At 71.2% G+C, this 57,517-nt stretch carries 48 protein-coding genes, 2 tRNA genes and 1 riboswitch; of the genes, 23 read left to right on the plus strand and 27 right to left on the minus strand.

Going from position 1 to position 57,517, the window contains the following annotated elements; all coding sequences use genetic code 11:
- Window positions 1-350: 350 nt before the first annotated feature.
- From ACFYSC_RS24530 to ACFYSC_RS24555, 6 genes are all read right to left on the minus strand, one after another.
- Entirely contained in the window at window positions 351-2,921 is a 2,571-nt protein-coding gene (locus ACFYSC_RS24530; protein ID WP_389966497.1) for a valine--tRNA ligase, read from the minus strand.
- A 174-nt stretch (window positions 2,922-3,095) separates the two neighbouring features.
- Window positions 3,096-4,376 carry an ATP-dependent Clp protease ATP-binding subunit ClpX gene (gene clpX / locus ACFYSC_RS24535; protein WP_362946730.1) on the minus strand — a complete coding sequence of 427 codons (1,281 nt, stop codon included), beginning with the start codon at window positions 4,374-4,376 and terminating at the stop codon, window positions 3,096-3,098.
- Between the two features lie 193 nt (window positions 4,377-4,569).
- Entirely contained in the window at window positions 4,570-5,214 is a 645-nt protein-coding gene (locus ACFYSC_RS24540) for an ATP-dependent Clp protease proteolytic subunit (protein WP_389965920.1), read from the minus strand.
- A gap of 11 nt (window positions 5,215-5,225) precedes the next feature.
- Window positions 5,226-5,870 (minus strand): ClpP family protease, encoded by a 645-nt coding sequence (locus ACFYSC_RS24545; RefSeq protein ID WP_389965923.1) that lies wholly within the window; start codon window positions 5,868-5,870, stop codon window positions 5,226-5,228.
- A gap of 231 nt (window positions 5,871-6,101) precedes the next feature.
- A complete protein-coding gene (gene tig / locus ACFYSC_RS24550) occupies window positions 6,102-7,499 on the minus strand; it encodes a trigger factor (protein WP_389965926.1) in 1,398 nt (465 codons plus the stop codon).
- Window positions 7,500-7,709: 210 nt separating this feature from the next.
- Window positions 7,710-8,576 carry a helix-turn-helix domain-containing protein gene (locus ACFYSC_RS24555; protein WP_389965929.1) on the minus strand — a complete coding sequence of 289 codons (867 nt, stop codon included), beginning with the start codon at window positions 8,574-8,576 and terminating at the stop codon, window positions 7,710-7,712.
- Between the two features lie 276 nt (window positions 8,577-8,852).
- Here ACFYSC_RS24555 and ACFYSC_RS24560 point away from each other — a divergent pair, with 276 nt between their 5' ends.
- Window positions 8,853-9,347: an ATP-binding protein gene (locus ACFYSC_RS24560; protein ID WP_389965931.1), complete on the plus strand. Its 495-nt coding sequence runs from the start codon at window positions 8,853-8,855 to the stop codon at window positions 9,345-9,347.
- 143 nt (window positions 9,348-9,490) lie between these two features.
- On the opposite strand, the gene ACFYSC_RS24565 is transcribed toward ACFYSC_RS24560, so the two are convergent.
- Window positions 9,491-9,567, minus strand: a tRNA-Pro gene (locus ACFYSC_RS24565).
- A gap of 89 nt (window positions 9,568-9,656) precedes the next feature.
- Here ACFYSC_RS24565 and ACFYSC_RS24570 point away from each other — a divergent pair.
- The 6 genes from ACFYSC_RS24570 (at window position 9,657) to ACFYSC_RS24595 (ending at window position 15,924) form a co-directional block, all read left to right on the plus strand.
- Window positions 9,657-9,727 (plus strand) — tRNA-Gly (locus ACFYSC_RS24570).
- Between the two features lie 558 nt (window positions 9,728-10,285).
- Window positions 10,286-12,007: a SpoIIE family protein phosphatase gene (locus ACFYSC_RS24575; RefSeq protein ID WP_389965934.1), complete on the plus strand. Its 1,722-nt coding sequence runs from the start codon at window positions 10,286-10,288 to the stop codon at window positions 12,005-12,007.
- 107 nt (window positions 12,008-12,114) lie between these two features.
- A complete protein-coding gene (locus ACFYSC_RS24580) occupies window positions 12,115-12,705 on the plus strand; it encodes a TIGR03086 family metal-binding protein (protein ID WP_389965937.1) in 591 nt (196 codons plus the stop codon).
- A gap of 148 nt (window positions 12,706-12,853) precedes the next feature.
- The gene (locus tag ACFYSC_RS24585; RefSeq protein WP_389965940.1) at window positions 12,854-13,654 is read left to right on the plus strand and encodes a DeoR/GlpR family DNA-binding transcription regulator; all 801 of its coding nucleotides are present in this window, start codon (window positions 12,854-12,856) and stop codon (window positions 13,652-13,654) included.
- A complete protein-coding gene (gene galT, locus ACFYSC_RS24590; protein ID WP_362946710.1) occupies window positions 13,651-14,730 on the plus strand; it encodes a galactose-1-phosphate uridylyltransferase in 1,080 nt (359 codons plus the stop codon). The genes ACFYSC_RS24585 and galT overlap by 4 nt, the downstream gene beginning before the upstream one ends.
- A gap of 71 nt (window positions 14,731-14,801) precedes the next feature.
- Window positions 14,802-14,938, plus strand: a riboswitch (cyclic di-AMP (ydaO/yuaA leader).
- A 41-nt stretch (window positions 14,939-14,979) separates the two neighbouring features.
- Window positions 14,980-15,924, plus strand: a complete 945-nt coding sequence (locus ACFYSC_RS24595) for a hypothetical protein (protein WP_389965943.1) — start codon at window positions 14,980-14,982, stop codon at window positions 15,922-15,924.
- Between the two features lie 55 nt (window positions 15,925-15,979).
- On the opposite strand, the gene ACFYSC_RS24600 is transcribed toward ACFYSC_RS24595, so the two are convergent.
- Both ACFYSC_RS24600 and ACFYSC_RS24605 read right to left on the minus strand, forming a co-directional pair.
- On the minus strand, window positions 15,980-16,510 hold the full coding sequence (locus ACFYSC_RS24600; protein WP_389965946.1) for a MarR family winged helix-turn-helix transcriptional regulator: 531 nt from the start codon (window positions 16,508-16,510) through the stop codon (window positions 15,980-15,982).
- A 66-nt stretch (window positions 16,511-16,576) separates the two neighbouring features.
- Window positions 16,577-17,884 carry a site-2 protease family protein gene (locus ACFYSC_RS24605; protein ID WP_362946702.1) on the minus strand — a complete coding sequence of 436 codons (1,308 nt, stop codon included), beginning with the start codon at window positions 17,882-17,884 and terminating at the stop codon, window positions 16,577-16,579.
- A 191-nt stretch (window positions 17,885-18,075) separates the two neighbouring features.
- On the opposite strand from ACFYSC_RS24605, the gene ACFYSC_RS24610 reads away from it, so the two are divergent.
- Window positions 18,076-18,681 carry a LuxR C-terminal-related transcriptional regulator gene (locus ACFYSC_RS24610; RefSeq protein WP_389965950.1) on the plus strand — a complete coding sequence of 202 codons (606 nt, stop codon included), beginning with the start codon at window positions 18,076-18,078 and terminating at the stop codon, window positions 18,679-18,681.
- 771 nt (window positions 18,682-19,452) lie between these two features.
- Here ACFYSC_RS24610 and ACFYSC_RS24615 read toward each other — a convergent pair.
- A complete protein-coding gene (locus tag ACFYSC_RS24615) occupies window positions 19,453-20,568 on the minus strand; it encodes a PP2C family protein-serine/threonine phosphatase (RefSeq protein WP_389965953.1) in 1,116 nt (371 codons plus the stop codon).
- Window positions 20,569-20,686: 118 nt separating this feature from the next.
- Here ACFYSC_RS24615 and ACFYSC_RS24620 point away from each other — a divergent pair, with 118 nt between their 5' ends.
- The gene (locus tag ACFYSC_RS24620) at window positions 20,687-21,916 is read left to right on the plus strand and encodes a GNAT family N-acetyltransferase (RefSeq protein ID WP_389965957.1); all 1,230 of its coding nucleotides are present in this window, start codon (window positions 20,687-20,689) and stop codon (window positions 21,914-21,916) included.
- A 41-nt stretch (window positions 21,917-21,957) separates the two neighbouring features.
- The gene (locus ACFYSC_RS24625; protein ID WP_362946655.1) at window positions 21,958-22,146 is read left to right on the plus strand and encodes a hypothetical protein; all 189 of its coding nucleotides are present in this window, start codon (window positions 21,958-21,960) and stop codon (window positions 22,144-22,146) included.
- A gap of 54 nt (window positions 22,147-22,200) precedes the next feature.
- On the opposite strand, the gene ACFYSC_RS24630 is transcribed toward ACFYSC_RS24625, so the two are convergent.
- Window positions 22,201-22,668, minus strand: a complete 468-nt coding sequence (locus tag ACFYSC_RS24630; RefSeq protein WP_389965960.1) for a ribose-5-phosphate isomerase — start codon at window positions 22,666-22,668, stop codon at window positions 22,201-22,203.
- Window positions 22,669-22,775: 107 nt separating this feature from the next.
- On the opposite strand from ACFYSC_RS24630, the gene def reads away from it, so the two are divergent.
- Window positions 22,776-23,264: a peptide deformylase gene (gene def / locus ACFYSC_RS24635; protein WP_362946661.1), complete on the plus strand. Its 489-nt coding sequence runs from the start codon at window positions 22,776-22,778 to the stop codon at window positions 23,262-23,264.
- Window positions 23,265-23,280: 16 nt separating this feature from the next.
- Here the strand turns inward: def and ACFYSC_RS24640 are convergent, their stop codons facing one another.
- From ACFYSC_RS24640 to ACFYSC_RS24650, 3 genes are all read right to left on the minus strand, one after another.
- Window positions 23,281-23,820 carry a hypothetical protein gene (locus ACFYSC_RS24640; RefSeq protein WP_389965964.1) on the minus strand — a complete coding sequence of 180 codons (540 nt, stop codon included), beginning with the start codon at window positions 23,818-23,820 and terminating at the stop codon, window positions 23,281-23,283.
- Window positions 23,821-23,949: 129 nt separating this feature from the next.
- Window positions 23,950-25,359, minus strand: a complete 1,410-nt coding sequence (locus ACFYSC_RS24645) for an aldehyde dehydrogenase family protein (RefSeq protein ID WP_389965967.1) — start codon at window positions 25,357-25,359, stop codon at window positions 23,950-23,952.
- Between the two features lie 299 nt (window positions 25,360-25,658).
- On the minus strand, window positions 25,659-26,279 hold the full coding sequence (locus tag ACFYSC_RS24650) for a disulfide bond formation protein DsbA (RefSeq protein ID WP_362946668.1): 621 nt from the start codon (window positions 26,277-26,279) through the stop codon (window positions 25,659-25,661).
- Window positions 26,280-26,499: 220 nt separating this feature from the next.
- On the opposite strand from ACFYSC_RS24650, the gene pepN reads away from it, so the two are divergent.
- Together pepN and ACFYSC_RS24660 are read left to right on the plus strand one after the other, a co-directional pair.
- Window positions 26,500-29,070, plus strand: a complete 2,571-nt coding sequence (pepN, locus tag ACFYSC_RS24655) for an aminopeptidase N (protein WP_389965971.1) — start codon at window positions 26,500-26,502, stop codon at window positions 29,068-29,070.
- 94 nt (window positions 29,071-29,164) lie between these two features.
- Complete coding sequence (locus ACFYSC_RS24660) at window positions 29,165-30,127, plus strand: hypothetical protein (protein WP_389965974.1); 963 nt, start codon at window positions 29,165-29,167, stop codon at window positions 30,125-30,127.
- A gap of 85 nt (window positions 30,128-30,212) precedes the next feature.
- On the opposite strand, the gene ACFYSC_RS24665 is transcribed toward ACFYSC_RS24660, so the two are convergent.
- Entirely contained in the window at window positions 30,213-30,998 is a 786-nt protein-coding gene (locus ACFYSC_RS24665; protein WP_389965978.1) for a hypothetical protein, read from the minus strand.
- Window positions 30,999-31,718: 720 nt separating this feature from the next.
- Between ACFYSC_RS24665 and ACFYSC_RS24670 the strand changes: the two genes are divergently transcribed.
- The 3 genes from ACFYSC_RS24670 (at window position 31,719) to ACFYSC_RS24680 (ending at window position 35,109) form a co-directional block, all read left to right on the plus strand.
- Window positions 31,719-32,429, plus strand: a complete 711-nt coding sequence (locus tag ACFYSC_RS24670; RefSeq protein ID WP_389965981.1) for a nuclease-related domain-containing protein — start codon at window positions 31,719-31,721, stop codon at window positions 32,427-32,429.
- A 217-nt stretch (window positions 32,430-32,646) separates the two neighbouring features.
- Window positions 32,647-34,485 (plus strand): dihydroxy-acid dehydratase, encoded by a 1,839-nt coding sequence (gene ilvD, locus ACFYSC_RS24675; RefSeq protein WP_389965984.1) that lies wholly within the window; start codon window positions 32,647-32,649, stop codon window positions 34,483-34,485.
- Between the two features lie 138 nt (window positions 34,486-34,623).
- Entirely contained in the window at window positions 34,624-35,109 is a 486-nt protein-coding gene (locus tag ACFYSC_RS24680) for a WYL domain-containing protein (RefSeq protein ID WP_362946682.1), read from the plus strand.
- 107 nt (window positions 35,110-35,216) lie between these two features.
- Here the strand turns inward: ACFYSC_RS24680 and ACFYSC_RS24685 are convergent, their stop codons facing one another.
- The 3 genes from ACFYSC_RS24685 to ACFYSC_RS24695 are packed head-to-tail and all read right to left on the minus strand — an operon-like array spanning window position 35,217 to window position 36,809.
- Window positions 35,217-35,432 carry a zinc ribbon domain-containing protein gene (locus tag ACFYSC_RS24685; protein ID WP_389965988.1) on the minus strand — a complete coding sequence of 72 codons (216 nt, stop codon included), beginning with the start codon at window positions 35,430-35,432 and terminating at the stop codon, window positions 35,217-35,219.
- 15 nt (window positions 35,433-35,447) lie between these two features.
- Window positions 35,448-36,269 carry a GNAT family N-acetyltransferase gene (locus ACFYSC_RS24690; protein ID WP_389965992.1) on the minus strand — a complete coding sequence of 274 codons (822 nt, stop codon included), beginning with the start codon at window positions 36,267-36,269 and terminating at the stop codon, window positions 35,448-35,450.
- Window positions 36,270-36,299: 30 nt separating this feature from the next.
- Complete coding sequence (locus ACFYSC_RS24695; protein ID WP_362946693.1) at window positions 36,300-36,809, minus strand: HNH endonuclease; 510 nt, start codon at window positions 36,807-36,809, stop codon at window positions 36,300-36,302.
- 336 nt (window positions 36,810-37,145) lie between these two features.
- On the opposite strand from ACFYSC_RS24695, the gene ACFYSC_RS24700 reads away from it, so the two are divergent.
- From ACFYSC_RS24700 to ACFYSC_RS24710, 3 genes are all read left to right on the plus strand, one after another.
- Window positions 37,146-39,218, plus strand: a complete 2,073-nt coding sequence (locus tag ACFYSC_RS24700) for a prolyl oligopeptidase family protein (protein ID WP_389965996.1) — start codon at window positions 37,146-37,148, stop codon at window positions 39,216-39,218.
- Between the two features lie 80 nt (window positions 39,219-39,298).
- Window positions 39,299-40,234, plus strand: coding sequence for a helix-turn-helix domain-containing protein (locus ACFYSC_RS24705; protein ID WP_389965999.1), 936 nt, complete (start codon window positions 39,299-39,301; stop codon window positions 40,232-40,234).
- Window positions 40,200-40,547: a VOC family protein gene (locus tag ACFYSC_RS24710; protein ID WP_389966002.1), complete on the plus strand. Its 348-nt coding sequence runs from the start codon at window positions 40,200-40,202 to the stop codon at window positions 40,545-40,547. Before ACFYSC_RS24705 ends, ACFYSC_RS24710 begins: the two co-directional genes overlap by 35 nt.
- Window positions 40,548-40,574: 27 nt before the next feature.
- Here ACFYSC_RS24710 and purU read toward each other — a convergent pair whose 3' ends face one another.
- The 3 genes from purU to ACFYSC_RS24725 all read right to left on the minus strand — a co-directional run bounded on the left by purU (window position 40,575) and on the right by ACFYSC_RS24725 (window position 43,867).
- Complete coding sequence (purU, locus tag ACFYSC_RS24715) at window positions 40,575-41,429, minus strand: formyltetrahydrofolate deformylase (RefSeq protein ID WP_362930316.1); 855 nt, start codon at window positions 41,427-41,429, stop codon at window positions 40,575-40,577.
- A 384-nt stretch (window positions 41,430-41,813) separates the two neighbouring features.
- Window positions 41,814-42,308, minus strand: coding sequence for a GNAT family N-acetyltransferase (locus tag ACFYSC_RS24720; RefSeq protein WP_362930314.1), 495 nt, complete (start codon window positions 42,306-42,308; stop codon window positions 41,814-41,816).
- Window positions 42,305-43,867 (minus strand): XRE family transcriptional regulator, encoded by a 1,563-nt coding sequence (locus ACFYSC_RS24725; RefSeq protein WP_389966007.1) that lies wholly within the window; start codon window positions 43,865-43,867, stop codon window positions 42,305-42,307. The genes ACFYSC_RS24720 and ACFYSC_RS24725 overlap by 4 nt, the downstream gene beginning before the upstream one ends.
- Window positions 43,868-44,310: 443 nt before the next feature.
- On the opposite strand from ACFYSC_RS24725, the gene ACFYSC_RS24730 reads away from it, so the two are divergent.
- The 4 genes from ACFYSC_RS24730 to ACFYSC_RS24745 all read left to right on the plus strand — a co-directional run bounded on the left by ACFYSC_RS24730 (window position 44,311) and on the right by ACFYSC_RS24745 (window position 47,979).
- Window positions 44,311-44,493, plus strand: a complete 183-nt coding sequence (locus tag ACFYSC_RS24730) for a hypothetical protein (RefSeq protein ID WP_362930310.1) — start codon at window positions 44,311-44,313, stop codon at window positions 44,491-44,493.
- Window positions 44,494-45,072: 579 nt separating this feature from the next.
- Window positions 45,073-45,948, plus strand: a complete 876-nt coding sequence (locus tag ACFYSC_RS24735) for a mechanosensitive ion channel family protein (protein WP_389966010.1) — start codon at window positions 45,073-45,075, stop codon at window positions 45,946-45,948.
- Window positions 45,949-45,984: 36 nt separating this feature from the next.
- Window positions 45,985-46,383: a globin gene (locus tag ACFYSC_RS24740; RefSeq protein WP_362930306.1), complete on the plus strand. Its 399-nt coding sequence runs from the start codon at window positions 45,985-45,987 to the stop codon at window positions 46,381-46,383.
- A gap of 66 nt (window positions 46,384-46,449) precedes the next feature.
- The gene (locus tag ACFYSC_RS24745) at window positions 46,450-47,979 is read left to right on the plus strand and encodes an alpha-amylase family glycosyl hydrolase (RefSeq protein WP_389966014.1); all 1,530 of its coding nucleotides are present in this window, start codon (window positions 46,450-46,452) and stop codon (window positions 47,977-47,979) included.
- A gap of 190 nt (window positions 47,980-48,169) precedes the next feature.
- On the opposite strand, the gene ettA is transcribed toward ACFYSC_RS24745, so the two are convergent.
- The 6 genes from ettA to ACFYSC_RS24775 form a co-directional block, all read right to left on the minus strand.
- Window positions 48,170-49,834 carry an energy-dependent translational throttle protein EttA gene (gene ettA / locus ACFYSC_RS24750; RefSeq protein WP_389966017.1) on the minus strand — a complete coding sequence of 555 codons (1,665 nt, stop codon included), beginning with the start codon at window positions 49,832-49,834 and terminating at the stop codon, window positions 48,170-48,172.
- Window positions 49,835-49,844: 10 nt separating this feature from the next.
- Window positions 49,845-51,107, minus strand: coding sequence for a GGDEF domain-containing protein (locus ACFYSC_RS24755; protein WP_389966020.1), 1,263 nt, complete (start codon window positions 51,105-51,107; stop codon window positions 49,845-49,847).
- Window positions 51,108-51,601: 494 nt separating this feature from the next.
- Window positions 51,602-52,294 carry a hypothetical protein gene (locus ACFYSC_RS24760; RefSeq protein ID WP_389966023.1) on the minus strand — a complete coding sequence of 231 codons (693 nt, stop codon included), beginning with the start codon at window positions 52,292-52,294 and terminating at the stop codon, window positions 51,602-51,604.
- Window positions 52,295-52,576: 282 nt separating this feature from the next.
- A complete protein-coding gene (locus ACFYSC_RS24765; protein ID WP_389966026.1) occupies window positions 52,577-53,476 on the minus strand; it encodes a single-stranded DNA-binding protein in 900 nt (299 codons plus the stop codon).
- 157 nt (window positions 53,477-53,633) lie between these two features.
- Entirely contained in the window at window positions 53,634-55,277 is a 1,644-nt protein-coding gene (locus ACFYSC_RS24770) for a YfjP family GTPase (RefSeq protein ID WP_389966029.1), read from the minus strand.
- 7 nt (window positions 55,278-55,284) lie between these two features.
- Window positions 55,285-57,015, minus strand: a complete 1,731-nt coding sequence (locus ACFYSC_RS24775; RefSeq protein WP_389966031.1) for a dynamin family protein — start codon at window positions 57,013-57,015, stop codon at window positions 55,285-55,287.
- Window positions 57,016-57,517 lie beyond the last annotated feature (502 nt).

The raw sequence follows: 57,517 nt of genomic DNA on the forward strand, positions 1-57,517 counted from the left end.
TCTCAATCTTAGCAGTTCCGCCTGGTTTGTGTCAAACTGTCGCTTTCGCTTCAGCCGACCCGCACCCGCCGGATCCACCCGGATCTCGACCACCCCGTCTCCAGGGCAACCCCTCTAACTTACTCCAACATCCCGTCGTTGTCCAACCGGATGCCGTCGGGACGTGAACGTCCCAGCGAAGCTAGTTCGGAGGGGGTCGCGGAGACGTGCCCCGCGGGAAGAAACTCTAGCAGCCCCTCCGGGCTCTCATGACCAACTTCGTGGAACAGTCGGGTATTCCCTCCGCCACGGCCCCTAAACCCTGTGGGCCCGGAGTCCGATCGGACTCCGGGCCCACAGGGTGTGCGGGCTCAGCCGGCAGGAAGAGCGGCCAGCTGCGCGGTGAGCCGGTCGATGTCCTGGTCCGCCTGCGCCGCGCGGGCGCGGACCTTGGCGACCACCTCGTCAGGGGCCTTGGACATGAACTGCTCGTTGCCCAGCTTGGCGGCCACCTGCGCGGCCTCCTTCCGGGCGGCCGCGAGGTCCTTCTCCAGCCGCTTGCGCTCGGCGACCACGTCGATCGTCCCCGCGGTGTCGATCTCCACCACGATGCCGTTCACATCGAGACGAGCGGTGGCCGCGAACGACTCCGACGGTTCGTCGAGCCGGAGGAGCGCGCGGATGGCCCTCTCATGCGGGGCGAGAGCCGTACCGGTGAGCGACAGGCGCGCGGCGACGCGCTGACCGGGCTTGAGCCCCTGGTCGGAACGGAACCTGCGGACCTCGGTCACCAGGCCCTGAACGGCGAGGATCTCCTCCTCGGCGGAGGCGTCGCGAAGCGACTCCTGGACGGCCGGCCACGGCGCGACCACGATGGAGTCTTTTCCGGTGAGGGCCCGCCACAGTTCCTCGGTGACGAACGGCACCAGCGGGTGCAGCAGCCGGAGCAGCGCGTCGAAGACGTGGCCGAGCACCAGCCGGGTGTGCTCCTGCCCGGCGGCGAGCTGGATCTTGGCCAGCTCGACGTACCAGTCGCAGACCTCGTCCCACGCGAAGTGGTAGAGGATGTCGGAGATCTTGGCGAACTCGAAGTCCTCGAAGGCGGCGTCGACCTCCGCCACGACCTTCTGGAGCCGCGAGAGGATCCACCGGTCGGCGGCCGTCAGCTCGTCGACTGGAAGCTCGCCGACCGCGGCGCCGTTCATCAGGGCGAAACGGGTGGCGTTCCAGATCTTGTTGCAGAAGTTGCGGGAGCCGCCGGCCCACTCCTCGCTGATAGCCACGTCGGAGCCGGGGTTGGCGCCGCGCAGCAACGTGAAACGGGTGGCGTCGGCGCCGAAGCGCTCGACCCAGTCGAGCGGGTCGACCACGTTGCCGAACGACTTGGACATCTTCTTGCCGTACTGGTCCCGGACCATGCCGTGCAGGGCCACCGTGTGGAACGGCGGGCGGCCGTCCATCGCGTAGAGGCCGAACATCATCATCCGGGCCACCCAGAAGAACAGGATGTCGTAGCCGGTGACCAGGACGGAGGTCGGGTAGAACTTCTCCAGTTCGGGCGTGCGGTCCGGCCAGCCCAGGGTCGAGAACGGCCACAGGCCCGAGGAGAACCAGGTGTCGAGGACGTCGGGGTCCTGGACGTATCCGGCGGGCGGTTCCTCGTCGGGTCCGACGCAGACGACCTCGCCGGCCGGGCCGTACCAGACAGGGATCCGATGGCCCCACCAGAGCTGGCGCGAGATGCACCAGTCGTGCATGTCGTCGACCCAGTCGAAGTAGCGCTTGGCCAGCTCCGGCGGGTGGATCTTCGTCTGGCCGTCGCGGACTGCGTCACCGGCGGCCTTGGCCAGGGGTGAGACGTTGACGAACCACTGCAGGGACAGCCGCGGCTCCACCACGGTCTTGCAGCGGGAGCAGTGGCCGACCGAGTGGAGGTAGGGGCGCTTCTCCTCGACGATCCGGCCCTGCTCGCGCAGCGCGGCCACCACGGCCGGACGGGCCTCGAAACGGTCGAGCCCCTGGAAGGGGCCGTGCGTGGTGATCACTCCGCGCTCGTCCATCACCGCCAGGGACGGCAGCGAATGGCGGCGGCCGATCTCGAAGTCGTTTGGGTCGTGCGCCGGGGTGACCTTGACGGCGCCGGTGCCGAAGGCCGGATCGACGTGCTCGTCGGCCACCACCGGGATGCGGCGTCCGGTGAGGGGGAGTTCGACCTCGCGGCCGACCAGGTGGGCGTAGCGCTCGTCGGACGGGTGGACGGCCACCGCGGTGTCGCCGAGCATGGTCTCGGCCCGGGTCGTGGCCACGACGATGGAGTCCTCGCCGTCGCCGTACCGGATCGAGACGAGCTCGCCCTCGTCGTCGCTGTGCTCCACCTCGATGTCCGACAGCGCGGTCAGGCAGCGCGGGCACCAGTTGATGATGCGTTCGGCGCGGTAGATGAGCCCGTCGTCGAACAGCCTCTTGAAGATCGTCTGAACCGCGCGGGAGAGACCGGGGTCCATCGTGAAACGCTCACGCGTCCAGTCGACGCCGTCGCCGAGCTTGCGCATCTGACCGAGGATCCGGCCGCCGGACTCTTCCTTCCACTGCCAGACACGCTCGACGAAGGCCTCGCGACCGAGGTCGTGGCGGGACAGGCCCTCCTTGGCGAGTTCCCGCTCGACGACGTTCTGGGTGGCGATGCCCGCGTGGTCCATGCCCGGCAGCCAGAGCGTCTCCTGGCCGCGCATGCGGGCGCGACGGGTCAGCGCGTCCTGGATCGAGTGGTCGAGGGCGTGACCGATGTGCAGGACGCCGGTCACGTTGGGCGGCGGCAGGACGATGCTGTACGGCTCGCGCCCGCTGCTCGCGTCCGCGGTGAAGTGTCCCTCCGATACCCAGCGCTCGTAGCTCCGGGTCTCCACGTCGGCGGGGGTGTACTGGGTGGGCAGATCTGGCATCGTCACGGTGTCCAATTCTAGGGACGTCCGGGTGGTCGATGCTCCAGGCTTCTCCGGAGTCGTCTCCCACCCGGCCGGATCGCCCCGAGCGGACCGGCTCCGGAACGAAAGGACGCCCCCGCGGGATTCCTCCCCCGGTATCGCCGGCCGCCGTGCCGTACAGGCGACCGCGGGTTACGCGGACTTCTCGCGCGGCGTGCGCTGCTGCTTGTTGAGCTGGTCGCGGGGCACGAGGGTCGGGTTGACGTGCTCGAGGACCGACTCTCGGGTGATGACGACCCGCGCCACGTCCTGGCGGGAGGGCACCTCGTACATCACCGACTGGAGGACCTCCTCCAGGATGGCCCGCAGGCCGCGGGCGCCGGTGCCGCGCAGGATCGCCTGGTCGGCGATGGCGCCCAGGGCGTCGTCGCTGAACTCCAGCTCGACGTTGTCCAGCTCGAAGAGCCGGCGGTACTGCTTCACCAGGGCGTTGCGCGGCTCGGTGAGGATCTGGATCAGGGCGTCGCGGTCGAGGTTGTGCACGCTGGTGATGACCGGGAGGCGGCCGACGAACTCGGGGATCATGCCGAACTTCAGCAGGTCCTCCGGCATGACGTCCTTGAAGATGTCGGAGGCGTCGATGTCGTCCTTGGAGTGGATGATCGCGTTGAACCCGATGCCCTTGCGGCCGATGCGGGACTCGATGATCTTCTCCAGGCCGGCGAAGGCGCCGCCGCAGATGAACAGCACGTTGGTGGTGTCGATCTGGATGAACTCCTGGTGCGGGTGCTTGCGCCCGCCCTGGGGCGGCACGCTCGCCGTGGTGCCTTCCAGGATCTTCAGGAGTGCCTGTTGGACGCCTTCCCCGGAGACGTCCCTGGTGATCGACGGGTTCTCGCTCTTGCGGGCGATCTTGTCGACCTCGTCGATGTAGATGATGCCGGTCTCGGCCTTCTTGACGTCGTAGTCGGCGGCCTGGATCAGCTTGAGGAGGATGTTCTCGACGTCCTCGCCGACGTAGCCCGCCTCGGTCAGCGCGGTGGCGTCGGCGATGGCGAAGGGCACGTTGAGCATCTTCGCCAGCGTCTGGGCGAGCAGCGTCTTGCCCGAGCCGGTCGGGCCCAGGAGCAGGATGTTGGACTTGGCCAGCTCCAGGCCGTCGTCGCGGCCGCGGTCGCCGGACTGCACCCGCTTGTAGTGGTTGTAGACCGCCACCGACAGGGCCTTCTTCGACTGGTCCTGGCCGATGACGTAGGCGTCGAGGAACTCGTAGATCTCCCGCGGCTTGGGGAGACTGTCCCACTTGAGCTCGGAGGACTCGCTGAGCTCCTCTTCGATGATCTCGTTGCAGAGATCGATGCACTCATCGCAGATGTATACGCCGGGTCCGGCGATGAGCTTCTTGACTTGCTTCTGGCTCTTCCCACAGAAAGAGCACTTCAGCAGGTCTCCCCCGTCGCCGATGCGTGCCACCCCAGATACTCCTTTGCGTGGGACCGCCCTGGCTTCCGCGGTCCGTTTCTTCCGACCGGCCCGATACCCGGTGCGAAAAGTCATCCCGCTCAGGTTTCGACGTTACCGTCTTCTGGGCCCTCAGTGAGCCCCCTGGCGGCGAGTCGCACCGGAACGTGCCCAATTAGGCACCGTTCCGGTGCGGTGGACCCCGCTAGGAAGCTACGGCCTTGGCCAGCTTCTTGCGGGACGGGATGATGTCGTCGATCAGCCCGTACGCCTTCGCCTCCTCGGAATCGAGGATCTTGTCGCGCTCGATGTCCTTGCGGATCTGCTCGGCCGACCGACCGGTGTGCCGCGACAGGATCTCCTCCATCTGCGTGCGCATACGGAGGATCTCACGCGCCTGGATCTCGATGTCGCTGCCCTGGCCGCCGCCCTCGGTGGAGGGCTGGTGGATCAGCATCCGGGCGTTCGGCAGGCCGAACCGCTTGCCGGGCGTGCCGCCGGCCAGCAGGATCGCCGCCGCCGAGGCCGCCTGGCCGAGGCAGACCGTCTGGATCTCCGGCCGGACGAACTGCATCGTGTCGTAGATCGCCATCATGGCGGTGAACGACCCGCCGGGCGAGTTGATGTACATGCTGATGTCGCGGTCGGGATCGAGCGACTCCAGCGTCAGCAACTGCGCCATGACGTCATTGGCCGAGGCGTCGTCCACCTGCACGCCGAGGAAGATGATGCGGTCCTCGAACAGCTTGTTGTAGGGGTTCATCTCCTTCATGCCGTACGAGGTGCGCTCGACGAAGGAGGGAAGGACATAACGGCCGTTGATGTCTCCCGGCCGGATCAACTCACTCACCTTGTTCCCCTTCAGGAGACGGGGCCCGTGGAGGGCACCTGCCGGGCGCTGCGGACGACGTGGTCGATGAAGCCGTAGTCCTTGGCCTCCTCGGCCGTGAACCAGCGGTCGCGGTCGGAGTCGGCCTCGATCTGGTCGATCGGCTGTCCGGTGTGGAAGGCGATCCGCTCGGCGAGGGTCTTCTTGACGTAGAGCATCTGCTCGGCCTGGATGGCGATGTCGGCGGCGGTGCCCCCGATGCCTCCGGATGGCTGGTGCATCATGATGCGGGCGTGCGGCAGGGCGAACCTCTTGCCGCGCTCGCCGGCGCAGAGGAGGAACTGGCCCATGGAGGCGGCCAGGCCCATCGCGACCGTGCACACGTTGTTGGGCACGTATTCCATCATGTCGTAAATCGCCATACCGGCGGTCACGGACCCACCGGGCGAGTTGATGTAGAGCCAGATGTCGCGCTCGCCGTCGTCGGCCGCGAGCAGAAGCAGCTCGGCACAGATCCGGTTGGCGATCTCGTCGTTGACCTGGGTGCCCAGCACGATGATGCGCTCACGCAGCAGCCGCTGGTAGAGCTGGTCTTCGAGCCTGAACGAGCCGGTCGGCTGGCTCATCGACTCAGGCCCGGAGCCGGTCGGCTGGTAAATGGTCGGCGGGCTGGTCACAGCGTCACCTTCCGATGCGTCGTAATCGATTGTGGCTTTGCTTGTGACCTTAACGCGCGCCGCCCACCGGACATGCCCCCTCCCGCTGCTGTTCGCTGACGGCGCATGCTCGCCCCGCTGCCGGGACGCCCCGTACGGGGCGTCCCGGCCGTGTTCCGCGAGGGTTCCGGGAAGACGGCGGCGCCCCACCGCGCCGGGCACGGTGGGGCGCCGCGTGGCGCGCGTCGGCGGTTACTTCCCGGCGGCCTCGTCGGCCTGCTCCGCGGCGGTCTCCTCGGCGGCGGGCTCCTCGCCGGCCTCCTCGGCGTTGATCTCGGCGTAGATGGCCTTGAGGTCGACCTCGTTGCCGGCCTCGTCGGTCACCTTGGCGGCGTCGCCGACCAGGCTCTTGGCCTTGTCACGGACGATCTCGACCATGGCGAGGGTGAGCTGGTCGTTGTCGGCGAGGTGCTGGGCGAGCACGTTCGGGGCGACGTTCATCTGCATGGCGCGGCGCACCACGAAGTTGGTCAGCTCCTGCTCGCTGACGCCGATCTCCTCGGCCTTGACGATCTTGTCGAGGACGAAGCCGGTCTTGAGTGCCTTGGCGGCGCTCTCGTCGAACTCGGCGTTCCGCTCTTCCTCGGTGGTCTGGTAGAGGCGGAAGAACGCCTCCTTGCTCAGGCCGCTCTCCGCGATCTGGTGCTCCAGGTTGTGCTTGCGATTGTCGACCTCGGCCTTGAGGGCGCTCTCCGGAAGCGGGATGTCGATCTGGGCGAGGAGGGCGTCGAGGGCGTTCTCGCGGGCCTGGACGACCTGCTCGATCAGCTTGTTGCGGCGGCCCTGCTCGCGGATGCTGGCCTTGAGCTCGTCGAGGGTGTCGAACTCGCTGGCGAGCTGCGCGAACTCGTCGTCGAGCTCGGGGAGGACCTTCTCCTTGACGTTCTTGATGGTGATCGTGACCACGGCCTCCTCGCCGGCGTTCTCGCCGCCGACCAGGTTCGTGGTGAACTCCTTGACGTCACCGGCGGACATGCCGGCCAGGGCGTCGTCGAGGCCCTGGAGCACCGATCCGGCTCCGACCTCGTAGGAGACGTCGTTGGCCTGCTGCTCCTCGATGTTCCTGCCGTCGATCGCGGCGGCGAGGTCCATGACGACGTAGTCGCCGGCGGCGGCGGGGCGCTCGACGCCGGTGAGCGTGGCGAAGCGCTGGCGGAGGCCGTCCAGCTGGGCCTCGACATCCTCGTCGCTCACCTCGGCGACCGGGACGGTCACCTCGATGCCCTGGTAGTCGGGGACGTCGAAGTTCGGGCGGACGTCGACCTCGGCGGTGAACTCGACCTGCTCGCCATCGTCGATCTTGGTGACCTCGATGTCCGGCTGGCTGACCGGGAAGATCTCACTCTCGTCGACGGCCTGGCCGTACAGCTTCGGCACCGCGTCGTTGAGGGTCTCCTCCAGCACCACCGCGCGGCCGAAGCGCTGCTCGATGATGCGGGCCGGAACCTTGCCGGGGCGGAATCCGGGGACGCGCACCTGCTGCGCGACCTTCTTGTACGCCGCCTTCATGCTCTCGCCGAGCTCCTCGAACGGCACCTCGACAGTGAGCTTGACCCGGGTCGGGCTGAGCTCCTCGACAGCGGTCTTCACGGGGTGGTCTCCTTGATCAAGCTTCGAGTGATCGCGGGCGCGTCAAGTCGTACGGCTACCGCGGCAAGCTCGCGCGCCGCGCCCACATGAGCGGCGCGGGGCACAGCCTTTGAGACAGGCAAGCCGTGAGGGCATGATCCACCGTGGCGGGTGTCCAGCGCCGCTGGCCAGTCTAAGGCAGTCGCGCACCACAGAGCGACCGGTGGTCGTTCAGTTCTCCTTGATGATGCGCCGCAGGATGTCGGTCGTCTCGTCCGGGGTGGTGCTGACGGCGCACAGGCGTTCCATGACCTCGCTGTAACGGTCCACCTCTTCCCGCTTGTCGAGGTAGAGGGCACTGGCGAGTTGCTCGACGTAGACCACGTCGGGCAGGTCGGGGTCGGCGAAGCGCAGCACGCTGAAGGCGCCGCCCTCGGCGCTGTGGCCGCCGAAGCTGAACGGCATGACCTGGATCGTGACGTTCGGCCGCCGCATGAGCTCCAGCAGGTGCTCCAGCTGGGCCCGCATCACGTCGGCGCCGCCGATGGGGCGGCGCAGCGCCGCCTCGTCGATGACCGCCCAGAAGAACGGTCCGTCGGGCCGGTCGAGCACCTTCTGGCGCTCCGTCCGAAGGTCGACGCGGCGTTCGATCTCCTCGGGCCCGACGCCGGCGCTTCCCGCGGTGATGACCGCCCTGGCGTACTCCTTGGTCTGGAGCAGGCCGGGCACGAACTGGACCTCGTAGGTGCGGATCCGGGAGGCGGCCTCCTCCAGCCCGACGTAGGTCTGGAACCACGAGGGCAGCAGGTCGTTGAAGCGGTGCCACCACCCCGGCTCGTTGGCCCGGGACAGGAGGTCCATGACCGCCGAGCGTGCCTGCTCGTCCTCGACGCCGTAGAAGGTCAGCAGGTCGGCGACGTCGCGCTCCCGCAGTCCGACCCGGCCGAGCTCCATCCTGCTGATCTTGGATTCGGAGCCCCGGATCAGATGGCCCGCCTCCTCACGGGAGAGACCCCGGGCCTCACGCAGCCGGCGCAGTTGGGAGCCCAAAAGGATACGCAGAGCTGTCGGACCCGATCCCGGGTGGATCTGCGTCACTTCGCCTCCCTGTGCACTTGGGCCAGCGCACACAGTGTCATCACTTCCGGCCGTCATGACAAGGTCCAACGCCGTGGCCGATTCAACGAGCATCCCGCAAGAATCGAAGATGCGGCTGCACGCTGCAACTGCACGTGCATTTGGGTCTTGCAGGGGGCGGCCCGGTGACTCATGATGGCCTAGTGCATATTGGGCTTAAGGTGCACAAGCTCTGACAATTCACAGGCAGCACCAGGCAGTACGGAGATGGCAATGGCGGCGGGAGGCACCGGCAGGATGGTTGAGGAGCCAGAATCGGCTACCGACTACCTGCGGGCGACCCGCGAGGTCAGCTTCGACGATCTCCTTCTGGCCGACCGGCTCGACGGCTCCGACGCCACCGCGTGCCCGCTCCCCCCTCAGGCCGACTCCGTCAAGACCGCGCGGGACGTGACCCGCTCGACGCTGCGCCACTGGGGTCTGTCAGAACTGGGCGACGACGCAGCGCTAGTGGTTTCGGAACTGGTGACCAACGCGGTCCGCTACTCACTGTGCCCGCCCGTCCGTGCCGACGCCACCCCGATCACGCTGATGCTGATGCGCATCTCGGCGCACGTCGTCCTCGCCGTGGCCGACCCGAGCGACGAGGCGCCCACGCCCAAGGAGCCCGATTTCATCTCCGAGAACGGCCGCGGTCTCTACATCGTGGAGACCTACAGCAGGTGCTGGGGATGGGACCACCTCGCCCGCGGCGGCAAGGCCGTCTGGGCCGTCTTCAGCGGGACCGGCTGACCCTCGCCCTGCCGGATCACGGTCGGGCGGGACCCGCGGACCCCGGGGGCCGGCGCGCCGGCCGGGCCGCACGGACCCCGCCCGACCCCGTCGAACGGAAATCGAACGGGAAAGGGCCGACCCGTACGGATCGGCCCCGGCCGTGGTCGGGGTGACAGGATTTGAACCTGCGGCCCCCTGCTCCCAAAGCAGGTGCGCTACCAAGCTGCGCCACACCCCGGTTCGCCGAGTGCGCGCACGGTCCGGAACTCCGGTACGATTACGCCCTGACGACCGGATGAAGTCTAGACCAGACCGGCACCGGCTCGTGCGGACGTAGCTCAATGGTAGAGCCCCAGTCTTCCAAACTGGCTACGCGGGTTCGATTCCCGTCGTCCGCTCCGAATTACGGAAGGCCAGGTCATCCCATGCGGGACGGCCTGGTCTTCCGCTTTTCCGGGGTGTTCTCCCATCCTCCGCCCCGCCGTCCCTCTCGCGAAATCCGTTCGGCCCGTGCGCTCACGGCGCAATCCGTACGGCGGGCCGGGCCGTACGGACCGCGGCGGCCGGGAGCCGGGGGATTCCGCCCTGGCCTGGGGAAGGGCTCTCCGGGCCGTCCCCGGGCCAAGGGGCACGGGATGCGAAACACCGCGCCGCGCCGTACAGGCGTCACAAGACTCATATGGCGAATAATCCGAAATCTCCGGCAAAAATGAGCCTAGACCCTAGATCGTTCCTTACCATTCTTCTTTGGACGTAGCCGAGTTCGTGGAGGGGAACGTGACGAGGTCCGACGGCGTCATCATCAGCGGTGAGCACAGCGGGCTCCCCCACGCCGCTCGCCTCTCACCCTCCAGTCCGCCCACCGCCGGGTCCGGCGGACCCCGCGGACGGTCCTGGGATCCACCCGCGGGCGGCCCGGCCACCCGGCGGACCACGGCCCCCCTCCGGCGGAACGCGTGAACCGCCGCTTCGTCACCAAGGACCCGGCCACCGCGATCCCCCGGATGAGCAGCCCCGCCTCCATGAACGAGCAGCTGTCGCTGCTCAACGCGGCGAGCAAGCGGATCGGCAGCACCCTCGACATGTTCGAGACCGGCAGGGAGCTGATGAACGTCGCCGTGCCGCGGTTCGCCGACGCGGCCGGCATCCTGGTGCAGGACCGGCTGGTGGCCGAGGGAGAGTCCCCCCAGCGCGCCGTCGACGGGTCGGTGCCGGTCCGGCGGATCGCGGTCGGGGTGTCCAGCTCGTCGCCCGGCGAGTACGCCGACGCGTTCCCGGTGGACGAGGTCGTCGTCTACGACGCCTGGACCCCGTACGCCAGGTGCATGGCCACCGGCAACCCGATCCTCTACCCCCGGCTGGGCCGCCGGACCTCCGAGGAGATCGGGCGGTTCGCCAAGCGCGACACGGTGGCCAGGGTGCTGGAGGACAGCTCGTTCCTGGTCGTGCCGCTGAAGGCGCGCGGCCAGGTGCTCGGATTCGTCGTCTTCACCCGCAGGCCGGACAGCGAGCCGTTCGAGGAGCAGGACATCAACCTCGCCGAGGAGCTGGCGGCGAGGACCGCCGTCTGCCTCGACAACGCCCGGCTCTACAACCGCGAGCGGCGCACCGCGCTCACCCTGCAGAGCAGCCTGCTCCCGGTCGACCTCCAGCAGCCCCTGGGCCTGACGGTCGCCTCCCGCTACCTGCCCGCGAGCGACCTGGTCGGGGTGGGCGGCGACTGGTACGACGTGATCCAGCTCCCCGGATGCCGGGTGGCCCTCGTCGTGGGCGACGTGATGGGGCACGGGATCAGGGCCGCGGCCACGATGGGCCAGCTCCGCACGGCCGCCCGCACGCTCGCCAGCCTCGACCTCACCCCCGCCGAGGTGTTGTTCCGCCTCAACCGGATGAGCCAGGACCTGGACGGCAGCCAGATCGCGACGTGCGTCTACGCCACCTACGACCCCGTCACGCGGACCTGTGCGATCGCCTCGGCGGGACACGTCCCGCCGGTCCTGGTACGGCCCGGCGGCGGGGCCGAGCCGCTGGAGCTGCCCCCCGGGCTGCCCCTCGGCATCGGCAACGAACTGGTGGAGATGCGCGAGCTCGTCCTGCCGCACGGCGCCGTCCTCGCCTTCTACACCGACGGCCTGGTGGAGAGCCGCGAGCGGGACATCGACGAGGGGATCGGCATGGTCTGCGACCTGCTGGCCGATCAGAACCCGGACCTGGAGGCGGTCTGCGACCTCACGATCGAGGCCCAGCGCCCCGGGCACGAGCGCGACGACATCGCGCTCCTGCTGGCCAGGGTGCGGGAGCTGGGCGAGGAGGACCTGGCGCAGCTCACGCTCACCCCCGACCCGCGCTCCGCCGCCCAGGCCCGCCGCCTCGTGCGCGCGACGCTGTCGGAGTGGCGGCTGGACCCGATCGCCGACGCCACCGAGCTCATGATCAGTGAGCTGGTCACCAACGCCATCAAGCACGGCTCGGGCATCGTCGAGGTGCGCCTGCTGCGCGGCCCCTCGCTGGTGTGCGAGGTGGCCGACCGCTCTCCGCTGCCCCCGGTCATGCGTGAGGCGGGCAGCGACGACGACACCGGCCGCGGCCTGCATCTGATCAACTGGCTCGCGCACCGCTGGGGCACCCGCCCGACCCCGGACGGCAAGATCGTCTGGGTGGAGCAGCGCCTGCCGTAGGGTCTCCCCGGCCCTGTTCCCCGGCCCCGCCGGAGCCGTGCCCACGGGACGCGATGACTACTCGTCCCGCGGGAGTTACGGTCGAGGTGAGGATCGGGGAGGACATGATGAGCATCGACATACGCGAGGCCTACCGCCGAGCGCTGGACGACTTCGGCGCTCTCGTCCACCGGATCGGGTCCGGGCAGTGGGGGCGTCCCACCCCGTGCGTGGACTGGGACGTCCGCACCCTGGTCGACCACGTGGTCAGGGAGAACCGCTGGGTCCCCCTGCTGCTGGCCGACCGGACCGTGGGCGAGACCGGTGACGCCCTGGACGGCGACATGCTCGGTGACGACGCGCTGAAGGCGTTCGACACCTCCGCCACCGCGGCCGTGCAGGCCGTGTTCGAGGACGGGGCGCTCACCCGCGTCGTCCACCTGTCGTTCGGCGACGCGCCCGGCGGCGAGTACGTCGCGGAGCTGTTCGCCGACGTCCTGATCCACACCTGGGACCTCGCCCGGGCCATCGGCGCCGACGAGCGGCTCGACCCGGAGCTGGTCGACGCCTGCGCGGCCTGGTTCGCCGACGCGGAGAAGGGCTACCGGCAGGCCGGGGTCATCGGGGAGCAGCAGCCGGTCCCCGCGGGCACCGACGCGCAGACCCGTCTCCTTGCGGCCTGGGGCCGCCCGCCGAGGCCCGCCGGAGACGACGGCTAGATCCGTTCGCGGACGGCCTCCGTCCGCCGCCCGGCGGGAACGCCTGCCGGGCCCGCCCGCGGGCCACTCCCATCCACCAGGTTCCAACATCTTCCAACTACCATGGTTGTGGTAATTTGCTGGAATCTGGTGATTTAAGGGGTGGTCAATGCTCGCCCAGCAGCGGCGGCAGGCGATCTTGGACCGGGTGCGCACGAGCGGCGGCGCCCGGGTCGCCGACCTGGTGCGTGAGCTCGGGGTCTCGGACATGACGATCCGCCGGGACCTGGAGGTGCTGGCCGAGCGCGGGCTGGTGGCGAAGGTCCACGGCGGCGCCACCGTCGCCGGGCCCGGCTCCACCGAGGAACCGGGGTTCGCCGCCAAGTCGGCGCGCCAGCAGCCGGAGAAGGAGGCGATCGCCCGGCGGGCGGCCCGGCTGGTACGGCCGGGCACGGCCGTGGCGCTCTCCGCCGGGACCACCACCTGGACGCTCGCCCGCTTCCTGACCGACGTGCCCGACCTGACGGTGATCACCAACTCGATCGGGGTCGCCGACGTCTTCCACCGCTCCCCCCGCGCCGACCGCACCGTCGTGCTGACCGGCGGCGTCCGCACGCCCTCCGACGCGCTGGTCGGCCCGGTCGCGGTCGCGGCGATCCGCGGGCTGCACGTGGACACCCTCTTCCTCGGCGTGCACGGGATGAGCGTGCGCGCCGGGTTCACCACGCCCAACCTGCTGGAGGCCGAGACCGACCGCGAGCTGGTCGCCTCGGCGCACCGGCTGGTGGTGCCGGCCGACCACACCAAGTGGGACACGGTCGGCATCAGCACGATCGCCGGACTGGCCGAGGCGCACGTCGTGGTCAGCGACTCCGGCCTGCCGGAGGAGGCCCGCGAGGAGCTGGCGTCCCAGGTGGGCGAACTGATCATCACCGACCCCCACCAGCGGAACGAGACGGTGAGCTCATGAAACGCACGATCACCCACCTGGCCGACGGCCGCGAACTGCTCTACTTCGACCGGCGGGACGACGCCGACCGGAGCGCGGCCGACCTGCGCGACCTGCCGCCCCGCCCCCCGGCCTCCGAGCTGCGCTACGACCCTCTCACCGAGGAGTGGATCGCGGTGGCCGGGCACCGCCAGAGCCGCACGTTCCTGCCCCCGGCCGACGAGTGCCCGCTGTGCCCCTCGGCCCCCGGCCGGCTCACCGAGATCCCCTCATCCGACTACGACGTCGTGGTCTTCGAGAACCGCTTCCCGTCCTTCTCCGGCCAGCCGGTCGACGCCGTTCCGGTCGGCGGGCTGAGCGAGGTCCGCCCGGGGACCGGGCGGTGCGAGGTGGTGTGCTTCACCTCCGACCACGGCTCCTCCTTCTCGCGGCTGTCCCCCGAGCAGGTCGATCTGGTCATGGAGGCGTGGATCGACCGTACGGCGGAGCTGTCGGCGCTGCCCGGGGTGGAGCAGGTCTTCTGCTTCGAGAACCGGGGCCCCGAGATCGGCATCACCCTGGCCCACCCGCACGGGCAGATCTACGCCTACCCCTACGTGACCCCCCGGACCCGGCTGTCCCTGGAGGCGGCCGAGCGGCACCGGAGGCGGACCGGCGGCAACCTGTTCGCCGACGTGCTCGCCGCCGAGCGGGAGGCGGGCGTCCGCGTGGTCGCCGCCAACGAGCACTGGACGGCGTTCGTGCCGGCCGCGGCGCGCTGGCCGGTCGAGGTCCACCTCTACCCCCATCGCCGGGTTCCCGGCCTGGGGTCGCTGGAGGCCGCCGAGCGGGCGGCGTTCGGCCCCCTGTACACCCGGGTCCTGCGCGCCCTGGACGGGTTCTTCGGTGTGCCCCTGCCGTACGTGGCGGCCTGGCACCAGGCGCCGGTGCACACCGGCCGGGATCTGTCGTACGCCCACCTGGAGGTGTTCAGCATCCGCCGGGCGCCCGACAAGCTGAAGTATCTGGCCGGGTCGGAGTCCGCGATGGGCGCCTTCGTCAACGACGTGCTGCCGGAGGACACGGCCCGCCGCCTGCGGTCCCTGGTCGGGGAATGACCGGCGGACGGTCACGGGACGGGGTCGCGTGACCGTCCGTTTACCATTACTATCCTCACCCATTGGACTTAATGTCCGATATGCCTAATTCCGGGTGCGTCGCCCGGGAGCCGGGGAACCACCGCACCCGGGGTGAATCCACTTCGGTGGAAGGGCTCTCTCCCGCCCGAACCCGTCAGCTAACCCGGTAGGCGGTAGGAGAGGAGAGCCGTGGCGGCCCCGTCCCCCACGTCCCGTCGCCGTGCGGCCATGACCGTCTCCGCGGTCTCGGCCCTGGTGTTCGTCCTCGCCGGCGGGCCCGCCGGCGCCGACCCCAAGCCGTCCGAGTCCGAACTGCGCGCCGACCTGGCGAAGCTCACCGAGAAGGTCGACGGGCTCATCGAGGACTACGCGGCCAAACGGGAGTCGCTGCGCGAGGCCCGGCAGGCCGAGAGCCGGGCCAGGGCCGCCCTTGCCGAGGCCGAACGCGCCTACGCGGAGGCCAGGAAGCAGGTCGCCGGCATCGCCAGCCTCCAGTACCAGGGCGGTCAGCAGGGGGGCGGGAGCGACCTGCCCTCCCTGCTGACCGCCCCCCGGATGGACGGCGCGGCGGTCACCGCCCAGCTCGCCGCCCAGCAGGGCGCCCACCTCCGGACCTTCGCCCAGAGCCGGGACCTGCGCGGCCGGGCGGCCGAGGAGGCCGCCCGGCTCACCGGCCGGATCGCCGAGGAGGGTGACGCCGTGGCCGCCCGGCGCCGCGACGCCGAGAAGGCCATCGCGGACATCAGGCGGAAGCTCGACGCGCTCGTCCCCGTGGGCTCGGGCCGTCGCACCGACGGCAGCTGGGCGCCCCAGCTGCCCACCGGCTCCGACAACATCACCGACCGTACCCGGATCATGCGCGAGGCGGTCGGGAAGCGGTTCACCCTCCCCCACGAGGTCGGCTGCTACCGCTCGGAGAACGACGGCGGCGAGCACCCGCTGGGCCGGGCCTGCGACTTCATGATGAGCACCGGCGGATCGACGCCCACGGCGGGCCATGTCGGGCTCGGCGACGAGATCGCCGCCTGGGCCCTCAAGAACAGGACCCGACTCGGGGTGAAGTACGTGATCTGGCGTCAGCGGATCAACAGCGGCACCGGCTGGCGCGCCATGTCCGACCGCGGCGGCGTCACCGCCAACCACTTCGACCACGTCCACATCTCGATGTACTGACGGACCCGGCCGGACGTTTCCCGGAGTACCGACGGACCCGGCGGGATCGGCGGCGTCACGGGCGGGTGACGGCGACGTCCGTCGTCCCCGCCGCCTCGGCGACCATCCGGTCCAGGCCGGCCAGGTCGGCCGGGCGGGCGACGGCCGCCTCCGCGAAACGGGCGAGCAGCCGGGCGAACGCCTCGCGGTCGGCCTCCGTCCAGTCGGCGATCAGGCCGTCCAGGTAGGTCCGCCGGTAGCGGACGACCACCTCCAGCACCCGGCGGCCACGCTCGCTCAGCACGAGGCGGGCCCGCCGGGCGTCCACCGCCGACTCCTCCCGTGCCACCAGACCCGCGCCGATCGCGTCGTTGACGAGCCTGCTGGCGGTGGACGGGTCCACGTCGAGCTGCTCGGCGACGGCGCCCACGGTCACCTCGGGGACGTCCAGGCTCAGCTTGTGCACCGCGTGCACGACCATCACGTTCGACATCTGCACCGGCCGGGGCGGCTCACCCGCCCGGCGGGCACGCAGCGGCCGGGCCCAGATCCGGCGCAGCCGGAACAGCGCCACGTCGATCGCCGCTCCCGGCGTCCGGTCGTTCACGGCGTACCCCTACGGCGGGTACGGCCCGCCCGCGGCGCGCCGTACGGGACGGATGGTCACGAAAGATCAACCCAGCAGGCGGATCGGGTTGAAGACGTCGGCGTACGCCAGCAGGCCGGCCATGACGATCATCACCAGGGCGATGGCGTAGGTGAGCGGGAGCGCCTTGGCGATGTCCACGTGGGAGGGGGCGGGACGGCGCGTCACACGGGCGAAGCCCCGCTTCAGGCCCTCCCACAGCCCGCCGGCGATGTGGCCGCCGTCCAGCGGGAGCAGCGGGATCAGGTTGAACATGCCGATCGCCAGGTTGAAGACGGCCAGCAGGTTGATGAAGATGACGACCTTGCTCTCCAGCGGAGCCGAGGAGGCCACGATCTCCCCGCCCATGCGGCCGACGCCGACGATGCCCACCGGGCCGTTCTTGTCGCGCTCCTGGCCGGAGAAGGCGGCGTTCCAGACGCCGACCATCTTCTCCGGGAAGCGCAGCAGCGCGCCCGCCGTCAGCGAGGTGGTGTCCCACATGTGGGAGGCGACCGCGCCGAGGCTCTGCCGCTCGGTGACGACCACCGGGCTGACCCCGAGGTAACCGACGCCCTTGTCGATCTTCCCGGGCTCGTCCAGCGACTCGCGGTCCTGGGCGATGAGGTTCGCGGTCACGGTCATCGGCCGGCCGTCCCGCTCGATGCCGATCGCCAGCGGGCCGGCGCCGTGGGAGCGGATGGCCCGCGTCGCGGCGTCCCAGCTCGCGACGGGCCTGCCCGCCACCGACACCAGGACGTCACCGGCGCGCAGCCCCGCCGCGGCGGCCGGGCTGGGCCTGTCGGTCGCGGCGCACCCGGCCCCGGGGTTCTTCGCGATCTCGGCGGAGGTCTTGACGCACTGCGGGACCGAGGAGATCTGGTTCTTCTGGACGGCGACGCCGAAGCCCATCATCACGACGGCGAACAGCACGAACGCCAGCACGAAGTTCATCGCCGGGCCGCCCGACATGACGATGACCTTCTGCCACCAGGGCTTGCGGTAGAAGACCCGGTCCTCGTCGCCGGGGCGGACCTCCTCCATCGCCGCGTCGCGGGCGTTCTCGATGAGGCCCTGCCACGGCCCGGTGGAGACCGAGCGCAGCGTGCCCGGCGCGTCGGTGGGCCGGGGCGGCAGCATGCCGATCATCCGGATGTAGCCGCCGAAGGGGAGCCACTTGACGCCGTACTCGGTCTCGCCCTTGTGGCGCGACCACAGCGTGGGGCCGAAGCCGACCATGTACTGGGTGACCTTGACGCCGAAGAGCTTGGCGGGCACCAGATGGCCGATCTCGTGCAGGCCGATCGAGACCATGAGTCCCAGGAGGATGATGAGGACCCCGACGAGCCAGCTCACAGGTCGTACTCCCCGGTCGTTTATGTGCGGGCGGCTTCCAATGGAGACTAACCCACGCTCCGTGGTTCCAGAGTGCCACAGAGACGGACCCTCCGGATCAAGACCCTTGCGCCGGGTTGACCGAATGGGGACACTTCGTTGACAGTAAGCGATCGTGCGGTCACCCTGTGAGAGGCGCTGGGGGGAAACTTTTGATCGGGATCCTGATTGCCGAGCACCTGCCGCTGGTCCGACGGGGCCTGGTGGCCTCGTTGGCGTGCGAGTCGGACCTCAAGGTGGTGGCGGATGTCGAGCGCGGCGAGGAGGTACTGCCCGCCGTGCTGCGACACCGCCCCGACGCGGCGGTCGTCGATCTGGATCTGCCCGACGTCGACGGTTTCACCGTCGCGCTCCGGCTGCACGAAGACGTCCCGTCCTGCCGGACGCTCCTGCTGTCGCGCCACCCCAGCGCCGGCCAGGTACGGCGGGCCTTCTCCGTGCACGCGCTCGGATTCATGAGCCTGGACGTGCAGCCCGAGCAGCTCGCCGACGGCGTGCGGCGGGTGGCCGCCGGGAGACGGGCGATCGACTCCGAGCTCGCGGTCGCCGCCCTGGAGTCGGCGGAGAACCCGCTGACCCGGCGGGAGCTGGACGTGCTGCGGCTGGCGGCGCTGGGGGCGCGGTCCAACGAGATCGCCGACCAGCTCTTCCTCTCCGTGGGAACGGTCCGAAACCACCTGTCGCGGATCATCAGCAAGACCCAGGCCCGCAACCGCCTCGACGCCGTGCGGATCGCCCGCGACGCCGGGTGGTTGTGACGCTGTGGTTGTGACGCTCTGCTCAAACGCCCGGCTCGGAGATGCCCGGCTCGGAGAGCGTCGGTTCGAGGATGCCCGGGGTCCGAGGATGCCCGAGCCGAGAGCCCGTTCCGAGTGAACCGGTCCCGCATGAGCCGGTCCCGCATGAGCCGGTCCCGCATGAGCCGGTCCCGCATGAGCCGGGGCGGACGTTCCCGGCACGGCCGCCGAAGCGCAGCCGTGCCGGGAACGTCCGCCCCGGCAGGGGACGCGGCCCGTCATCGGAACCGCGCCCCCTGCCGCCTTCGCGCCGCGCTCGGCCGGACCTCCCCCACGAAAGCCACGACGTCGCGCGGCGCGCCACCGAGGAGTCACCGATCACCGATGTCACGACGGATGACACCGGCGGCCGCCCGCCGGGTGGTCCGGCGCGCCGCACCGTCCGCTGCCCAGACCGGGCCCCGGGGTAACCGCGCCACCATCCCCGGGGTCCGGAACCCATGCGGACGGGCGACCACCGGACCGGCCGGGCCCGCGGTGAAAGGACACCGGGTCCGGCCGCCCACGGGGCGACTCCCTGAGGGTTCGAAACCGCTCCTAGAGCGTTCCAAAAATCCCCTCATCCCCGCCAGTGTTCCGGCTCACCAGAAAACGGTGCGGAACACTGGCCGTTGACCATGCGTTCCGTCATGGTCTGGATACTCTCAGTGTGCTCCGCGTGGCACGGGGGCAGCGGCACGGGGACATGTGCCCGGCGGCGGGTCACCGGTTTCCCGGACCCCGCGCCGGACGTCAGGGACGCCAGATGAGGATGAGCGCGCAGTCGTCGTTGTGCCCGGCCGACATGGTGGTGACGAGGTTCCGGGCGCCGTCGCGGAAGCCGGAGGGCAGCAGCCGCTCGGCCTCGCCGAGCAGCCGGTCGAGACCGGCGTCGATGTCGCGGCCCGGTTGCTCGATCAGCCCGTCGGTGTAGAGCATGAGCGCGTCGCCTCTGCGGAGCATGCCCTTGTCGGCCTCGCAGTGCAGGTCGCCGACGACGCCCAGCACCACGCCCTTGGAGGGGGAGACCTTCCAGGTGCCGGTCCCCGCCTCGAACTTGACCACCGGCGGGTGCCCGGCCGAGTTGATCACGTATTCCGCCGTGGCGAGGTTGATCCGCACATGGACCGCCGTGACGAAGCCCTCCGCCTCGCGCTGACGGCGCAGGTAGGTGTTGCAGGCGCCGAGGAAGTCGTCGACCGAGCCGAGCAGGCCGCCGAAGGCCCCCGACAGCATCAGCGCCCGGGTGCCGGCGTCGACGCCCTTGCCCGAGACGTCGACGAGGGCGAGTTCCAGGACGTCTCCCTCCCGGATGGAGACGAGGAAGTCTCCGCCGAAGGAGGAACCGCCCGCCTGTTTGAGCACGACCCGTGAGTCCCAGTCCTTGGGCAGCTTCGGCAGCTCGCTCTGCTTCTTGAGCCGGTCGCGCAGCTCCAGGAGCATCACGTCGCCGCGCAGGCCCTGCACCCCGAGCTTCCCCCGGGTGCGGGCCATCAGGGCGGCCAGCACGGTGGTGAAGCCGAACGTCACCAGCAGGCCGGGGCCGATGTGCCCGACCCCGCGCACGACGGCCACGTAGAGGAGCGAGACGGCGACCGCGCACAGCAGCTTGGACAGGCTGCGCAGCCGGAGCTGCAGTCCGCCGACGAGGGTTATCGGGATCATCAGCGCCGGGGAGAACCACTCCATGGAAGCCTTGGCGGCCAGCGCGCCGACCGCCAGGGTCAGGACGCTCAGCGTGATGAGGAGGTTGCGGTCACGGGCGAACGGCCCGCGCCGCAGGAACCGCACGATGGGTGCCAGAAGGGGGATCCGCGCCAGGAACGCACGGAGCCCAGGAGGAATCAGCGGCACCGGGCGAGAACTCATGATGCGCCTGACTGTATCGGGCTGCCCCCCGTTTGGGCAGCCCACTTGACTGACACCTTGATCATTTAGGGGGGAAATTGAATGGCCCGACGGGTTTGTCACCTCTACCGTGGGAGAAATGTCCTTCACCCTGCGCCCGATGACGGAGACCGACTGGTCCGCCTGGCTCGACCTCGACGAGGAGGCGTTCGGCTCCGCCGTTCCGCCGCACCGGAGAGAGCAGTACCGGGCGGTGACGGAGTTCGACCGCTCACTGGGCGCGTTCGACGGTGATCTGCTGGTAGGAACCGCCGGTGTGTGCAGCTTCACCATGACGGTGCCCGGCGGGCCGATCCCGGTGGCCGGGGTCACCTCCGTCGGGGTGCTGCCCTCGCACCGCCGCCGGGGGATCCTGTCCGCGCTGATGACCCGCCAGCTCGCCGACATCCGCGACCGCGGCGAGTCGGTCGCCGCCCTGTACGCCGCCGAGGCGGCGATCTACGGGCGCTTCGGGTACGGCAGGGCCGCCGACACCATGTTCTTCGACATCCCCCGGCATGGCGCGACCCTGGCCGCGCACGCCCCGGACGACCCCGCTCTCCGGTTGCGCGTCGTCCGCCCGGCGGATGCCCGCGACGTCTTCGAGAAGATCTTCGAGTCCGTCCTCGGCAGCAGGCCGGGGCTGTACGCCCGCACCGCCGCGCGCTGGGACCGGGTGCTGTCGGACCACGACGCCGACCAGCGGGGCGCCGGGCCGCTGCGCGCCGTGGTCGTCGAGGACGACGGCGGTCCGCGCGGCTATGCCCTGTTCCGGATCAGGCCGGGCGCCACCCCGCACGACGTGCCCGACGGCGAACTGCGGCTGCACGAGCTCTTCGCCCTGGATCCCGAGGCTTACGCCCTGCTGTGGCGGCATGTGCTCGACCGTGACCTGGTCGCGCGGATCAGGGCGGCGGCGCGGCCGGTGGACGACCCGCTGATCCACATGCTGGCCGAGCCGCGCCATCTCAACGCGGGCTGGCTGGACGATCTGTGGATCCGCCTGGTGGACGTCCGGCGGGCCCTCGCGTCCCGTGCCTACTCGGCGCCGGTGGACGTGGTGATCGAGGTCGCCGACCCCGTGTGCCCGTGGAACGAGGGCCGCGTGCGGTTGACGGCCGGTCCCTCCGGCGTCCGGTGCGTGTCCACCGGCGATCCGGCGGAGGTGTCGCTTCCGGTGACCGCGCTCGGCTCCGCCTATCTGGGCGGCCGTCCGCTGACGCCGCTGCGCTCGGCCGGGCTGGTGCGCGAGGCGCGGGCGGGAGCCGTACGGGAGCTGTCGGCGGCGATGTCCTGGGAGCCGGCCCCCTGGGCGGGGCTGGTCTTCTGAGCACTCCCGCGGGCCCCGGCCCGCGGGTTACGGTGGAGGGCATGGCACTGCAGAGCTTGCAGATCACCTCGCTCACCGCGATGCGGGCCCGGGACGTCTCCCGGCCCACCCGGGAGCAACAGGAGGGGGCCGACGCGCGGCCCCTGCGCGACGAGACGCCGCGCAGGGAGCCCCGGCGCGCGGAGCCCCGGTGGGGGGACCGCCCACGCGGAGAACCGCGCCGCGGGTGACCGGCCCGCGGTCCGCGGAAGCCGGTCCGCGGAAGCCGTACCGCGGAAGCCCGTCTACGGAAGCGGCGGGAGACCGCCGCCGGTCTCGTACGAGCCGATCTGCGCGATCCGGCGGTCGTGCCTCTCCTGGCCCGAGTACGGCGTGCCGAGGAAGATCTCCACGAACCGGAGCGACTCCTCCTCGCTGTTCGTCCGGGCGCCGAGGCTGATCACGTTGGCGTCGTTGTGCTCGCGGGCGAGCTTGGCGGTGTCGTCGCTCCAGGCCAGGGCGGCGCGGATACCGCGCACCTTGTTGGCGGCGATCTGCTCACCGTTGCCGGAGCCGCCGATCACGACCCCCAGGCTGCCCGGGTCCCCCGCGACGCCCTCGGCGGCGCGCAGAACGAACGGCGGGTAGTCGTCCTCGGCGTCGTAGACGAACGGACCGCAGTCGGTCACCTCGTGGCCGTTCTCCTTGAGCCAGGAGACGACGCGGTTCTTGAGTTCATAGCCGGCATGGTCGGCACCGATGTAGACACGCACCCGCCCAGTTTCGCAGGTGTATGTCGCCCCGCCGACCCGCCCCCCGGATAAGGTAATGACCGGCATGCCAACGCACCCCTTACAGGGCCCACGAAAGAGAAACCCACATGCGTGACATCCGAGTGATCGGAGATCCGGTCCTGCGCACGCCCGCCGAGTTCGTCACGGATTTCGACCGCGACCTGCGCCGCCTGATCGACGAGATGTTCGCCGCGATGTACGCCGCGCAGGGCGTCGGCCTCGCCGGCCCGCAGATCGGCGTGTCGAAGAGGCTGTTCGTCTACGACTGCAGCAACCGCAAGGGGCACGTGGTCAACCCCGTGCTGACCGTGGACGACTCCGCGGAGGTCCTCGACGAGGAGGGCTGCCTGTCGGTCCCCGGCCGCGAGACCGGCACCCCGATCTACGCCCGGACCCCCCGCGCCGCCGGCGTCACCGTCGAGGGCTTCGACCGCCTGGGCCGGCCGGTCCGGGTCAAGGCCCGCGGCCTGCTCGCGCGCTGCTTCCAGCACGAGACCGACCACCTCGACGGCATGCTCTACGTCGACCGCCTGCCCAAGGACGCCGCCCGCAAGGTCCTGCTCCAGACCCCCTGACCGGTCCCGGTCCGGTTCACGGTTCAGGGTCCGTTCGCGTTCCGAGGTCCGTTCGCGATGCGGGGTCCATTCGCGATGCGGGGTCCGTTCGTGAGCCGGGGTCCGTTCGCGGGCCCGCGGCGGGCTCGCCGGCCCGCCGTCGTGCGCGCCGGAGCCGTCGGAGCGGCCTGGACGCCAGGCCGAGGCCGGCCAGCAGGAGCAGCGCGACGGCGATCCACTCGTTGGACCCGCCGGGGCCGTAGACGTGGCCCCGGCGGCCGGTGTCGAAGGCCCGCACCGTCTGACCGGGGGTGAACGTCCCGCGGTCGCCGCCGTAGAACGCCACCTCGGGGCGGACCGTCCGGCCGGCGCGGAACTCCCCCAGCCAGGTGCACTGCTCGTGGCCGGGGTGCTGGACGCACTCGACCCGGTGGGCGGTGAAGGCGCCCCAGACGCCGTCGCCGCGGAACGCGGCCAGGGCCGGTCCGAGGTTCTGCGCGGCCAGCAGCAGCAGGACCAGCCCGCCCGCGGCGATGACCAGATCGAACGCGCCGACGCGCGCGGTGCCCGGTCTCATGTCGTCACCGTGCTCCTTCGGGGAGGTTGCCCGGACGCCCCTTCGGGGAGGCCGCCCAGACGGGTCTACCCCACGCGGGCCACAATGACGACCCGGTCCCGTGGCCGGGTCCGGCCGCGGGACCGCCGGTCAGAGCTGGACCGACTTGACCTCCAGGTACTCCTCCAGGCCGAACACGCCCAGCTCGCGTCCCAGACCCGACTGCTTGTAGCCGCCGAAGGGCGCCAGCGGGTTGAACTGTCCGCCGTTGACGGCCACCTGGCCGGTGCGCAGCCTGCGCGCGACGGCGACCCCCTGTTCCTCGGTCCCCGCCCACACCGCGCCGGCCAGGCCGTACGGCGTGCCGTTGGCGATGGCCACGGCCTCGTCCTCACCGCGCGTGTAGGGGATGACCGCCAGGACCGGCCCGAAGATCTCCTCCTGCTCGATCACCATCCCCGGCTCGACCCCGGCGAACACGGTGGGCTCGACGTAGAAGCCCCGTTCCAGGGGCCGGTCGACGCCGCCGGTGATGAGCCGGGCCCCCTCCTCCTGGCCGCGGTTGATGTAGCGGACGACCCGGTCGCGCTGGGCGGCCGAGACCAGCGGGCCCAGGCGGGTGCGCTCGTCGAAGGGGTCGCCGACGGTGTACTTCGCCGCGGCCTGGGCGGCCAGCCCGACGGCCTCGTCGTACCGGTCACGGTGGACGATCATGCGGGTCCAGGCGGAGCAGGTCTGCCCGGAGTTGAGGAAGGCGTTGGCCACGGTCACCTTGACCGCCGCGGCCAGGTCGGCGTCCGGCAGGATCACGCTGGCCGACTTGCCGCCGAGCTCCAGGGCGACCCGTTTGATCCCCTCGGCCGCCAGCGCGGCGACCCGCCGGCCCGCCCGGGTGGAGCCGGTGAACGAAACCATGTCCACGTCCGGGTGGGAGACCAGCGCCTCGCCGATGGTCGGGCCGTACCCGCTGACCATGTTGAACACCCCGGCGGGCAGCCCGACCTCGTCGAAGATCCCGGCCAGCGCGAAGGCCGCCAGCGGCGCCACCTCGCTGGGCTTGAGCACCACCGTGCAGCCGGCGGCGAGCGCCGGCCCCACCTTGCACAGGATCTGGTGGAGGGGGTAGTTCCACGGCGTGATGGCGGCCACCACGCCGACCGGCTCCCGGAAGACCCGGGAGTTGCCGACCCGCTCACCCTCGAAGTCGTAGGAGGCGGCGAGTTCGGCGTAGGAGGCCAGGACCCCGGCGGGCATCAGCGTCTGCACCTTCATCGCCACGCCGTACGGCGCGCCCATGTCGGTGGCGATGATCCTGGCTATCTGGTCGGAGCGCTCGCGTATCAGGTCGGCCGCCGCGGCGAGGATCTTGCCGCGGTCGGCGGGGGCCGTGCCGGACCACGCGGGCAGGGCCGCCCGGGCCGCGGCCACGGCGGCCTCGACGTCGGCGGCCGCCCCTGCGGGCACCCGGTCGACCGTCTCCTCGGTCGCGGGGTTGACGACGTCGATGCCCTCGCCCGAAGCGGACGGCTGCCAGGCTCCGTTCAGATAAAGATGACGCATGACTCTCATCCTCGCGCGCGGATCGTCATAAGGCGAGAGCCCGGCAGGTCAGGCGAGGGGCGGGTCGCGCGGCGTCACGGCGCGGGCCGGACGCGGGGCCCCTCGCCGCGGCGGGCGCTCGGCCGTCTGTGTACCCGAGCGTACGGCGGAGTGCGCCGTCTGGCAGCGAATGACCGGCATCTGCCCGACATCATTCAAGATTCGTAATATTGGGGATATTTCGGAAGCACTGAAGGGCGGCTTCCGGTCCTGCCCTCCGCTCCTCCGCGCCGGGGAGGGCAGGACCGGACCGCCACGGGTCACTCGAAGATCGGCGGCCGGGTGCGGGAGCGCTTGAGCTCGAAGAAGCCGTCGGTCTCGGCCACCAGGCGGACGCCGTCCCAGAGCCGGCCGGCGGCCTCCCCCTTGGGGGCGGGCGTGATGACCGGCCCGAAGAACGCGACGCCCTCCACGGAGATCACCGGTGTGCCGACCTCCTGGCCGACCCGGCCGATGCCGTCCTCGTGCGAGGCCCGCACGACGTCGTCGTGGTCCTCGGAGTCCATCGCGTCGGCGAACCCGCGGTCGAGGCCGGCGGCCTCCAGCGCCTCCTCGACCGTCTCGCGGAGCCGGTCGAGCTGCTTGAGCATGCCCCGGTTGTGGAAACGGACGCCGAGCTCGGTGTAGAGGCGGCCGACGGTGTCGGAGTCGTACTTCTCCTGCACGGCCGCCACCACCCGGACCGGGCCGATGGCCCTGGCGATCATCTCGCGGTAGGTCTCGGGGACGTCCTTGTCCTCGTTGAGGACGTTGAGGCTCATGATGTGCCAGCGCGGCTCGATGGGCCGCACCTTCTCCACCTCCAGCAGCCAGCGCGACGTTATCCAGGCGTACGGGCAGAAGGGGTCGAACCACAGGTCGACGGGAGTGCGCTCGGTCATCTCTTCAGCTCTCTGGTCGTGAGACTCGTTCATCCGGCGACAACCCGGGAGGCCGAGTCACCTATTCCGGACGCGGCCCTCGGCGTCCACCGGCCGCTTTATCCTCGGATGGGGTGACCGGCCCGCCCGCGGTCCCCGAGGCGGCGTTCCCCCATGCCGCATGGCAGGATTCGATGGACCCTTCGCAAGGGAGCGGAGGAGTTGTGACGAGGGAGCTGTGGTGGCAGGCAATCTGACCCGTGACGAGGCCCGCGAGCGCGCGCGGCTGCTCAGCGTGCAGTCGTACGCGGTGGAGCTCGATCTGACCGAGGGTGAGGAGCTCTTCGAGAGCGTCACCACGGTCCGCTTCACCAGCGAACGGGCCGGGGCCGGGACGTTCATCGAGCTGGCCGACGCCAGGATCCGCTCGGCGGTCCTGAACGGCGTCGAGCTGGACGTGAGCGCCTACGACCCGGAGACCGGGCGACTGCCGCTGCCGGGCATCGCCGAGGTCAACGAGCTGCGCGTCGACGCCGACTGCCGCTACACGCACACCGGCGAGGGCCTGCACCGCTTCGTGGACCCCGTCGACAAGAACGTCTACCTGCACAGCCAGTTCGAGACGGCCGACGCCCACCGGATGTACGCCTGCTTCGACCAGCCCGACCTGAAGGCGACCTTCGAGCTGACCGTGCTCGCGCCCTCGCACTGGGAGGTCGTCTCCAACGCCGCGCCCGACGAGATCGAGGAGCTGGAGGGGCACCGCGGCAAGCACGGCGCCCTGCAGGACGCCAAGCGCTGGCACTTCCCCGCCACGCCGGTGATGAGCACCTACATCACCGCGCTGTGCGCCGGGCCGTACCACAAGGTGACCTCCGAGCACGACGGCATCCCGCTGGGCCTGTACTGCCGGGCCTCGCTCGCCGAGCACCTCGACTCCGACAACATCTTCGAGGTCACCCGGCAGGGCTTCGACTTCTTCCACCGGGTCTTCGGGGTCCGCTACCCGTTCGGCAAGTACGACCAGCTGTTCGTGCCGGAGTTCAACGCGGGCGCGATGGAGAACGCCGGCTGCGTGACCTTCCTGGAGGACTACGTCTTCCGCTCCCGTGTCACCGACGCGGTCATCGAGCGCCGCGCCGAGACGATCCTGCACGAGATGGCGCACATGTGGTTCGGTGACCTGGTCACCATGCGCTGGTGGGACGACCTGTGGCTGAACGAGTCGTTCGCCACCTACGCCTCGGTGCTGTGCCAGTCGGAGGCCACCCGCTGGGGCCAGGGCGCCTGGACCACCTTCGCCAACGTGGAGAAGGCCTGGGCCTACCGGCAGGACCAGCTCCCCTCGACCCACCCGATCGCCGCCGACATCGTCGACATGCAGGCGGTCGAGGTCAACTTCGACGGCATCACCTACGCCAAGGGCGCCTCGGTGCTCAAGCAGCTCGTGGCCTACGTCGGCCTGGACAACTTCCTGGCCGGCGTCCGGGACTACTTCAACGAGCACGCCTGGGGCAACACCACGCTCGCCGACCTGCTGGGGGCGCTGGAGCGCACCTCGGGCCGCGACCTGTCGTCCTGGTCCAAGGAGTGGCTGGAGACCGCCTGGGTCAACACGCTGCGCCCGTCGTTCACCGTCGACGACGAGGGCCGCTTCACCTCCTTCGAGGTGCTGCAGGAGGCCCCGGCCGAGTACCCGACGCTGCGCTCGCACCGCGTCGCCGTCGGCCTGTACTCCCTGCGCGGCGAGGAACTGGTCCGCACCAGGCGCGTCGAGCTCGACGTGGTCGGCGCGCGCACGGCCGTGGCCGAGCTGGTCGGCGAGGTCCAGCCGGACCTGGTGCTGCTCAACGACGACGACCTGACCTACGCCAAGATCCGGCTCGACGAGCGCTCGCTGCGGACGCTGGTCGAGGGCGGCATCAGCAGGTTCACCGAGTCGCTGCCGCGGGCCCTGTGCTGGTCGGCCGCCTGGGACATGACCCGCGACGCCGAGATGGCGGCCCGCGACTACGTGGCCCTGGCGCTCTCCGGCCTCGCGTCGATCAAGGACATCTCGGTCGCCCAGGCCGTGCTGCGCCAGGCCCGCCAGGCCGTCCAGCAGTTCGCCGACCCGGCCTGGCGCGCCGAGGGCCTCGCCCTGCTGGCCTCCGGCCTGCGCTCCCTCGTCGCCGGCGCCGAGCCCGGCTCCGACCACCAGCTCGCCTACGTCAACGCCCTGGCCTCCGTGGCCACCTCCGCCGAGGACCTGTCGTTCCTGTCGGGCCTGCTGGACGGCACGATCGTGCTCGACGGGCTGACCGTCGACGCCGACCTGCGCTGGACCCTGGTCCACGCGCTGGCCTCCGGCGGCGTGCTCGGTGAGGAGGACATCGCCGAGGAGCTGCTGCGCGACTCCACCGCCACCGGCGAGCGCTCGGCCGCGCGCTGCCGCGCCGCGCTCCCGACGCCCGGGGACAAGGCCAAGGCGTGGGCGGCCATGACCGAGGGCAAGCTGAGCGGCGCGATGCTCCGCTCCACCATCCTCGGCTTCATGGACCCGAACCACCCGGACCTGCTGGAGCCGTACGCGGCGAAGTACTTCGAGCAGATCGTCCACATCTGGAGCACGTGGACCTTCGACTCGGCGCAGAACTTCGCCGTCGGCTGCTACCCGGCCCTGGCCATCTCCCCGGCCACCGTGGCGAAGACGCAGGACCTGATCTCGGCGGAGCAGCCCCCGCAGGCCCTGAGGCGTCTGCTGCTGGAGGGCGCCGACGGCATCGGGCGCTCCCTGCGCGCCCAGGCCAGGGACGCCGCCGCGGCGGCCTGACCCGCTCGTCCCGGCCGCGTCCCCGCCTCCGGCGGCGGGGGCGCGGCCCATGTGGGCGACATTCACGGCATCGGCGGCCCCGGAAGGTGATCAGGTGGAATCGGCGCGCGACCTTCTCGTCTCCCTGGCGCGGAGGTACGCCTTCGGCGACGTCGGGGCGCTCGCCCCGGAGGTGATCGGGGAGGCGGGCGCCGTCGAGATCGTGTGCGAGTTCGGCCAGCGGCTGCTCTCGCTCGACGCCGAGGACTTCGCAGCCGAGGCGCGCGGCGTGCCCGCGGACCTGCGGCGGCGCGCGAGGGCCTGCACCATGCCCCAGACGCCCAAGGAGCAGCCGCGCGGCGCGCTCGAGTCGCTGCGCCCGGCCTACGGGCTGCTGCTGGAGGTGATCGCCGTCCGGTGGCACCGGCGCGAGCTGAGCCCCATGGTGGCCGCCCTGCACATCGCCAGCGAGTATCTCCCGCTGCTCGCCTTCGAGCCCGCACTCGGCAACGCGGGCGACCCCGCCCGCTGGCCGGCGGGGCTGAGCGCGCCGGGCAGCCGGTTCGGCGTGATCGGTGACCGCGAGTGCGACCACACCAAGCCCGAGCAGTCGGCCGCCAACCGGACCCTGCGGGTGGCCGGGGAGCCCGCCGAGGGATGGCGGGCCTACTTCGACCGCCAGCACAGCCAGGTGGCGGGAGCCCTGGGCACCTGCGTGGCCTCCTGCCGCAATCCCTGCACCGCGATGGACTGGGTCGGGCATCACGTCCGCGACGACCTCACCCTGCGCGCCCGGGCGGCCCTGGCCTTCGCCGAGACCCCCCTCGTACGGCTCCGCCACGCCGCCCCGGTGGGCCACGGGTTCGGCGTCCCCTCCCCCGAGGAGGTCCTGGACGCCTGGGAGCGCAGCCGGGTCGTCCTGGCCAAGAACGACGTGGGCGCCGCGGCGTCCGCCGAGGACGGCTTCCCGCTGCCCGGCCTGCCCAGTCTGTTCTCGGCCGTCGCGGCCGCGCCGGTGACGCCCTCGACGCTGCTGGCGGACATCGCCGCCCACCTGGCGGGGCTTCTGGAGTCCTGATCGGAGCGGACGGCGCGGCCCGCCCCCGGCGAACGGCCGCGGCCGGAGTCCCGGTCGGAGCGGGCGACCGTGGTGGGAGCCCCGGTCAGAGCGGGCGGCCGCAGCCTTCCACCGGGTCGCAGTGCCAGGGCGGGGGCCCGGGGGCCTGCCGTACGGGCGGCGGGGCCATGGGCCTGCCGGACAGGTCCCACGACGTCATCAGCTCGCCCGCCACCGCCGAGACCAGGCAGCAGGAGGCCGCGAGCAGCAGCAGGACCAGGCCCCGGCGGACGTAGCGCTGCTTGACGTCGGCGACGGCGCCGAGCCGCCCGGCCCGGTGCACCAGCCGATCGGCCCGGACCCGTGCGTCCCGGTCCCCGTCCCGCTCTCCTCCTCGTTTCCTGTCCGGGGCCCCGTCCCGGCCCGCGTCCCGGCCGGCGGTGCGGGCCCGCAGTTCGGCGAGGGCGCTCTCGGAGAAGGCGCCGGCCCGGGAGTCGTCGACCGGCCCCGCGGCGTACGGGCCCACGGCATACGGGCCCGTATGGAAGGCTCCGGCGGGGAAGGTCCCGTCGGCGGACGGGCTCGCGGGCACCCGGGCGGAGTAGAAGCGGCGGCGCTCCACGGACCGCGCGGCGAGGCGGGTGCTGTACGGCCAGAGCGCGATGGCGAGCGTCACGATCGCCATCGCGCACAGAAACAGACCCGCCCACCACAGCCAGCTCACCTCCGCCGGGAGGTCGCGCGGCGTCAGCCGGGCGGCCGTCACCCCGCCGGTGAGGGCCGTCCCGGCCAGGAAGGCGGCCCTGCGGTCCGCGCGGCCGCTCCTGTCGCGCGCGTCGGCCAGGAGGCCCGTGAGATAGGCGAACACCTGGTCCGGCGCCTTTCGCACCATTCCCCCCGTGAAATGTGAACGGCAGGACCGTCTCCGGCCCGACCCGGGCCTTTACCCGATATCAGGAAAGGAACGCATGTCATATCAGAAATCCGGGTACCGCGTATCGTTTTCGCGGACGCCACGGGCCGGTACAGGCGCCGTGAACCGGAGCGGACGGGAGCGGGCGCCGCGGGCCGGAGCGGGCATGGCGGGCCGGCGGGCTTAACCGGAGAAGGAGGACTCCGCGCGGCGCGATCCGGCATCCGGCATCCGGCGTCCGGAGGGACGCTCCGGGATCCGCCCGGCCGAGGACGCGGGACCCGTCGTACGGCGCGCCACGGGCAAGGGACCCCTCGCACGGCCCGCCCTCCGGGGGCCTCGCCCGAGCGGCCGGGGGCCCGCACGGCGCGGCGCGGAACGGAGAAGACGCCGGTCACCGGCCATCCGGGACGCTAAGATCACGTACGTGCGCGCCGTTCGCGAGGCGGTGGGCGACGCCGGGTTCTCTAGAGAGGAAATATGTAGATACCCGGCCGCCTGCGGTCCAAGCGGGCAATGGCGGTCACAAAAGTATGAGAAACCCAATACTAGGCACCCCTGGGGACGTCAGCTACCGTGAGTTACGTGGATTCCGGCCAGGTACCAGAAGACGGTAACAACGCGTCACCGATTTGGGTCAGTGACCGGCCGGCCGACGACAGGCCGGCACCCCGACCCACCGCGCCCGAGCCCGCGTCCGTGCCCGTCAGGCGAGCCTCCCTGAGAGAGCTGTTCGACGACCCCAGGTACGGCCACCTGCGCCGGCGTGCGCTGATCGCCGTCGTCGTGGGCGTCGTCGCGGGAGTGCTGCTGGCGAGCTGGCGGCTGGGCCTCACCGCCGCCGTGCTCGCGGCGATCGCCGACACGGTGATACGCGCCCGCTCGCACTCCACCGTGCCCGCCTGGCGGCGCGCCTCGGTCGCGGAACGGCGCACGGAGGCGCAGCTCAAGGGGCTGGAGCGGCGCGGCTACCGCACCCTGCACGCGCGGGCCATCCCGGGCAGCGAGGCCCAGATCGACCATCTGGTCGTCGGCCCGACCGGCGTCTACGCCGTCGACTCCGAGAAATGGGACAAGCGCCTGCCGGTCCGCGTCCAGTCGCACCGCAAGCTGTTCCACGGCCCGTTCAACCAGAAGCCCCGCATCGACGAGGCGCGCTGGGAGGCGGCCCAGGCGAGCGAGCTGATCGGCAAGGCGCTGGGCCGCGAGATCACGATCATCCCCTCCCTCGCCATCTACGGCCCGGCGATCCCGTGGAAGATCCTCAACGTCCGCGAGGTGGACGTCTTCGACGGCAGCCGCGTCCGCAAGTGGATCACCAAGCGGGAGCGGTCGCTGACCGCGGAGGAGATCGACACGATCTACCGCGCCGCCGCCGAGGTGCTGCCCGCCCGCTACCCCGAGGACTGAGCGCGCCCCGTGACCCGGCCGCCCCGGGCCCCGGTGCGCCGCGCGCTTCTCCCGCGTCGTCTCCCCGCGCCCCGCGCCCCCTCCCCGCGAGGGGTCGCGGGGCGCGTGGCCGTCTCATGGTGCGGCCCCTCCGTCTCGTGAGATGGACACGACGTCTCACGCACTGAGCGGTGGCCGTACCATTTGAGGACACGGTTTCGATGATGGGAGAAGCCTCATGCCCGCCCTCAGGTCACGTACGGTCACCCACGGCAGGAACATGGTCGGAGCCCGGGCCCTGCTTCGGGCGACGGGCGTGGCGGGCGATGACTTCGGCAAACCGATCATCGCGGTCGCCAACAGCTTCACCCAGTTCGTCCCCGGGCACGTCCACCTCCGCGAGGTCGGCGACGTGGTGGCCGGGGCGATCCGCGAGGCGGGCGCGATCCCGCGCGAGTTCAACACGATCGCGGTCGACGACGGCATCGCCATGGGCCACGGCGGCATGCTGTACTCGCTGCCCAGCCGCGAGCTGATCGCCGACGCGGTCGAGTACATGGTCAACGCGCACTGCGCCGACGCCCTGATCTGCGTCTCCAACTGCGACAAGATCACCCCGGGCATGCTGCTGGCCGCTTTCCGGCTCAACATCCCCACGGTGTTCGTCTCCGGCGGCCCGATGGAGGCCGGCAAGACGCCGGGCCGCAAGCTCGACCTGATCGACCCCATGGTGGCGGCGGCCGACGACAGCGTCTCGGACGCCGAGCTGCTGGAGATGGAGGAGAGCGCCTGCCCGACCTGCGGCTCGTGCAGCGGGATGTTCACCGCCAACTCGATGAACTGCCTCGCCGAGGCCATCGGCCTGGCCCTGCCGGGCAACGGCACGATCCTGGCCACGCACAGGGCGCGCAAGACGCTGTTCGAGGACGCCGGGCGGCAGCTGGTGGAGATCACCCGCCGCTACTACGAGGACGGCGACGAGAGCGTCCTGCCGCGCAACATCGCCACCAAGGACGCGTTCGAGAACGCCATGGCGCTGGACGTGGCGATGGGCGGCTCGACCAACACGATCCTGCACATCCTCGCCGCGGCCCGCGAGGCCGGGGTCGACTTCGGGCTCAAGGAGATCAACGAGATCTCCCTGCGGGTGCCGTGCCTGTGCAAGGTGGCGCCGGCCACCTCCAAGTACCACGTCGAGGACGTCCACCGCGCGGGCGGCATCCCCGCCATCCTCGGCGAGCTGGACCGCGCCGGGCTGATCCACCGCGACGTGCGGTCCGTGGCCGGCGGGACCCTGGGCGACGTCATCGACGCGTGGGACCCGTGTTCGGCGGACGCCCGGCCCGAGGCCCTGGAGCTGTGGCACGCCGCCCCGGGCAACGTGCGCACCGTCAAGCCCTACTCCCAGGACTCCCGCTGGGAGTCGCTGGACCTGGACCGGGCGGAGGGCTGCGTGCGCGACCTCGAGCACGCCTACACCCGTGACGGGGGCCTGGCCGTCCTCTACGGCAACATCGCCGTCGACGGCTGCATCGTCAAGACCGCCGGGGTGGACGAGTCGATCTGGAGGTTCACCGGGCCGGCCGTGGTGTTCGAGTCGCAGGAGGAGGCCGTCGAGGGCATCCTCGGTGACCGGGTCAAGGCCGGAGACGTCGTGGTGATCCGCTACGAGGGTCCCAAGGGCGGGCCGGGCATGCAGGAGATGCTCTACCCCACCTCGTTCCTGAAGGGCAGGGGCCTGGGCAAGGCGTGCGCGCTGATCACCGACGGCCGCTTCTCCGGCGGCACCAGCGGGCTGTCCATCGGCCACGCCTCCCCGGAGGCGGCCGAGGGCGGCCTCATCGCCCTGGTCGAGGACAGCGATCTCGTCGAGATCGACATCCCGGGCCGTTCGATCGGGCTGAAGGTCTCCGAGGAGGAGCTGTCGGCCCGGCGGCAGCGGCTCCTGGCCGAGCTGGGCGGCTACCGGCCGCGTGACCGCCACCGCCCGGTGAGCGCCGCCCTGCAGGCCTACGCCGCGCTGACCACCTCTGCCTCCACCGGCGCCTCGCGGGACCTGTCGCAGCTGTCGCGCTGACCGCCCCGGCCTCCGCCGGGGCCGTCCGGCGGGGGTCTGTCGCAGCCGTCGCTCCGACCTCGGGATCCTCTCGGATACGTCCTGTCGCATCCGAGAGGATTTTCGAAAAATGTCGGTGTTCGGACGTACCATGGAGACATGGCAAACGTCACGAAGTCCCCGGCCAGCCCGCTGACGACCGCCGAAATCGCCGCCCTCGCCCTGTCCCTCGCCCATCTCGGCTCGGGCCCGCAGGCCACCGCCGCCCGCCTCGGCCTGCGCCACGCGTTCGAACAGCTGCACCTCGACGACGGGGTCGTCGCCGCCACGCTGGCGACCCTCACCGAACCGATGCCCGACGCGGTGGCCGACCGGGCCCGGACCATCGCGGGCGCCATCACCTCGCGCACGGTGATCCGCCTGCACTACCGGGACGTCTCGGGCCGGATCACCGTCCGCGAGGTCGATCCGGTGACGTGCATGGTCCACCGTGACCACTGGTACCTCGTGGGCATGTGCCGGCTGCGGCACGGCATCCGGGCCTTCCGGTTCGACCGGATCATCGCCACCGAGCCGACCTTCGCCCCCGCCCGGCCGCACCTGGCCACCGACTTCCTGCCGTTCCAGGGCAAGCGGGCGGCCTGACACCCGCCCGAGCCGTCCCGCGGGTCCCGCCCACGCCGGAACCCGCGGGAACGGCGCCCTGACACCGCCTGGGCGGTGTCAGGGCGCAACGGCGGAGCCGGAGGCGGCTACCCGCAGCAGCCGCCCCCGCAGCAGCCGCCCCCGCCCCCGGCGGGTCGGGGGGCGGTGCCACCGGACGCGCCGGTGACGGCGACCGTGGACAGCAGCCTGACGGTGTCGTCGTGTCCGCCCGGGCAGGAGGCGGGCTCGTCGGAGCGGGCCATCGGCCGGGAGATCTCGAAGGTGGAGCCGCAGGAGCGGCAGCGGAATTCATAGCGCGGCATGGCACACAAGCGTACTCACGCGAACGCGACGGAGGCGTAGTCGGCGACGGGGACGTACCCGATCGCCTGATAAATCGCATTGGACGTGGGGTTGGCCAGGTTCGTGAAGAGCAGCACCTCGGTGGCGCCTCCGGCGAGCGCCCCGGCCGTCGCGGCGTGGGCGACGGCCGTGCCGTACCCGCGGCCGCGGAAGGCGGGCGGCGTGTAGACGGGGCCGATCCTGGAGACGCCCGCGATGGGCGCGGAGACCCCGGCGAACGCGACCGGCTCGCCGTCCGCCTCCCACAGCACCAGTTCCTCCCGGGTGATCCTGCTGGCCACCAGCGGCCTCAGGTCGAACGCCACGGACTCGTGCTCCTCCTCCTGGAAGGCGACGTTCCAGGCGACGAGCAGGTCGAGGTCGGCGGCGCCGGCCGTACGGGCGGCGCCGCCGGCGGCGGGCGACGGCGCGCGGAGGGCGCCGATCCGGTAGAGACGCTCGGAGCGGCGCCCCGCCGCCGGCCGCCACCAGGCGGCGGCGAACGCCTCGACCGCCTCCTCGGGGCCCGAGACGCCGGGCACCCGCCGCTCCGCCTCGATGAGCCTGGTGGCCAGGTCTCGCACGGCGTCGGCGGGGACGTCGGGGAGCAGCAGGGGACGGGGCGGCGTCTGGCTCGCCGCCGCGACGACCTCGCCGCCGCGCTCCAGCCAGCCCAGCAGGAGGTCCTCGCCCCACAGTCCGGCGCGCATGGCGCGCAGGACCGTGAGCGGCATGGTGTTGCGGATCGGGTCGCGCAGCAGCAACGGCTCCGCCGCCCTGGCGTACTCCTCGATGTCCGAGGTGAACGTCCAGGTCATCCGGCCGTCACCCCGCGGACCGGCGGGCGCTCACGCCGCGTTCTCGGCGAGGTAGGGGGCCCACAGGGGGTCTCCGACGTTCTGCGCGCCGATCAGCCGCCAGTGGACGCCGCGCGGCACCACCGGGGCGACGCTGAGCGTCCACCCGATCTCCTCCAGCATCCGGTCGGCCTTGCGGTGGTTGCACGGCATGCACGAGGCCACGCAGTTCTCCCACGTGTGGGGGCCGCCCCGGGAGCGCGGGATCACATGGTCGATGGTCTCGGCCCGCTGGCCGCAGTAGGCGCAGCGGTAGTCGTCGCGGCGCATCAGCGCGGTCCGGGTCAGCGGGATCCGCGACCGGTACGGGATGCGGACGTACCGGCGCAGCCTGATCACCGAGGGCGCGTCGAGGGTACGGCTCGCCGAGCGGATCACGGCGCCCTGCCCGTCACGGTGCACGACGTCGGCCTTCTCCCGCAGCACGAGCACGACGGCCCGGTGCAGGGAGAGCGTGGTAAGGGGTTCGTAGGTGGCGTTCAAGAGCAGGACCTGGCGCATCAGCGGGCATCTCCCGCCGCACGCGTCCCCAGGGTCCCCAGGGTCGTCAGGTGATGGGGCACGCCGTGGCGCACCCCGACTGGCGGCCCCTCCTGAGGCCCGGATGTTTCCGTCACGATGACCTCCGCCGGACGGCCCAGCGGATGATCACCCCGGCGCCGTCCTTCACCAAGTTTGGCTTCTGCATCGTCGTTCCCGCCACCCATAAAAGGCTGGAGAGACGCCTGGTACGTTTTATGCCCGCATTACCAGTTTTTAACTCCTCCCCCGGCGCACCGGTTCCGCCCGGCGCGCTGGTGACGCCGGGACGCCGCCGGAGGTCGTAGGGTTCCTGCCATGACGCGACAGCCGTACCCTCCAGCCAGCCGTGACGACATCGTCGAGAACCTGCACGGCACCCCCGTCCCCGACCCCTACCGGTGGCTGGAGGACCCCGACGACCCGGCCACCCAGGGATGGCTGGCCGCGCAGGAGAAGCTGTTCGCGGCCGAGATGAGCGCCCTGCCCGGCCGTGAGGCGTTCAGGTCGCGGATCACCGAGCTGCTGCGGTCCGGCTCGGTGGGGGCTCCGGTCTGGCGCGGGAACCGGTCGTTCTTCACCCGCCGCACCCCCGACCAGGAGCACGCGGTGCTCTACACCGTCGATCCCGGCGGCGCCGAGCGGACGCTGTTCGACCCGATGGCGCTCGACCCGACCGGGCTCACCACCCTCGACTCCTGGCAGCCCGACAAGGAGGGCCGGCTGCTCGCCTACCAGATCTCGGTGGGCGGCGACGAGGAGTCCAGCCTCTACCTCATGGACGTCGCGACCGGAGAGCGGATCGAGGGGCCGATCGACCGGTGCCGCTACTCCCCGGTGGCCTGGCTGCCCGGAGGAGAGGCCTTCTACTACGTGCGCCGGCTCCCCTCCACGGAGGTCCCCGAAGGGGAGGAGCAGTTCCACCGCCGCGTCTACCTCCACCGGGTCGGCACCTCCACCGAGGACGACGTGCTGATCTTCGGCGAGGGGATGGAGAAGACCAACTACTACGGCGTGGCGGTGTCCCGCGACGGCCGCCGGCTGCAGATCTCCGCCTCCCGCGGCACCGCGCCGCGCAACGACCTGTGGGTGGCCGACCTGTCCGCCTCCTCCCCCGACTCACCCGAGCTGACCGTCGTCCAGGAGGGCGTGGACGCCCAGACCGCGCTGCACTTCGGCCGCGACGGCCTGCTGTACGTCTTCACCGACCGCGACGCGCCGCGCGGCCGGATCTGCGTGACCGACCCCTCGGAGCCCCTGGCCGAGCGGTGGCGCGACCTCATCCCGCAGGATCCCGAGGCTGTGCTGACCGACTACGCGATCCTCGACGACCTCGACCGCCCCGTCATGCTCGTCGGCTGGACCCGCCACGCGATCAGCGAGATCACCGTCCACGACCTGGCGACCGGCGAGCGCGTCGGAGAGGTGCCCACGCCCGGCCTGGGCACGATCGGCGGCATCACCGAGCGCCCCGAGGGCGGTCACGAGGCGTGGTTCGGCTACACCGACAACACCACCCCGCCGACCATCCAGCGCTACGACGCCCGCACCGGCGAGACCACGCTGTGGGCGGCCTCCCCCGGCGCCGTCGAGGTGCCCGCCGTCCACACCGAGCAGGTGACCTACCACTCGGCCGACGGCACCGAGGTCCACATGCTGGTGATCAGCAAGCCCGGCGCCGAGGGCCCGCGCCCGACCATCCTGTACGGCTACGGCGGCTTCGGCCTGTCGATGTCGCCGGGTTACTCGGCCTCCATCCTGGCGTGGGTCGAGGCGGGCGGCGCCTACGCCGTCGCCCAGCTCCGCGGCGGCGGCGAGGAGGGCGAGGAGTGGCACCGCGCGGGGATGCTCGCCAACAAGCAGAACGTCTTCGACGACCTGCACGCGGCGGCCGAGCACCTGATCGCCACCGGGATCACCACCCCGGACCGGCTCGGCATCTCCGGCGGCTCCAACGGCGGCCTGCTGGTCGGCGCGGCGCTCACCCAGCGCCCCGAGCTGTACGCCGCCGTCGTCTGCTCGGCCCCGCTGCTGGACATGGTCCGCTACGAGCTGTTCGGCCTCGGCGCCACCTGGAACGTCGAGTACGGCACGGCCGAGAAGCCCGACGAGTTCGCCTGGCTGCACGCCTACTCGCCGTACCACAACGTCCGGGAGGGCGTGTCCTACCCGGCGACGCTGTTCACCGTCTTCCAGTCGGACACCCGGGTCCACCCCCTGCACGCCTGGAAGACGTGCGCCGCCCTGCAGCACGCGCAGGCGGGCGACCGGCCGATCCTGCTGCGCAACGAGACCGAGGTGGGCCACGGCGCCCGCGCGGTGAGCAGGACCGTCGAGCTGGCCGCCGACCAGCTCACCTTCCTGGCCCGCCACACCGGTCTGGCCGTCTGACGCGGCTCCTCCCGGCCGGCGATCCGGGCCTCCCCGGCGGGGAGGCCCGGATCGCCGGCCGCCGTGGTTAGAGTGCGGTCGTGGAGGATGTCCCCGCCGACGGCCTCGGTGTCCTGGTGGGGCGGCCGAGTGCCGCCCCACGGTCCGGCGTCACCCGCATCCAGGCCTACACCGAGCGACGCGCCCGTCCCCTGATCCGGCGGCAGCCGCCGTTCGCCGGGGTGGTGCTGATCGTGGGGTGGGGGGCGCCGATCACCCTGACCGGCCCGGGCCCGGACGGCCCTCGGCGGCTCGTCTCCTTCGTCGGCGGCTTCCACGACGTCCCGGTCGACACCGTCACCGCCGGAGTCGCCGAGGGCGTTCAGGTCGATCTCACACCGCTGGGCGCCAGGAGACTGTTCGGGGTGCCGATGAGCGAACTGACGAACCGGGTGCTCCCGCTGGACGAGATGCTGGGGACATGGGCGGACACGATCGCCGAACGGCTGGCGGAGACGCCCGGCCGGGCCGCCCGTATCGCCCTCCTCGACGAGGCGCTCGCCCGGCGGATGCACGCCGCGCCAGCCGTCGACGCACGGGTCGGCCGAGCCTGGAGGCTCCTCAGTGCCACCGGCGGCACGATCTCCATCGCGGCCCTCGCCGGCGAGCTGGGGTGGAGCCACCGGCATCTGGTCTCCCGTTTCCGGGACCAGATCGGCCTCGCTCCGAAGACGGCCGCGCGTGTACTGCGATTCGAACGCGCCACGGCACGGCTGCGGACCGGGGCGCCCCCTGCGGAGGTGGCCGCGGCCTGCGGCTACTACGACCAGGCGCACATGAACCGTGACTTCAAAGTGATGGCCGGGGTCACCCCCGGAGTTCTCGCGGCGTCCCCGCCGGTCGTGGAACAGACCGGGATGGGAGGAGGCGGGTCAGATTCGTCCAAGACGGTGCGGCCCGGCACCGGAAGGCTGGTGGCAGCCACGCGAAAGGAAGAATCACATGAGAACGGTGTACCCGCTGGTCCGCTACCGTGACCCGGGCGAAGCCGCCGACTGGCTGGTGCGGGCCTTCGGATTCGGCGTCCACGAGATCTCCGAAGGAGACGGCGGGAGGGTCGAGCACGCCGAGCTGACCGCCGGAACCGGACTGATCATGATCGGGGCAGGCGAACCGGGCGGGCCGGGCGTCTACCTCGCGATCGACGACCCCGACGCCCACCACGCCAGGTCTCTTTCGGCCGGGGCGCGGATCACCATGGAACTGAACGACCAGCCCTACGGGTCGCGGGAGTACGCCTGCCGCGACCCGGAGGGGAACCACTGGTTCTTCGGGACCTACCGCCCCTGACCGGGCCGCGGCGGGCGACGGGCGGTCTCAGCGGGGGAAGACGATGGTCTTGTGGCCGTCGAGGAGGACCCGCTGCTCGCTGTGCCAGCGCACGGCGCGGGCGAGGACCTGGCACTCGACGTCGCGTCCGATGGCGGCCAGGTCGTCGGCGGAGTGGGTGTGGTTGACCCGCGCCACCTCCTGCTCGATGATCGGCCCCTCGTCGAGATCGGCGGTGACGTAGTGGGCGGTCGCGCCGATCAGCTTCACCCCGCGCGAGTGGGCCTGGTGGTACGGCTTGGCCCCCTTGAACGACGGCAGGAACGAGTGGTGGATGTTGATCACGTTGCCGGCGAGCTTGACGCAGAGGTCCTCCGACAGCACCTGCATGTAGCGGGCCAGCACCACCAGGTCGGCGCGGTAGTGGTCGACCAGCGCCAGCACCTCCGCCTCCTGCCGGGCCTTGGTCTCGGCGGTGACCGGCAGGTGGTGGTAGTCGATGCCGTACGACTGGGTCAGCGGACGCATGTCGGGGTGGTTGGAGACCACGGCGACGATCTCGATGTCGAGCAGGCCCGAGCGGGTCCGGTAGAGGAGGTCGTTGAGGCAGTGGCCGAACCTGCTGACCATGACCAGCACGCGCGGCTTGACGGCGGTGTCGCGCAGCTTGAGATCCATGCCGAACTCCGGGGCGAGCGCGGCGAGGGCGGTGCGCAGCTCGGCCTCGGGGATCGGTGAGGCGAACTGCACCCGGAGGAAGAACCGCCGGGCCACCGGATCGCCGAACTGCTGGCTCTCCAGGATGTTGCAGCCGTGCCCGGCCAGGAGACCGGAGACCGCGGCCACCACCCCGGGGCGGTCCGGGCAGGACAGGGTCAGCACGAACTCCGCCGCCGGGCTCATCGGCTCCGCCCGCCCGCCCGGCTCGCGCCGGCTCCGTCGACTCGCTCGCTCATGTTTCATCCCTGGAGGTCAGACCGTGAAGGTCGGATCGTACCGGTGCCACCATGCAGGGTACGACCCCTCCAGGGCCTGCGGGGGCCGATCGGGGGCCTCCGCGCGCCTTTCGCCGGCGCCGAACCCGCGCCACTGCCGATGACGGTGACGGCGGGCCGGCTGCCTCAACCCTCGTGGATGGCGCTGGCCGTGCCACTCAGCCGGACGGTGCCGGGCTTGTGGACAATGATCTTCTTCACCGTACCTCCAGGGAAAGGGACCACAGGTACGAGAAGCGAGTATTCCGGTACGGCATCACGAGGCAAACATCAAATGCCGAAAGGGTTTGAATTATCGTTGATTCAACAAAGGTGATACGACTTCAACCAGCTCTTTTTCGCCATAAATCACCACACATCCCCCGCGTTCCTCTCGGCTGATCTCCCGCCAGCCGTACTTCCGGTACAGCTCGATCGCGGCGGGCTGGTTCAGCGTGGTGTCGCCGCGGAGCCGCGTGTAACCGAGCACGATCGCCCGCGCCTCCAGCTCCGCGACGATCCCGGCGCCGAATCCGCGCCGCTGGAATTCCGGATGCACCCGGATACGGCACATCTCGGCGGTCCGGTCGTCGATGCGGCGGAGCCCGCCCATGGCGACCACCCGTCCGCCGTCGACCTCCCCGACCAGGAACTCCCCCCGGTCCGCCAGGTAGATCTCGTGGATCCGCGGGAAGTCGTCCTCGTAGTAGACGCCGTCCCCCGGGGCGAGACCGACCTGCGCGAGGCAGATCTGGTGCAGCGCCCACACGGATTCGAGATCGGACCAGCGGTAACGCCGTACCCTCATGTGACCTCGCCCGTGATCGGGGCCGTCACCGAGGCGGTGCGCACCGCCTCCAGATACTCCTTGAGGCCGGGGTGGCCCGGGGCCCGGGTCTCGACCGCCTTGGCGACCTCGTAGGCCCGCTGCATCAGGATGTCGGGCCTGCAGCCTTCCTTCAGGCCCGACAGCGCCGTCGTGGCGATCTCCAACGCCTCCTCGACCTCACCCTCCAGCAGCCGGCACTTGGCCCGGTCGAGCTTGATGATCGTCGGGTCGAGCCAGTCGGTCGGGCCGTACTTGGTGAGCGCCTGCTCCAGGATGAGGTCGGCCTCGATCGGCTGGCCCAGCCTGACGAGGGCGTCGCCCTGGTGGAAGTAGAGCTGGCGCTCGGTGTAGCCGAAGGTGGAGTCGTCCTGCTCGGAGGCGGTCATCTGGGAGAACGCCGCCCTGGCCCGCGACAGCGCCCGCTTGGCCTGGTCCACCACGTCCTTCTTGCCCCCGCCCGCCATCATCGCGAGCGCGCGGGCCTCGAAGACCGGAGCCATGGCCTGGGCCGCGCACGGCGTCTGCCCCGCCAGGTCCCGGCTCTTGCGCGCGAGGTTCAGCGCCTCACGCGGATCCCCGTAGTACAGCGGCACCAGCGCCTCCCGGGCGATGACCCAGGCTCGCAGAGCCCGGTCACCGGTGTCGTCGGCGGCCGTCCGGCCCGTCCGGAAGAAGGATCGGGCCATCCTGTGGTCGCCCAGGTTGACCATGATCATGCCGCTGAGTCCGGCGAGCTGGGCCGCCATGCGGCACAGCCTTTCCTGCAGGTCGACCGGTTGCCGATGCTCCATGGCCTTGCGGACGGCGCTGAACTCCAGCAGCACGTCGCACAGCAGGCGCAGCGGCGGTGTGTTCATGTACTGCCGTCCGAAGCCGAGCGTGGCTTCCTCCCACTGGTCGAGCATCGCGGGCGAGACGGTGGCCGAGACCAGGGTCTCGTCCATCCTCCTGCGCACGTTCTCGACCGATCCGAGCAACTGGCCGTCCAGCGTCACGCCGGCGCCGGCCAGGAGCTGTAAAAGCGTCCTCCGTAGCACGTTCTCGTCCTCCTCGCCCCCGTTCGCGGAGGGGTCGCCGCCAGCCGGGCGGTTCAGCGGCTCGCGCGTACCGGGGAAAGTGTCGGGTCTTCTGTTCTGGGGATCGCTCCCGGCCACCACGGGCGCCTTGTGGTCGTGGCCGCAGATGCACGGACCGTCGTAGCCGAGAGAGGCCGGTTCGACCCGGTAGGCGGAGCACAGGTAGTGGAGGTACTCGGGACCGGGCCGCTTGAGCCCGCTCTCGTACGCGGACAGGAGCGTCTCGCCGATCCCCGGCGCCGCCTTGCCGTCGCGTTCGAACAGCGCCCGTATCTGCTCGATCACGTCGGCCAGCGCGACGCCGTGGGCGAGGCGGTGTCCCTTGATGCGGGTGGTCCCGAACTGCGGGCCGCACCTGTCGTAGATCTCCTCGGCGATCTGGGCGGGGACCTGCCCCGCCGCCAGGCCACGGGCCCGGATCTGCCGCGCTAATTCCGTCTCCCTGTGCTGCCTGCCGGACATTCCGGCCCCTCTCTGACGACCAGCCGGGCTGACTGGCGCACTTGACCGGTCCTCACCAGATGACACAGCGTGACTCTCACGTCGCACTGCGCCTACCGAGAATAATGACCCACGCTTGAGTTATTCGGAACGTACAGATGAAGCCATTGGCTAAGGATCGTCCTCCGCCGGACTGTTTCTTTCAACCTGCTTGGGAGAAGGCATATCCCGATCTTGTTTTTCCCACGTTGACCCTTCACGACTGGTGAGTCATCTTTGGCCAACCAGCGCCGATTCGCACAGCTAGGCGAACCGGATTCGGTGCGGTATCGACCGGAAAACGAGGAGGGGACGAGGTGGGGGAAGACGACTTCGGACACCTAGAGCGATTGGTGTCAGAACTTGACTCCCGAGGACTACACGCACGATTGGTGCGTACCCGATCGGGTCGCCCCTTTGTCCGCGTGATCAACCCGAACGCGACCAGCCTGGCGGAGAACGTCACCTGCCGGGCGCAGCCGGCCACGAGCCCCTTCCCCCCGGACGTGTACTACTGGTGGTCCTGGGGAGAGCGGATGCACACGGTCGAGGATCCCGCCGGTGCGGCGACCAAGGTCGCACGAGTGCTCGCCGCGGTGGGGGAGTGACACCGGCGGCGGGCGGGGACGGGGTCGCAGCCGTCCGCGTCCGCCGCGCCCACCGCGGTCCGACGGGGGCGGCGGGGTGATCCGGTGCGGAGCGTCCTCGGACGCTGGGCACCCCGCCGACCTCCCCGAAATCCGCCGTGAAGGAGAGACCGGCGCCCCCTTCCGCCGCGTCCCCTCCCACGGCGTCCACGAAGCCACCGCCCGGATCCGTCCGGGCGGAGGCCGGAGGGATCCCTCCCGGGAACGGCACGGGACACGCTTCCGGGTGCGTGCCCCGGCCGGGCCGTCCGCCACCGGGCCGTCTCCGGATCCGCCCCCGCGGCCCCGGTCCGGGCGTCCCCGTCTTCCCCGGCGCGATGTGACGGCGGCCGGATCGGTCGGCAATATGGACTGGCAACGCGAGTTGCCCGTTTCGCCTACCGACCCGATCCGGGAGGGATCCACTCCGTGTTCCTGCTCGCCCCCGCCCCCACTCCCACTCCGGCGCCCACCGACGTGCCAGGAGTGGAACAACTTCTCGACATGAGTGCGGGCCTTACCAAGGGATGTGAGAACGGTGGAGGGCTAATCTGCAGTCTCATGCAGTCCGTCCTGCCCGCCGCCTGGGCGCCCGCGGTCGCCGGCGCGATCGCCATCGTTCTCGTCGTGCTCGTCGCACTGATCACCCGGAACGTCGCCAACCGCCTGATCACCCGGGTGGTGCGCCGCGCCTCCGCCTCCAACGGCGGCTCGATCGCCGGCCGGTTGCGCGGCAAGCAGAACATCCCGCTGGAGGGTCTCGACGCGGTCGCCGCCGAGCGGCGCCGGCAGCGGGCGGAGACCATCGGCTCGGTGCTGCGGTCGGTCGCCTCGGTCGTCATCCTCGGCACCGCCGTGCTGACCGTCCTGGACCGGCTGTCGGTCCCCATCGCGCCCCTGCTCACCAGCGTCGGCATCGTCGGCGTGGCCGTGGGCTTCGGCGCCCAGGAACTCGTCAAGGATTTCATCGCCGGCATGTTCATGCTCCTGGAGGACCAGTACGGCGTGGGCGACGTGATCGACGCGGGCGCCGCCGCCGGCACCGTCGAGGCGGTCACCCTGCGCATCACCCGGCTGCGCGACAGCGACGGCCGGGTCTGGTACATCCGCAACGGCACCATCGTCCGGATCGGCAACGAGTCGCAGGGGTGGGCCCGCGCCGTCGTGGACGTCCCGGTGGCCTACGCCTCCGACATCCCCGCGGTCCGGGAGCTGCTCCAGCAGGTGGTCGACGACATGTGGGGCGACCCCGCCTACCGCGACGTCATCCTGGTCGAGGAGCCGCAGGTCTGGGGCATCGAGCAGATCTCCGACACCGCGATCGTCTTCCGGATCAGCGCCAAGACGATCCCCTCCCGGCAGTCCGAGATCGCCCGCGAGCTCCGCCTCCGGGTCAAGTCGGCCCTGGATCGCGCGGCCATCACGATCGCCGGCTGACGCCGTCCGGGTCCGGCGTCGCTTAGGCTTGGAGCCGTGTCCGCTATCCCCGAGGAACCACAGTCCTTCTACGACGCCGTCGGCGGCGAGGAGACCTTCCGCCGTCTCGTCCACCGCTTCTACGAAGGCGTCGTGAAAGACCCGCTGCTGTGGCCGCTCTACCCCGAAGAGGACCTCGCCGGGGCCGAGGACCGGCTCACCCTCTTCCTGATGCAGTACTGGGGCGGCCCGAACACCTACAGCGCGCAGCGCGGCCACCCGCGGCTGCGGATGCGGCACAACCCGTTCGTCATCGGCCCGGCCGAACGCGACGCCTGGCTGCGGCACATGCACGACGCGGTGGTCTCGCTGGAGCTCCCCGAGGAGGCGGAGAAGCGCCTGTGGGACTACCTGGTGTACGCCGCCCACAGCATGGTCAACGCGCCGGGCGTCTGACCGACGGGGTGGTAACGGCAGGGTCTCCGACGCATAAACCGCATCGGGCCAGGGCAATCCAAGCACATGGAAATCCCCTGGTGGCGTGATGCCGTCGTCTACGAGATCTATGTTCGCAGCTTCGCCGACGCTTCAGGAGACGGCGTCGGCGATCTGCCCGGCATAAGGCAGCGTCTTCCCTACCTCGCCGAGCTCGGCGTGGACGCGATCTGGCTGACCCCCTTCTACCCCTCCCCCATGGCCGACGGCGGCTACGACGTCGCCGACTACCGTGACGTCGACCCGCTGTTCGGCACCCTGGCCGACTTCGACGCGCTCGTGAGCGACGCGCACGCGCTGGGACTGCGGGTGATCGTCGACATCGTGCCCAACCACAGCTCCTCCGAGCACCCCTGGTTCAGGGCGGCGCTGCGAGGTGAGGGCCGGGACCGCTACGTCTTCCGCGACGGCGGGGACGAGCCGCCCAACAACTGGCAGTCGACCTTCAGCGGCCCCGCGTGGACGAAGACCCCCGACGGGCAGTGGTACCTCCACCTGTTCGCGCCGGAGCAGCCCGACTTCAACTGGCGCCACCCCGACGTGCACGCCGAGTTCCTCGACGTGCTGAGGTTCTGGCTGGACCGCGGGGTGGACGGGTTCCGGATCGATGTGGCGATGGGCCTCTACAAGGCCGACGGCCTGCCCGACCTGCCCCCCGAGGACCAGGCGTTCCGGTCCGAGTCGCCGATCTGGGGGCGCCCCGAGGTGCACGAGGTGTACCGGGAGTGGCGCAAGGTCCTCGACTCCTACCCCGGGGAGCGGATGGCGATCGGCGAGGTATGGACCGACTCCGCCGAGGACCTCGCCCTGTACCTGCGTCCCGACGAGCTGCACCAGAGCTTCAACTTCGCCTGGCTGGAGGCGCCGTGGTCGGCCACGGCGTTCCGGAAGGTCATCGACGACACCCTGGCCGCGGTGACCGCTCCGACGTGGGTGCTGTCCAACCACGACGTGGTCCGCCACGTCACCCGGTACGGCGAGGGTCTGGCGAACTCCACGGCCGGCCTGGCCCGCGCCAGGGCCGCCCTGCTCGCCATGCTGGCCCTGCCGGGGTCGGCATATCTGTACCAGGGGGAGGAACTCGGACTCCCCGAGGTCAAGGATCTTCCCCCGGAGGTGCGCCAGGACCCCGTCTTCCGCCGCTCCGAGGGTTCGCTGCCGGGCCGGGACGGGTGCCGGGTGCCACTGCCCTGGTCGGGTACGGCCGCGCCGTACGGCTTCTCACCCGACGGGGCGGGGGCGTGGCTGCCGCAGCCGGGCGACTGGGCCGCGCTGACCGCCGAACGGCAGACCGCCGACCCGGGATCGACCCTGCACTTCTACAAGGAGGCGCTGCGCGCCCGGCGCGAGCTGCGCGGCGCCCTGCCCGGCGGGATCACCTGGCTCGACTCCCCCGAGGACGCCCTCGTCTTCACCCGCGGCCCGCTGACGTGCGTCCTCAACTGCGGCACCGAGCCGGTGCCGCTTCCCCCGCACGAGCACGTGCTGATCGGCAGCGCGCCGGTGGACGGCTATCTGCTCCCCCCGGACACCGCCGCCTGGCTGCACACGCCCTGACCCGGCGGGCGGCCGGGCCCGGACGCGTGAAGCCACCCGGGCACGCGAGGCCGTCTCGCCGTACGAGACGGCCGGAGGCGTGAGACAGCCGGAGGCGGAGACGGCTCGGAATCGCGAGACGGCCAGGACGCATGAGGCGGCCCGCCGCTCCCCGTACGGGGTGCGGCGGGCCGCCTCATGCCGTTCCGCGTCAGTCGCGGGTGAGCTTGCGGTAGGTGACTCGGTGCGGACGCGCCGCGTCGGCCCCCAGGCGCTCGACCTTGTTCTTCTCGTAGTCGGCGAAGTTGCCCTCGAACCAGAACCAGTCGGAGTCGCCCTCCCACGCCAGGATGTGGGTGGCGATGCGGTCGAGGAACCACCGGTCGTGCGAGGTGATGACCGCGCAGCCCGGGAACTCGAGCAGCGCGTTCTCCAGGCTGGAGAGCGTCTCGGTGTCGAGGTCGTTGGTGGGCTCGTCCAGCAGCAGCACGTTGCCGCCCTGCTTGAGGGTCAGGGCCAGGTTGAGCCGGTTGCGCTCGCCACCGGACAGGACACCGGCCTTCTTCTGCTGGTCCGGGCCCTTGAAGCCGAACGCGGCGATGTAGGCGCGCGACGGCATCTCCACCTGGCCGACCTTGATGTGGTCGAGCCCGTCGGAGACGACCTCCCAGACGTTCTTCTGCGGGTCGATGCCTCCGCGGCTCTGGTCGGCGTAGGAGATCTGGACGGTCTCACCGACGACGATCTTCCCGCTGTCCGGCGTCTCCCCCCCGGTGATCATCCGGAACAGGGTGGTCTTGCCGACGCCGTTGGGACCGATGACGCCGACGATGCCGTTGCGGGGCAGGTCGAACGACAGGTCGTCCATCAGGACACGGTCACCGAAGCCCTTGGTGAGGTTCTCCGCACGGATGACCGTGGTGCCCAGGCGCGGGCCCGGCGGGATCTGGATCTCCTCGAAGTCCAGCTTCCGGTACTTGTCGGCCTCGGCGGCCATCTCCTCGTAGCGCTGCAGACGCGCCCTGCTCTTGGTCTGGCGGGCCCTGGCGTTGGAGCGGACCCACTCCAGCTCCTCCTCCAGGCGCTTCTTGCGCTTGGCGTCCTTCTGACCCTCCAGCTTGAGCCGGGCGGCCTTGGCCTCGAGGTAGGTGGAGTAGTTGCCCTCGTAGGGGTGGCAACGGCCGCGGTCGAGCTCCAGGATCCAGGTGGCGACGTTGTCCAGGAAGTAACGGTCGTGGGTGACGGCCAGGACGGTGCCGGGGTACTTCTCCAGGTGCGACTCCAGCCACTGGACGCTCTCGGCGTCGAGGTGGTTGGTGGGCTCGTCGAGCAGCAGCAGGTCGGGCTGCTCCAGCAGCAGTTTGCACAGCGCGACCCGGCGGCGCTCACCACCGGAGAGCGTGGTGACGTCGGCGTCCGGGGGCGGGCAGCGCAGGGCGTCCATCGCCTGTTCGAGCTGGCTGTCGAGATCCCACGCGTTGCGGTGGTCGATGACCTCCTGGAGCTTGCCCATCTCCTCCAGCAGCTCGTCGCTGTAGTCGGTGGCCATCAGCTCGCTGATCTCGTTGAACCGGTCGAGCATGGCCTTGGTCTCGGCGACGCCCTCCTCGACGTTGCCGAGCACGGTCTTCGACTCGTTCAGCGGGGGCTCCTGCTGGAGCATGCCGACGGTGAAGCCGGGCATGAGCCGGGCGTCGCCGTTGGACGGCTGCTCCAGACCCGCCATCATCTTCAGCAGCGTCGACTTTCCGGTGCCGTTGGGGCCCAGGACGCCGATCTTGGCGCCCGGCAGGAACGACAAGGTGACGTCGTCGAGGACGACCTTGTCGCCGTGCGCCTTGCGCACGCGCTGCAATGTATAGATGTACTCCGGCATGACTTCTAGCTTAGGGCCTCTCGGGCTTTGCTAGGGGCGGCCGGGGTCCGGGGCCGGTGGGCCGGGGAATCACGGCGACGGGAAGGCAGATCCGGTCGCGGCCCATCTCCTTGGCCTGGTAAAGAGCGAGGTCCGCGGCGGCGAGCAACTCGATCAGGTCGTCTCCGTGCATGCTCATGATCGCGACGCCGGCGGAGATCGTCACCGTGACGAGATTGTCGTCGGCGGGGACCGCCATCCGCCCGATGCGGGACCGCAGCCGCTCGGCGACCCTGCGCGCCTCGGTCACATCGGCCCGGGGCAGCAGGACGACGAACTCCTCGCCTCCGAACCGGCCCACCACGTCGTAGTCCCGCAGCTGGCTGCGGATGGTCGAGGCGACGCCGGCCAGCACCTGGTCGCCGACCAGGTGGCCGTAGGTGTCGTTGACCCGCTTGAAGTGGTCGATGTCCACGATCAGCAGGGCCAGCGTCTCCCCCGTGCGTCGGGCCCGGACGATCTCGGTGTCGGCCTCGCGCTGCCAGGCCGCCGCGTTGAGCAGGCCGGTCTTCGGGTCGGTGCGGGCCGCGGCCTGGAGCTGGGCGTGCAGCAGGCTGCGCTGGAGCAGCATCACCGGCGGCAGTGCCAGCACCAGCAGGGCGAGGTTCAGCCCGCAGGTGATCGCGACGAGGATGCCGACGCACAGCTCGACCACGTCGAGCAGCAGGTTCTCCCGGTTCCACAGCACCTCCCTCCACCGGCTGTCGGGCGCCGCCGCGTGCGCGGCGATGGCGATCAACGCGGTGTTGAGCACCGTGAACAGGGCCGCGCACCCCACGGCGACGAGGATCGGCACCCCTGCCCCGGTGGTCAGCGCGCTCAGATCGCCCACGACGGAGTGGAACAGCACCGAGGCCGAGCACGCGGCCAGGCCGATGGCGGCCGAGCTGAAGACCCGCCGGTAGGCCACCGTCTCGCGCACGCGCTTCTGCAGCAGGATCTGGAGCGGGATCGGCGACAGCAGCGCGTACACCGGAGGCAGCAGCAACGCGACGGGCAGCCACCAGGCCGACAGCAGGTCGCGCGAGACGCCGGCGGGCATGCCGAGCCTGCGGGTCGCCTCGATGCAGACGGCTCCGCACGCCATCAGCGCGGTGAAGGTGAGCACGTCGTGCCAGCGGAAGTCCGTCGAGACGGCGAAGAAGCCGACGGCGAGGAAATCGAGCGCTACGATCGCGCAAAGATAGACGACCAGTGGACGGCGCTGCCCAAGCAAGGGCCAGCGATCAGCCAAGGCCGTCACACCGTCACGCGGTTTGACCGAGGTGTGACCGGGTGCCGTCATGTCGCCCCCTTCTCCGACTAACGATGTGTAACACGATAGTTGCGGAGTGTGCGGCGCGCGACGGGAACCGCTACCTTGAGCGGGTGGGCGCGTGTCTCGACGGCCCGCGAGCGAAAGGACCCGCTCCCCGCCGAGCGGACCGCGTGGGAAAGGAGCAGCCATGCTGCGGGGTGTGACCTGGACCTGACAGGTGCTCCGGCATCTGGCACGGGCAAGACCATCGGGCCGTCTCCACCGGCGCCACCGCCCTCCCGGCGGAGCACCGGCCGCGTCCGGCCGATGCCCCCTCACCCCTCGGGTCTCCCGGGGACACCGCCCGGCACCGGAAGCCCACCGCGGGAACCTCGTCATCCGGAGAACACCTCTGCCAGACCGGAACGCCTCCGCGGGAAAGCCGAGCGGGAAGCTCGCTTCCCGGACTACCGTGGGGCCGCCACGAGGGGTCACCGAGTTGTAGTGATCTGCCCGAGGATGTCCGTCGTCATGCGATCGAGGCGTGCAGCGGCGGCCGGGTCGAAATCCTTGCCGGTCAGCGACAACGGTCTGCCGCGCATGCAGGCGGTGAGGGCGGGTCCCGGCGCGGCGTCCAGCAGTGCGGCGATCGGCACGATCGCCTTGCCGACCGGCATCGCGAAGAGCCGGGCGAGCGCCTTGGTGACGGCACGCATGGGCTGCGGCAACGGGTCGGCCATGCCCGTGTTCACGAAGCCGGGGTTGTAGAGGACATAGCGCGTGCGAGCGGCCGGGTAGCGGGCGGGGAAGGCGGTTCCCAGCAGGTCGTTGCAGCGAGAGGACTGCATCGCCGCGCGCATCCCCGTATAGCCTTCGCGCCATTGGAGGTCGTCCCAGTTGATGCGACCCGGCAAGCCGCCGGGTCCGGCGATGTTCATCACGACGGGCGCCTCGGCGCGTTCCAGGTGTCCCATCAGGTCATGGCCGATGACGAAGCGGCTCAGGTAGGCGAGCGCGAAGGTGAATTCCAGCCCGTCCGCCGTCTCTTCGCGCCTGGGGCGGAAACGCTGGGCCGCGAGCACCAGCCCGTCCACGGCCTCGGTGGTCGCCGTCACCTCCTCGACCACCTGCCGCATTCCCGCGACGGTGCTCAGGTCGGTCGAGGAGACGCGCACACTGGTCACACGGCTGGTCGCCGCCTTGGCCGACTGAGCTATGCCGCGTCAGGCCACGTCCGCCCTGTTGACGATCCTCCGTAGGCGGGAGTCGCCGGCGTTGCGGTCGCGCCAGGCGATGTAACGGCGGATCATGATCCTCGCTCCCGAGGGGAGGCGCGGTCGGCCACCTCGGAAACATCGCCTTCACCGGCTCGACGCGCTCCTGGCCTATGATGCCTGCCGCGCCGGGGAACCGTAGCGGAACACCCGCCCGGCAGGCATCACGCTCAGGCCGATCCGATCACCGGTTCAGGCCGCCGCGCGCACCTCGACGGGCCACGGCGTCTCGTCCGTCTCCTCCGGCACCGGTGACTCCCGCCTCTGGGATCTCCGTCCTGACGGCTTCCGCGCGGCCTCGCCGGGGGCCTCCCCGCCGGCCCTCTCCACAGCGGCACCCTCACCGGCGGCCCGCTCCGCGCCTGTGACCTCCTCCCCGGCCCGCTCCACCGGGGACTCCACGGTGGAGTCCCCGGTGGATTTCACGACGGCCTCCGCGCCGGCCTCCTCCATGCCGGTCCTCTCCGCCCCCGTCCCAACGGTCGCGTCGTGCCCCGCCGGATCCTGGCCGCCCGCGGCGCCGTCGCCGGACCGGACCAGCGTGAGGGCTCCGGGAGAGGACACCGCCGCGGTGCCCGGAACGGACGGCGTCACGGCGTCCGGGACGGATCCCGCCGCGGCACCGGGAACGGGTGCGGACGTGAGGGCCGCCGTACCGCCCATGGCCCAGTCGTGCGTCCCGTGGTCGAGCTCGCTCCGCTCGTCGCGGCCCAGCGACGGGGCGTTCCCGCCCCGCATCGGCTTGGTGAAGCTCCCGAGGCCCCAACGCAGGTCGTGGCCGAGTGAGTTGGCCTCCACCTCGGGCATGAAACGACGCTCGCCCTCGTGGACGAACTCGCGTATCCGCAACCGCCCCTGCACGACGATCGGCTGGCCGAGCCGTACCGACTGGGCGACGTTGTCAGCGAGCCCGCGGAAGCAGCGGACGCCGAAGTACGTCGTCTCGCCGTTGCACCACTGCTGGTTGTCCCTGTCGAAGTAACGACTGGTCGAGGCGACCTTGAGCGAGGTGACCCGGCTTCCGTCGGGGAAGGTGTGCTGGCGCGGCGGCGCCGCGACGTTGCCGGTCAGCGTGATCTGGATGTCGTTCATCGTGATCTCCCGTGAAGGCGGGCGGGCTGCCCGCGGCCTGAGGACACGATGGCCCGTGCCGCCATCGGCACGGGTCTCCGAACGTCGTTCTGTGGATGACCGCGTGATCACGCCCCGGCCCTGTGGACAACCCCGGCCCCACAGAGAACGGAAGACGTCACCCCTGGACGCCGCGCATGGCGGCGTAGAACTCGTTGTACCTGCTCAGTTCCTTCTCCACCGGATCGATCACCAGCTCTCCGGCCACCGCGGCCACCCTGCGGCGCATCTCCCGTTCCAGGCGCTCCCGCTCGTTCTCCGCCCGCATCGCGACGATGTTGCGGGCGGCCGTGGCGGAGAGCAGGCCGAGCCCCAGGACCGAGAACATCATCAGCCCCACCCACGGCAGCGAGGCCGCGTCCGCGAAGAACTCCAGCGCCGCGGGCGGCTTCCCCGCGCCGAACACTCCGTAGGCGAAAGCCGTACCCGCCCAGGCGAGACCGGCCACGAAGAGCAGGACGAGCAGGTACTGCCAGACCCGCGCCAGCCGCCACCAGGCGGGGACCCGGTCGAGGCGCGGCGCGACCTCCGACAGCTCCTCGGAGAGCACCCCGGGAAGCCGGTCCGCGTGGGAACGCGCCGCGTCCCTGATCCCGTTGCGCCACGCCTCGTGCATGCCGGTGGTCAGGCCGTCGGCCAGGGCGTGCACCGCGTTGTCCACCTCGGCGGGCTGGGCGCTGACCGCGCCCCCGGTCAGACCGCGGATCTCCTCCTTCAGCCCGCCCAGGCGCAGGCTGCTCAGCGGGTCGGGCCGGAGCGCGGCGGTCCAGCGGGCGTACGGCCAGCCCAGCCACTCCGTCGCCCGCACGCCGTACACGTTCTCCATGGCCTCTCCGACGGCGGGCACGCCGACGGCGTCGCAGAGGGCGTCGGTCAGGCCGATCCTGCGGGCCTCGTCGACGGACGCGGCGGCGGCCGGGGCTCCCTCCGCGGGCATGGCCTTCGTCAGCCGCGCGGTGAGCCGGTCCAGGTCGGCCTCGATGCGCTGGACCGCCGCACGGCGCCTTGTGACGGTCTCGGCGAGGACGGCCTTCAGCTCATCGACGCCCTCCCCGGTGAGCGCGGAGGTGGTGACGATGACGGGGTCGGTGACCCCTTCGCGGCGCAGCAGGTCCGCCAGGTCGGAGACGCACTCGGCCCGCTCCTCCGGCTCCAGGCGGTCGGCCTGGTTGAGCACGAAGATCGTCACCGCGTCGTGCCCGGCCAGCTCGGTGACGTAGCGGCGATGGGTGGAGGCGTCGGCGTACTTCTGCGGGTCGAGCACCCACACCACGAGGTCGGCGATCTGGATGAGCCGGTCCGCCTCGGTGTCGGTGAGCGCCCGGATGGAGTCGTGGTCGGGCAGGTCGAGCAGGATCAGCCCGTGCAACCGGCCCTCCCCCCGGTCCAGCGCGCTGGCCCTGGCGAAACGGTGCCGCCACTGGATCTGCAGCCAGTCGAGCAGCGGACCGGCGCCGTCCAGGCCCCACACGCAGGCGTGGGTACGGGCCGTCGTGGGGCGGCGGACCCCGGTCGGCGACAGCTCCAGACCGGAGACCGCGTTGAACAGGGTCGACTTGCCGCTCCCCGTGCCTCCGGCGAGCGCGACCACGGTGTGCTCGGAGGAGAGCTTGAGCCGGTCTCCGGCGCGCAGCAGCAGTCGCCCCGAGCCGCTGAGGATCTCGGGATCGACCCTGTCCGGTCCCAGCTCCACGACCCGGGCCAGTGCGGCGAGCCTGACGCCGATTCCCTGCCGGGTACGGGTGGTGCCAACGGTGGTCATCGCTCGCTTACCGTTCCTCGTTCACCGCGGGGGCACCTCGCCCCGCGCGGACCACTTCAAGGTTGTACGCCGCCTGGTAGAGGCGGGTGGCGGCGGACTCGTCCGGCACACCCGCGCCGTCGAGGACCCGGGTGTGACGCGACGTCTCGTCGTCGAAGATCGCGCCGATCCGGGCGTGCAGGTCGCTGCGGGCCCTGGCGCCGATGGTCCGCACCGACTCGGCACCCAGCAGGGCGTTGACGAGCCGTTGCGGCAGGGTTCCCGAACCGGGCCCGGCGGCCTCCGCCGGACCGTGCCCGAGGAGGCCCACCGTGAAGACCAGCGCCAGCGACTCGACGTCGAACGAGACCAGCCGCGCCACCGACCGCTTGCTCACGCCCTCGGTGCGGATCAGCTCGACGATGTGGTCCTGCCAGGCGGCGATGGTACGGCCGGTCCTGCGCGCCAGGTCGTCGGAGGCGCGGCCGAGATCCGGGGCGACCGCCAGGATCTTCTCCGTGCCGGGCCGCTGCGACCAGCGGGAGACGGCCTCCTCGGAGGCCCGCTGCGCCGCCGAGATGACGACGGACTCCAGGCCCGCCCGGAGCGCCGCCTTCAGCGCGGTGATCCGCTCGGGGGCCTGCCGGTCCGCCTTGCCCGCGAACCGGCCGGGCCTGCGCAGGTGCAGGGTCCGCATGAGGTCGCCCGAGCCCGCGAAGTCCTGCCAGCGGGCGAGCACCTCGCCGCAGAGCAGCGAGCCGTCGCCGGTCGCCTTCTCGATCGCGGCCAGCGCCCCGCCGTAGACGGCGTCCACGTCCCGGCGGAGCTCTCCCCGGAACGCGACCTGGAACTCCAGTTGCCGGGCCAGCGCGGGCATCCGGGTGCGGAAACTGTCGAGCACGCCGGACAGCGTCGCCTGTACGGCGCGCGCCCGGCGCTGTTCGTCGATGGACAGCCCGGTCAGCCAGTCGCGGAGCTCGGCGACCTCGTGGGCGGGGAGCATGCCGCCGGTGACCTTGCTCTCCTCGACGACGAAGCGCTCGACGTCGCCCAGGCCGTACTCGGCCAGCATCCTGAAGAAGTGCTTGGTGACCACGTCACGCGACCTGGGCGGCACCCGGGAGAGCACGATGGCCAGCTCGGCCCCGCGCTCCTTGGCCAGACGCAGCAGTCGCCACGCCGGGGCGTCGGCGTAACGAGTCGCTGTGGTGACAAATATCCATAAATCGCCCACGTCGAGCATGCGGTGGGCGATCTCGTGGTGCTCCTCGACGACCGAGTCGATGTCCGGGGTGTCGAGCAGGGCCATGCCCGCCGGAAGACCCTCCGCGGGAGCGAGCACCAGGGAGTCACGGCCGACCGCGGCCGGGACGGTCTCCTGCCTGCGCAGGCTTCCCAGCACGTCGCCCTTGGCGAACCAGTCCCGGTCGTCGGGGTGACAGGCGAGAACCGGGGTGGCGGTGGTCGGACGGCGCACGCCGGTGGGGCTGACCCGGGCCCCGGACAGGGTGTTGAGCAGTGTGGACTTGCCCGCGCCGGTCGAGCCCGCGATGACCACCAGCGCGGGGGCGGTGCTCGTACGGACCCGGGGGATCACGTAGTCGTCGAGCTGGGCGAGGACCTCCTCCTGAGCCCGCCGCGATTCCTCGGCCCCGGGGAGGTCGAGGCCGAACCTCAGGCCGGTGACGCCCTCGCGCACGGCGGTCAGCGCGCGGCTCAGGAGGCCGGCGGCGGCGTCGGGCAGCGGGGTCTCCCGCATCCGGTCCGGGCCGTCCGCGGAACGCGGGGCGGGCGCAGGACCCGGGGCAGGCGCAGGACCCGGGTCGCGCACGGAACGCGGGTCGTGTGCGGCGACCGGGCCCTCATCGGGCGCCGGATCCCGGACGGGCTCCGAGTCCTCTCCGAGGCCCGGACCACGCGCGGGATCCGGGACCTGCTCGGGGTCCGAGACCTGCGCGGGGTCCGGGACCCGCGCGATGTCCGGGACCTGCGCGGCCCCGGACACGACGGGCTCCGAATCGGGTACGGCCTCGGAGACGACGGGATCCCGGACGTCCCCGGAAGTCCGGTCACGCACGGGCTCAGCGGCGGGTACGGCCTCGGACGCGACGGGGTCCTGGACATCCGCGAGGACCTGATCGTGTACGGGAGCCGAGTCGTCCACGCGGTCCGAGTCGTCTGCATGGTCCGAGTCGTCCACGCGGTCCGAGTCGCCGACGAGGTCCGGGCCGTCGGCCGGGCCGGCCACGACGTGAGCGGGC

This window comes from Streptosporangium sp. NPDC004379, from assembly GCF_042873875.1.
Lineage (GTDB): Bacteria > Actinomycetota > Actinomycetes > Streptosporangiales > Streptosporangiaceae > Streptosporangium.

Bases quoted from the DNA above. Each gene is read 5' to 3' on its own strand.
- ACFYSC_RS24580 (WP_389965937.1), top strand. From the start codon at position 12,115: ATGAGCATCGACATACGCGAGGCCTACCGCCGAGCGCTGGACGACTTC.
- ACFYSC_RS24665 (WP_389965978.1), bottom strand. From the start codon at position 30,998: ATGGTGCGAAAGGCGCCGGACCAGGTGTTCGCCTATCTCACGGGCCTC.
- ACFYSC_RS24680 (WP_362946682.1), top strand. From the start codon at position 34,624: ATGGCAAACGTCACGAAGTCCCCGGCCAGCCCGCTGACGACCGCCGAA.
- ACFYSC_RS24775 (WP_389966031.1), bottom strand. From the start codon at position 57,015: ATGCGGGAGACCCCGCTGCCCGACGCCGCCGCCGGCCTCCTGAGCCGC.
- ACFYSC_RS24765 (WP_389966026.1), bottom strand. From the start codon at position 53,476: ATGAACGACATCCAGATCACGCTGACCGGCAACGTCGCGGCGCCGCCG.
- ACFYSC_RS24690 (WP_389965992.1), bottom strand. From the start codon at position 36,269: ATGACCTGGACGTTCACCTCGGACATCGAGGAGTACGCCAGGGCGGCG.
- ACFYSC_RS24685 (WP_389965988.1), bottom strand. From the start codon at position 35,432: ATGCCGCGCTATGAATTCCGCTGCCGCTCCTGCGGCTCCACCTTCGAG.
- ACFYSC_RS24725 (WP_389966007.1), bottom strand. From the start codon at position 43,867: ATGTCCGGCAGGCAGCACAGGGAGACGGAATTAGCGCGGCAGATCCGG.
- ACFYSC_RS24620 (WP_389965957.1), top strand. From the start codon at position 20,687: ATGTCCTTCACCCTGCGCCCGATGACGGAGACCGACTGGTCCGCCTGG.
- ACFYSC_RS24625 (WP_362946655.1), top strand. From the start codon at position 21,958: ATGGCACTGCAGAGCTTGCAGATCACCTCGCTCACCGCGATGCGGGCC.
- ACFYSC_RS24585 (WP_389965940.1), top strand. From the start codon at position 12,854: ATGCTCGCCCAGCAGCGGCGGCAGGCGATCTTGGACCGGGTGCGCACG.
- ACFYSC_RS24745 (WP_389966014.1), top strand. From the start codon at position 46,450: ATGGAAATCCCCTGGTGGCGTGATGCCGTCGTCTACGAGATCTATGTT.
- ACFYSC_RS24615 (WP_389965953.1), bottom strand. From the start codon at position 20,568: ATGAGTTCTCGCCCGGTGCCGCTGATTCCTCCTGGGCTCCGTGCGTTC.
- galT (WP_362946710.1), top strand. From the start codon at position 13,651: ATGAAACGCACGATCACCCACCTGGCCGACGGCCGCGAACTGCTCTAC.
- ACFYSC_RS24530 (WP_389966497.1), bottom strand. From the start codon at position 2,921: ATGCCAGATCTGCCCACCCAGTACACCCCCGCCGACGTGGAGACCCGG.
- ACFYSC_RS24735 (WP_389966010.1), top strand. From the start codon at position 45,073: ATGCAGTCCGTCCTGCCCGCCGCCTGGGCGCCCGCGGTCGCCGGCGCG.
- def (WP_362946661.1), top strand. From the start codon at position 22,776: ATGCGTGACATCCGAGTGATCGGAGATCCGGTCCTGCGCACGCCCGCC.
- ACFYSC_RS24695 (WP_362946693.1), bottom strand. From the start codon at position 36,809: ATGCGCCAGGTCCTGCTCTTGAACGCCACCTACGAACCCCTTACCACG.
- ilvD (WP_389965984.1), top strand. From the start codon at position 32,647: ATGCCCGCCCTCAGGTCACGTACGGTCACCCACGGCAGGAACATGGTC.
- ACFYSC_RS24560 (WP_389965931.1), top strand. From the start codon at position 8,853: ATGGTTGAGGAGCCAGAATCGGCTACCGACTACCTGCGGGCGACCCGC.
- ACFYSC_RS24770 (WP_389966029.1), bottom strand. From the start codon at position 55,277: ATGACCACCGTTGGCACCACCCGTACCCGGCAGGGAATCGGCGTCAGG.
- ACFYSC_RS24700 (WP_389965996.1), top strand. From the start codon at position 37,146: ATGACGCGACAGCCGTACCCTCCAGCCAGCCGTGACGACATCGTCGAG.
- ACFYSC_RS24710 (WP_389966002.1), top strand. From the start codon at position 40,200: ATGAGAACGGTGTACCCGCTGGTCCGCTACCGTGACCCGGGCGAAGCC.
- ACFYSC_RS24720 (WP_362930314.1), bottom strand. From the start codon at position 42,308: ATGAGGGTACGGCGTTACCGCTGGTCCGATCTCGAATCCGTGTGGGCG.
- ACFYSC_RS24650 (WP_362946668.1), bottom strand. From the start codon at position 26,279: ATGACCGAGCGCACTCCCGTCGACCTGTGGTTCGACCCCTTCTGCCCG.
- ACFYSC_RS24640 (WP_389965964.1), bottom strand. From the start codon at position 23,820: ATGAGACCGGGCACCGCGCGCGTCGGCGCGTTCGATCTGGTCATCGCC.
- purU (WP_362930316.1), bottom strand. From the start codon at position 41,429: ATGAGCCCGGCGGCGGAGTTCGTGCTGACCCTGTCCTGCCCGGACCGC.
- ACFYSC_RS24645 (WP_389965967.1), bottom strand. From the start codon at position 25,359: ATGCGTCATCTTTATCTGAACGGAGCCTGGCAGCCGTCCGCTTCGGGC.
- ACFYSC_RS24595 (WP_389965943.1), top strand. From the start codon at position 14,980: ATGACCGTCTCCGCGGTCTCGGCCCTGGTGTTCGTCCTCGCCGGCGGG.
- ettA (WP_389966017.1), bottom strand. From the start codon at position 49,834: ATGCCGGAGTACATCTATACATTGCAGCGCGTGCGCAAGGCGCACGGC.